Below are 56899 nucleotides of genomic sequence, written 5' to 3'. Positions count from 1 at the left end.
GATCGTACCGCCGCGGGCGAGAATTCCGCCGACCGCGTCGAGGTCGAGCTTGCGGTAGTCGCACTCAAGGAGGCCCTTCCACCCGTCGTGGAAGCCGATGACCTCGTCGCCGTGGTCGACCACCGCGCGGTGCACGACGGAACGGATGACGGCATTGAGGCCGGGGCAGTCGCCGCCGGAGGTGAGCACACCAATACGCATTGCCCGGGAAACCTTTGCAACGTGGGCCGACGACCGGACCACGTCGTCCGGTTGGATCCCGCCACCCTACCGGCGCAGGGTGGCGGGACCGAACCGGGCGTCCGCCTGTTGGACTCCGCTCAGTTGAGCGAAATACTCGTCATTCGGGTCACGCGGGCTGGGTCGCCGACGCGATGCGCTCGGCGCGCAGCGCCTCGTACCAGCGGTCGTCCGTCGGCGGCAGGGCGTTGACGTCGAGGGCCAGCTTCAGGAGCAGGTCCGCGATCATCGGGTTACGGGCCATCACGGGCCCGTGCATGTACGTACCGAAGACCGTGTCGTTGTACGCACCCTCGGTGCCGTCACCCGTGCCGTTGCCCCGGCCGAGCTGCACCCGGGCGAACGGCCGCGCCGTCGGGCCGAGATGGGTGACGCCCTGGTGGTTCTCGAAACCGGTCAGCTGCGGCAGGCCCAGCCGCGGATCGATGTCGGCGAGTACGTCACCGACGCACCGGGCACCCTCGCCACGCGTGGAGACCACGTCGAGCAGGCCGAGACCGGGCTCGCGCTCACCGAGGTCGTTGATGAACTCGTGGCCGAGGATCTGGTAGCCGGCGCAGACCGAGAAGATGATCGCGCCGTTGGACGCGGCCCGGCTGAGACCGCCGTCACGGCGCAGCCGCTCCGCGGCGAGGCGCTGGGGCCGGTCCTCACCGCCGCCGATCAGATAGATGTCGCCGGACGTCGGGATCGGCTGGTCGCTGCGCACGTCGACGCGCTGCACGTCGAGACCGCGCTGCCGGGCCCGGCGCTCCACCACCAGCGCGTTGCCCTGGTCGCCGTAGGTGCTCAGCAGGTCGGGGTAGACCCAGACCAGACGCAGACCGTTGTTGCTCATGCTTCGTCCTCTCCGGAGGTGGCCGGCGCCGGGGTCAGTTGCCGACACGACGGCGCAGATCCTGGAAGGCGGTGTAGTTGGCGATGACCTCGATACGGCCGGGCGGGGCCTGCTGCACGGCCTCGTCGAGGTTCTCGCATACCCGGAAGTCGAGACCGGCCACTTCGAGGCGGACCGCGAGGTCCAGCTTGCGGTCGCCGAGCACGAAGATCGGGTGGCCCGCGAGCTGGGTGTAGTCGACGTCCCACAGCCAGGAGGTGTCCGTGCCGTCCGCGCCCCGGGCGTTGACGGAGAGGATCACCGGCGTGGGCGGCGGGTCGATCAGGGAAAACGTTTCGAGCCAGCCCGCGGGGTTCTTCGCCAGCAGGAGCCGCAGCTCACGGCCGAGGAAGGAGACCACGTCGTAGCGGCCGGCGACGGCCTGCACCTGATACATGCGCTCCAGGGCGACCTGCGGCGGCACACCGAAGACGGCCGCGACGGCGGCCGAGCTGGTGGCGTTCGCCTTGTTCGCGCGGCCGGGGAGCTGCAGGTGGATCGGCCACGCCGAGCCGTGCGGGTCCAGGACGTAGTCGCCGTGCAGCACCCAGCTCGGCGCGGGGCGGCGGAAACCGCACTCGCCGCAGAACCAGTCGTCGCCGGGGCGCTGCATCACACCGCCGCAGGACGGGCAGGACCAGGCGTCGTCCTTCCACGCCTGCCCGGCCGCGACCCACACCACGTTGGGGGACGAGGACGCCGCCCAGACGATCAGCGGGTCGTCGGCGTTGGCGACGATCACGGCCTTCGAGCCGGACAGCCCCTCACGCCACTTTTCGGCCAGCATCCGGGTCTCCGCGGCGCGGTCCAGCTGGTCGCGCGAGAGGTTGAGCAGCGCGATCACCTTGGGTGTGGTGTCCCGCGCGACGCCTGCGAGGTACTTCTCGTCGACCTCGATCACGCCGTACTTCGCGTCCGAGCCACCGGCCAGGGCCGAGGTGATACCCGCGGGCATGTTGGCGCCGAGCGCGTTCGACACGACCGGGCCGGCGGCCCGCAGTGCCTCCGCGATCAGCCGGGTCGTCGTGGTCTTGCCGTTCGTCGCCGACACGAGGATCACGTCCAGGTGCTGCGCCAGCCGCCCCAGCAGGTCGGGGTCGAGCTTGAGCGCCACCCGGCCGCCGATCACCGATCCGCTGCCGCGCCCCGCAGCGCGCGACACCGCCGCTGCGGCCTTGCCCGCCGTCACCGCCAGCTTGGCCCGCGGCGACAACGGCTCCGTGTTGCCTGCCATCGTCCTAGATCCTCCTTGCATCGGTCCGCGCCCAGCCTATCGATGTCCGGCGTGGCGACCGCACCACGGCACCACCAGGAAGGTGGAGGCCACGTGGAACGTACGATGGCGGCCATGCGAAATCGCCCGATCCCCGGCAGTTCCGGACTCGTCCGCGCCATGACTCTGCTCGGTGACCCGGTGCTTCACGGCGCCTGCGAGGACGTCACCGACTTCGGTCCGTCGCTCGCCCGGCTCGTCGAGGACATGTTCGCCACGATGTACGCGGCACAGGGGGTCGGTCTCGCCGCCAATCAGATCGGCATACCGCTGCGGGTGTTCGTCTACGACTGTCCTGACGACGACGACGTCCGTCACCTCGGCCATCTCGTCAATCCGAAGCTGGTCGAGGCGGACGGCATCACGGTACGCGGACCGGAGGGCTGCCTCTCGCTTCCCGGCCTGGAAGCCGGGACCTCACGCTTCGACCACGCGGTGGTGGAGGGCGTGACCGTCGACGGGGAGCCGGTGCGGGTCGACGGCACGGGCTGGTTCGCGCGCTGTCTCCAGCACGAGTGCGACCACCTCGAAGGCACCGTCTACACGGACCGGCTGACCGGGCTGCGCCGGGCGAGGGCACTGCGCGCGGCCCGCCGGGCGCCCTGGGGACGTACCGACTGACCACGCTCCCGCCGTCAGAAGCCGGGCCCGCCCGGCAGGTCGCCCGCGGCGGCCAGCCTGCCCCACAGCAGATCGGCCAGGCTGCGCACCAACTGAGCGCGTGAGCAGGGGCGTTCGCCCAGCCACCAGTCGCCCGCCGCATGCATCATGCCGACGATGCCATGGCCCCAGATGCGGGCCATCTCCTCGCTGTCCGGGCCCAGGTCCACCCGCTCGGCGATGACCAGGGCGAGCTCTTCGCCGAGCCGGCGCAGCAGCGGAGCGGAGTGGCGCCCGACGTCGAAGCCCTGCTCGGGGGAGGGGGCGGGGTCGTCGGACGGGTGCATCAGGAAGCGGTAGACCTGCGGACGGGCCTCGATTGCCGCGAGATAGGTGTCGAGCGTCGCCTCCACCCTCTGGCGGCGCTCGGCGGGGGCGTCGAGTGCCGCCCGCAGTGCGCCCAGCAGCGCGTCGGTGTGGCGCTTGGCGAGCGCGCGGTAGAGGCCGCCCTTGTCGCCGAAGTGCCGGTACAGGATGGGCTTGGTGATCCCGGCCTCCGCCGCGATGGCGTTCATCGAGGCCTTGGGCCCGTCCCTGAGCACCACGCGGTCGGCGGCCTCCAGCAGCTCCCGACGGCGCTGCTCGGCCGCGGTCCGCTGTTTTTCGGCCTGTCGTGTGGTCTCCATGTCGCCTCTCCCCACCCTGGCCGTGCACCTGGCCATGCAAGTCCGTTACGCCTGCGCAACGTAACACTCGGCCCCCCGGTGGTGCTGATCGGAGTCCGTCCGATTGACAGAGACTACTTGCCGGTAACAGACTTCTGTTACCGCAGGTAAAGGTGATTTTTACGGTAGTGCATGGAGGGGAACATGGCAGAGTTCACGCTCGATCTCAACGACGACCAGAAGCAGGTCCGCGACTGGCTTCACGGCTTCGCCGCGGATGTGATCCGTCCGGCTGCCTCGGAGTGGGACGAGCGTGAGGAAACGCCCTGGCCCGTCATCCAGGAGGCGGCCAAGGTCGGCATCTACTCCCTCGACTTCTACGCCCAGCAGTTCTTCGACCCGACGGGGCTCGGCATTCCGATGGCCATGGAGGAACTGTTCTGGGGCGACGCGGGCATCGCCCTGTCGATCGTGGGTACGGGCCTGGCGGCCGTCGGTGTCCTCGCCAACGGCACCGAGGAGCAGATCGGCACCTGGATCCCGCAGATGTACGGCGATGCGAACGATGTGAAGGTCGCCGCCTTCTGTTCCTCGGAGCCGGACGCCGGCTCCGACGTCGCCTCGATGCGGACCCGTGCGGTGTACGACCAGGCCAAGGACGAGTGGGTGCTGAACGGCACCAAGACCTGGGTGACCAACGGCGGCATCGCCGATGTCCACGTCGTCGTCGCCGTGGTCGACTCGGAGCTCGGCTCCAAGGGCCACGCCTCCTTCATCGTGCCGCCGAACACCCCCGGGCTCTCGCAGGGCCAGAAGTTCAAGAAGCACGGCATCCGGGCCTCGCACACGGCGGAGGTTGTTCTGGAGGACGTCCGTGTCCCGGGCCACTGCCTGCTCGGCGGCAAGGAGAGGCTGGACCAGCGCCTGGCGCGGGCCCGTGAGCGCGCCCAGTCCGGTGGCGAGCGCGTGAAGAACGCGGCGATGGCCACCTTCGAGGCGTCCCGCCCGGCGGTCGGCGCGATGGCGGTCGGCACCGCGCGCGCCGCCTACGAGGTGGCGCTGGACTACGCGAGGACCCGGACCCAGTTCGGGCGTCCGATCATCGACAACCAGGGCATCGCGTTCCAGCTCGCGGACATGCGGACACAGATCGACGCGGCCAGGCTGCTCGTCTGGCGGGCGTCCTGGATGGCGACCACCGGGAAGCCGTTCGAGTCGGCCGAGGGCTCCATGTCCAAGCTGTACGCGAGCGAAACGGCGAAGAAGGTCACCGCGCAGGCGATCCAGATCCTCGGCGGCAACGGCTTCACCCGTGAATACCCGGTGGAGCGGATGCACCGGGACGCGGCCATCTACACGATCTTCGAGGGGACGAGCGAGATTCAGCGGCTGGTGATTGCGCGCACGCTGTCGGGCCTGCCGATCCGCTAGCGCGGTGCCGCGGGGGTGTGCCGGCGCCGCTTTGTCCTCAATCGCCGGACGGGCTTGATCCTGTGCCCGGCGGGGGTGAGGTTGTGCCGGGCGGGCTGACCATCAGGCCGCCCGGCACAACGCCGCCCGTCAGGCGGGCAGCAAGGCCTCGATTGCCGCCACGAGCTCCGGCGCCTCCGGTTCCGTGCGGGGGCGGATACGGGCCACCGGCTCGCCGGACGGGGAGATCAGGAACTTCTCGAAGTTCCACTGCACGTCACCCGCCTCGCCGTCCGCGTCCGCGAGCTGCGTCAGCTCCGCATACAGCGGGTGCCGCCCGTCACCGTTGACGTCGACCTTCTGCAGGAGCGGGAAGCTGACTCCGTACGTCGTCGAGCAGAACGTCTGGATCTCCTCCGCGCTGCCCGGCTCCTGGCCCGCGAACTGGTTGCAGGGAACACCGAGGACGGTGAAGCCCCGGTCCCCGTACTCCTTCTGCAGCCGCTCCAGGCCCGCGTACTGCGGGGTGAGCCCGCACTTGGAGGCGACGTTCACCAGCAGGACCGCCTGTCCGCGGTAGGAGCCGAGGGTGGTCGGCTCGCCGGTGAGCGTGTGGAGCGGAATGTCGTGCAGCGTCATGAGGGTCTCCTTGTAAGTCGCTTCCGACGCCATTCTTACGCCCGCAGGTTCATCGGCACGAAGCCGACCGCCCGACCGTCCGGATCCAGCAGCAGTTCCCGGCCGCCCGCCGTGTGTTCCACGGTCACCGCCCGGGAGCTGGGTGCCGTCGGCCGGAGTGCCGACGGAGAGCCGCCGTGTCACGCTGGGACGGGGGATCACGCCCGGTCCGGCCTGCTCGGCCGGCCCGACGGCCCAGCCACCGAGGAGGCCGACATGGCCAGCGACACCATCGGACCCAAAGCGGGCCGCGCCAAGCCGAGCCCCACGCACGCGCCGACATCCGACATCACCGTCCTGGCAGCAGCCCTGATGATCTTCGGCGGAACGATGGCGATCCTCGAGGGGGTCGCGGCCATCGCCAAGGACGACCTGTTCCTCGCGACACGCCACTACGTGTTCGAGTTCAGCCTGTCGGGCTGGGGCTGGGTCCACCTCGTTCTCGGCATCGTCATCGTCCTCGCCGGCTGCGCCGTGCTGACCGGAGCCCTCTGGGCGAGCTACTTCGGTGTCTTCGTCGCCGGCCTCGGCGCGATCGCCAACTTCCTGTGGGTGCCGTACTACCCCCTGTGGGCCATGACGCTGGTCGCCGTCAACATCTTCATCGTCTGGGCGCTGTGCACGGGCATGCACCGAGAGGCGGCCGAGGGTCAGACGGCCTGACCCGGGCGTGCCCGGCCGGCCGGCACCTTCTCCAGGACGGCGACGTTTACGGCAGTCGGCCCTGTTGGACATGAGGAAACCGGACGCGCCGCCTAAGGTGCGAATCATGCCGGAGAGCGCAACGTCCATCGAAGGTGCGGCGGGGAGCGGGGCGGCCCCGGCGCCCGACCCCCGCCGCTGGCAGGCACTTGGTGTGTGCCTGGTGGCGGGCTTCATGACGCTGTTGGACGTGTCCATCGTCAACGTCGCCCTGCCGTCCATCCGGAACGGCCTGCGGAGCCCGGAATCCGATCTGCAATGGATTCTCTCCGGTTACTCCCTCGCCTTCGGACTCCTTCTCATCCCCGCCGGACGGCTCGGCGACGCCCGGGGGCGCCGTGTGGTGTTCCTGGCGGGACTGGCCGTGTTCACGCTGGCGTCGGCAGCCTGTGGAGTCGCCCCGACCAGTTTCTGGCTGGTGGTCGCCCGAGTGATTCAGGGCCTCGGTGGAGCATTGATCTCGCCGCAGATCTCCGCGTTGATCCAGCAGATGTTCTCCGGCCGGGAGCGGGGCCGCGCCTTCGGCATGTTCAGCACGGTGGTCGCTGTCTCGACCGCCGTCGGCCCCCTGCTGGGCGGGCTGCTGATCCAGGCGGCCGGACCCGCCGAGGGCTGGCGCTGGGTGTTCTACGTCAACCTGCCGCTCGGCGTCGTCTGCTTCCTGCTCGCCCGGCGCCTCCTGCCGGACACCCCGTCGGCCGGCCCCGTACGGCCGCGCGACCTGGACCCCGTCGGCGTCGTCCTTCTCGGCGCGGGCGTGCTGGCCCTGCTGCTGCCCCTCGTCCAGGAACAGCAGTGGCCCGGCAACGAGAAGTGGCTGCTGCTGGCCGTGGCCGCGGCTCTGCTCGCCGCCTTCGTCGGCTGGGAGTCCCGGTGCGGCAGACGCGGCACCGTGCCGGTCCTCGACCTGTCGCTGTTCCGGCTGCACTCCTACTGGCTGGGCTGTCTATTGAGCCTGCTGTACTTCGCCGGATTCACCTCGATCTTCTTCATCAGCACGCTCTATCTGCAGGCCGGCCTGCACTGCACCGCCCTCCAGGCCGGACTGGCCATCACACCGTTCGCTCTGGGGGCGGCGGCCACCGCGGGACCAGGTGGCCGGATGGTCCACCGTTACGGCCGACCGCTGGTCGTTGTGGGGTTGTCCATGGTGGTCGTCGGACTCGGGGCCACCGTGTTCGCTGTGCACGTCGTCCCGGGCCGCGGTGTCGCCTGGGCGATGGCGGCCCCGTTGCTCCTGGCGGGTGTGGGCAGTGGTCTTGTCATCGCTCCGAACCTGACCCTGACTCTGTCCCAGGTGCCGGTGGTCGGCGGCGGGAGCGCCGGCGGCACGCTCCAGACCGGGCAGCGCGTCGGCTCCGCGATCGGGATCGCCGCAGTCGGCTCGGTCTTCTTCGCCCAGTTGGCCTCCGAGGGCTGGACCACCGCGTTCGACCTCGGGCTCGTCGTCTCCATCGCCTTCGTCATGGGGGCACTCGTGGTGGCACTGGCCGATGTGGTGGCCTCTCGGCGGGGCAGAAGACATGCGGACGACGTGTCCTACCCCGGTCCGTCCGACCGGAAGGGAGATCACCATGAGCACCCCGACCGGCAGTGAGCCGCACGGCAACGCAGCGTACGGACGCACGACCTTCAAACGGTCCAGGAGCCACTTCGCCGACAGGATCACGGCCGACGGGAGGGACGGCTGGCCGGTCGAGGCGGGCCGCTACCGGCTGGTCGTCAGCCGCGCCTGCCCCTGGGCGAGCCGGGCACTCGTCTCCCGGCGGCTCCTGGGCCTGGAAGACGCCCTGTCGCTCGCTGTCGCCGACCCGATCCAGGACGACCGCAGTTGGCGCTTCACCCTGGACGAGGGCGGTCGGGACCCGGTGCTCGGCATCGCGTACCTGAGCGAGGCGTACGACGCGCGCGAACGCGGCTACCCCGGTGGCGTCAGCGTGCCCGCGATCGTGGACGTACCCAGCGGGAAACTCGTCACCAACGACTTCCAGCAGATCACCCTGGACTTCGCGACCGAGTGGACCGCGCTGCACCGGTCCGGGGCCCCCGATCTCTATCCCGAACGGCTGCGGGACGAGATCGACGAGGTCATGGACGGTATCTACCGCGATGTCAACAACGGCGTCTACCGGGCCGGATTCGCCTGTGGACAGGACGAGTACGAGGCCGCGTACCGCGCGTTGTTCCGCCGGCTCGACCTGGTCTCCGAACGCCTCGCGGACAGGCGCTACCTGGTCGGGGACACTCTCACGGAGGCGGATATCCGGCTGTTCACCACGGTCGTCCGCTTCGACGCCGTCTACCACGGGCACTTCAAGTGCAACCGCTCGAAACTGACCGAGTACCCGGTGCTGTGGGCCTACGCCAGGGACCTGTTCCAGACCCCCGGATTCGGCGACACGGTCGACTTCGACCACATCAAGCAGCACTACTACCGGGTCCACACGGGGATCAACCCCACCGGCATCGTGCCCCTGGGACCCGATCTCTCCGGTTGGGGGACACCGCACCACCGCGAGCAGCTCGGCGGCCGCCCGTTCGGCGACGGCACCCCGCCGGAGCCAGGCCCGTCCGGCCGCACCCGCCTGTGAAGGACACGCAGTGTCCCTGAAGGACACGTTCACGGCAGCGGACCGGTGGGAGGTAGGGCCGGGCCGTTCGGCTCGGATGCGGGTAGCCGCCCCGCGCGGACCGCGTCGACCAGAGCCTGATGGTCCCGCTCGTTCAGGTCGGCGTACGTCTCCGCGAACCGCGCGATCGCACGGTCGAACGAGTCGCCGCGTCCCAGATACGCGGCGATGGCGATCCGGTCGCCGGACCTCGCGTGGGCGCGGGCCAAGGTGCTGCCGCAGACCTCACCGAACGTCCGCATCCCGACCGGCACCATCGACTCCGGCTCGATGGCGCCCTTCCAGTCGCGCAGCTGCCGCACATAGAAGTCGCGGCGCCGCCCGTCGATCCCCTCCGTGCGTTCCCAGCCGAGGAAGATGTCGCTCGCCGCCTGCATCAGCCGCTGCCCGGCGACCACCCGCTCGCCCTGGTTCCGGTACGCGCTGGGGCCGGCGTGCGGGGCGAGCACCGAGGTCCCGACCTCCTTGGCCTGGAGGAAGAGTGGATCCCGGTCATCCCTGCCGAGCAGCAGGATGATCCAGCACCGCGTGCCGACGCTGCCGACCCCGACCACCTTGCGGGCCACGTCCACGAGCCGGAAGTCCCGGAGCAGGAACCGCCGGTCCGACGGGAGACTCAGCGCGTAGCTTCCGATCAGCTCGCGGAACCACTCCATCGTCGCATCGCGCTCCTCACCGGGCAGCAGATCGGCGAGAGGTACGAGCAGGGGCCGATCCGCGGCGATCCGGAGCCGCCCGTCGACCTCCTCGGTCAGCTTACCGAAGGCCTGCAGACTGTCCCGGGTACGGGCCTTGGCCATGGCACGGTCCAGGTTCTCGCGGCCACGTTTCACCAACTGCTGCGACGCCACGGTCCGGAGGCGTTCCACATCGGTCTTCGTGTACCACACATCCAGGTTGCGCATGCCCGCGAACCGGATCATCGACTCGCGGTACGACCGCACCGCTGCCGACACGACGTCGGCGCTCTCCCGCTCCGTGAATCCGTTCGCCCGCCCCGCGACGACAAGGCTTGCCGCCAGCCGTTTGACGTCCCACTCCCAGGGGCCCGGCAGCGTCTCGTCGAAGTCGTTGATGTCGAACAGCAGATGCCGTTCCGGGGAGGCGAGCAGTCCGAAGTTCAACAGGTGTGCGTCTCCGCACAGTTGGGCCCTGACCCCGGAATCGGGGGTGGCGGCAAGATCGGCTGCCATGATCGCGGACGCGCCCCGGTAGAAGCGGAACGGCGACTCGGCCATCCGGCTGTGGCGGATCGGGACGAGCTCCGGAACCCTGGTCGCGGACTGGGCCTCGAGGATGCCCATCGGGTCGGGCCGGTCGGCCGGCGGTGCGAACGCGTCGTGGCTCGACCGGGGGGTGCGTCGGCGAGCGGCCTTTCCGGCGGCCGCCCGCTCGTCGGGTGTCAGGTGCGGCGCGGCGCACTGGGCCGATGTGGCGTCCTGGGGCATCGAAGACTCTCCTGACTGCCGCAGGCGCCCCACCGCCCGGACGTGTGCTGCCCCTCTCCGATTATCACGGGTAGTCCCGGCCTCCGGCATCATCTGGTGCGCCAACGGGCCGAGGGACGGCGCCACTGCCGGCGGAGGACCGCGTGTGCCGAACAGCGGGCACCGATGGGCTCGCCCCGACCGTCGCCGCCCGGAGCCGCGCTCTTCTCGTCCCGGGGGGCGGCTCCATGGTCAGCACGCTACTCATCCGTGAACTCCTCCGTTGCGCTCCGTTCGGAAGTCGCAGGGTAGGCCGCGGACTTGAGAAGATCGATCCGTGGAGAATCCTGAGCCGTTCCCCGGGTCCGACATCGAGGTCCCGGCCGAGCCCGACCGGGCGACCGGCCGCCGTCCGGTCCGCTGCCGCCTGTGCGGTCGCCCGCTCACCGGCAGGGAGTCACGGCGCACCGGGCTCGGCCCCGCCTGCGACGCCAAACTGCACCCTGCCGCGCCGGACATCCGCACCCGCCGCCACGAGGTCGAACAGGACCCCCTGCCCGGCACGTGAGCCGGGCTACGCGTCCAGCCGGCGGAACAACCCCTCCTGCACCACGGACACCAGCAGATTGCCGCCCCGGTCGTAGATCCGGCCGCGCGCCAGTCCCCGCCCGCCCGTCGCGATCGGCGACTCCTGGTCGTACAGGAACCATTCGTCGGCCCGGAACGGACGGTGGAACCACATCGCGTGGTCCAGCGACGCCATGTCGAAACCGCGCGGCCCCCACAGGGGTTCCACCGGGATACGGACCGCGTCGAGGAGCGTCATGTCGCTCGCATACGTCAGCGCGCAGGTGTGCACGAGCGGATCGTCGCCCAGCGGGCCGACCGCACGCATCCAGACCGCGCTGCGCGGGTCCGCTTCCTTGATCTCCTCCTGCGTCCAGCGCAGCCGGTCCACGTACCGGATGTCGAACGGCTGGCGTCTGGCCATCCGCTCCAGCGCGTCCGGCAGCGCCCCGAGATGCTCGCGCACCTCGTCGGCGACGGTGGGCAGCTGCTCGGGGTCCGGAACGGTCCGGGCGGGCGGCAACTGGTGCTCGAAGCCCGCCTCCTCCGGCCGGTGGAAGGACGCCGTCAGATTGAAGATCGTCCGGCCCTGCTGCACGGCGGTGACCCGGCGCGTGGTGAACGACCGCCCGTCCCGCACCCGCTCGACCTCGTAGACGATCGGCACGCCGGGTCGGCCCGGCCGCAGGAAGTACGCGTGCAGCGAATGGACCGGCCGGTCCCCGTCGGTGGTCCGGCCGGCCGCCACCAGCGCCTGCCCCGCGACCTGGCCGCCGAAGACCCGCTGCAGCGACTCCTCGGGGCTGCGCCCCCGGAAGATGTTGACCTCGATCCGCTCCAGGTCGAGCAGGTCGACCAGGCGCTCGGCGGGGTTCGTCATGCCGTTCGTCTCCACTCTGGCAAAGGTGCCGTCGTCGCGGCGGTCGCGCTCACAGCTGGCCGACCGAGGTGACCCGGACGACCGCCCGGCCCTCTTCGTCGGAGGCCGCCAGATCGACCTCCGCGCTGATGCCCCAGTCGTGGTCGCCGTTCGGGTCGGCGAACGTCTGCCGCACCCGCCACAGGCCGTGCGCGGCGTCCTCGTCGATCTTCAGCAGCTTCGGACCGCGGGCGTCCGGGCCGGTGCCCAGATCCTCGTACTCGTCCCAGTACGCGTCCATCGCCTCGCCCCACGCGTCCTCGTCCCAGCCCGCCTCGCCGTCCAGCTCGCCGAGCTCGGTGACCTTGTCCAGCGCGGCCAGCTCCACCCGGCGGAACATCGCGTTGCGGACCAGGACCCGGAAGGCGCGGGCGTTGGCGGTGACCGGCTTGACCTCGTCGGCCCGCTCCTGCGCCTGCTCGGCCGTCTCCACCTCCGGGTTGGCGAGCTGCTCCCACTCGTCGAGGAGACTGGAGTCCACCTGACGGACCATCTCGCCGAGCCAGGCGGTCAGATCCTCCAGGTCCTCGGACTTCAGGTCGTCCGGGATGGTGTGCTCAAGCGCCTTGTACGCGCTCGCCAGATACCGCAGCACGATGCCCTCGGTGCGGGCCAGCTCGTAGTTGGAGGTGAACTCCGTGAAGGTCATGGCCCGTTCGTACATGTCCCGGATCACGGACTTCGGCGAGACGGGGTGGTCGCCCACCCACGGGTGGCTCTTGCGGTACACGTCGTACGCATGCCACAGCAGCTCGCTCAGCGGCTTCGGGTACGTGACGTCCTGGAGCCGTTCCATCCGCTCCTCGTACTCGACACCGTCTGCCTTCATCTGGCCGACCGCTTCGCCGCGCGCCTTGTTCTGCTGGGCGGCGAGGATCTGCCGCGGGTCGTCGAGCGTCGACTCGACGACGGAGACCATGTCCAGGGCGTACGACGGCGATTCGGCGTCCAGCAGGTCGAAAGAGGCCAGCGCGAACGTGGACAGCGGCTGATTGAGCGCGAAGTCCTGCTGGAGATCGACGGTGAGCCGCACGATGCGGCCCTCCGCGTCCGGCTCCGCGAGCTGTTCCACGACACCGCCGTCCAGCAGCGAGCGGTAGATCGCGATGGCCCGGCGGATGTGGCGCAGCTGCGCCCTGCGCGGCTCGTGGTTGTCCTCCAGCAGATGCCGCATCGCCTCGAAGGCATTGCCGGGGCGCGCGATCACGGACAGCAGCATCGTGTGCGTGACCCGGAAGCGGGAGGTCAGCGGCTCCGGGTCGGACTGGATCAGCTTGTCGAACGTGGTCTCCGACCAGGCGACGAAGCCCTCGGGGGCCTTCTTGCGGACCACCTTGCGCTTCTTCTTCGGGTCGTCGCCCGCCTTCTTGACGGCCTTCTCGTTCTCGATGACATGCTCGGGCGCCTGCGCGACGACGAAGCCCGCCGTGTCGAAGCCGGCCCGGCCCGCGCGGCCGGCGATCTGGTGGAACTCACGGGCGCGCAGCGTACGGACCCGGGTTCCGTCGTATTTGGTGAGCGCCGTGAACAGCACCGTACGGATGGGGACGTTGACGCCGACGCCGAGCGTGTCCGTACCGCAGATCACCTTCAGCAGACCCGCCTGGGCGAGCTTCTCCACCAGGCGGCGGTACTTCGGGAGCATGCCCGCGTGATGCACCCCGATGCCGTGCCGCACATAGCGGGAGAGGTTCTGGCCGAACTTCGTGGTGAAGCGGAAGTTGCCGATCAGATCCGCGATCTTCTCCTTCTCCTCCTTGGTGCACATGTTGATGCTCATCAGCGACTGCGCCCGCTCGACGGCCGCGGCCTGCGTGAAGTGCACGATGTAGACGGGCGACTGCCGGGTGTCCAGGAGTTCGGTGAGCGTCTCGGTGATCGGGGTCAGCCGGTACTCGTAACTGAGCGGGACCGGCCTGGTCGCCGAGCGCACCACGGAGGTGGGGCGGCCCGTGCGCCGGGTCAGGTCCTCCTCGAACATCTTGACGTCACCGAGCGTGGCCGACATCAGGATGAACTGGGCCTGCGGCAGCTCCAGCAGCGGGATCTGCCAGGCCCAGCCGCGGTCCGATTCCGCATAGAAGTGGAACTCGTCCATCACGACCTGGCCGATGTCGGCGTACTTCCCGTCGCGCAGCGCGATGGAGGCCAGCACCTCGGCGGTGCAGCAGATCACCGGTGCGTCCGCGTTGACGGAGGCGTCGCCGGTGAGCATGCCGACGTTCTCCGTACCGAACAGCTTGCACAGGTCGAAGAACTTCTCCGAGACCAGCGCCTTGATCGGGGCGGTGTAGAAGGTGACCTTGTCCTGGGCCAGGGCCGTGAAGTGCGCACCCGCCGCGACCAGGCTCTTTCCGGAGCCCGTGGGGGTGGAAAGGATCACGTTCGCCCCGGAGACCACCTCGATCAGCGCCTCCTCCTGAGCAGGGTAGAGGGTGATGCCCTGGGTCTCGGTCCATGACGAGAAGGCCTCGAAGAGGGCGTCCGGGTCGTCGGTCGGGGGCAGCTGATCGATAAGGGTCACGCCCCCATCTTGCCTGCCTTCCGCCCGGATGAGGGAACCGGACGATCGTACGAAGATCACGGACGGTACGCTGCCCACTCAACTCGGCCGCATCGCAACGGCGATGGCGGCCGGACAAATTTTGGGGGCGGAAGAACCATGATGGGACCGGCACACTCGCTGTCCGGGGCGGCGGCCTGGCTGGGCGTGGGCGCGGCGGCGGCAGCCGCGGGCCATGCGATGCCGTGGCCCGTCCTGGTCGTCGGCGCACTGATCACCGCGGGCGCCGCGCTCGCCCCGGACCTCGACCACAAGTCCGCGACCATCTCGCGCGCCTTCGGACCGGTCTCCCGCGGACTCTGCGAGATCGTCGACAAGCTCTCGCACGCCGTCTACAAGGCGACCAGGGGATCCGGCGACCCGCGCCGCAACGGCGGTCACCGGACTCTGACGCACACCTGGCTCTGGGCCGTGCTGATCGGCGCCGGGGCCTCCGCCGCAGCGATCACCGGCGGCCGGTGGGCGGTCCTCGCCATCCTCTTCGTCCACCTCGTGCTCGCCGTCGAAGGACTGCTGTGGCGGGCCGCCCGGATGTCCAGCGACGTCCTGGTGTGGCTGCTCGGCGCGACCGGCGCCTGGATATTGGCCGGCGTCCTCGACAAGCCGGGCAACGGCTCGGACTGGCTCTTCAGCGCTCCCGGCCAGGAGTACCTCTGGCTCGGGCTGCCGATCGTCCTCGGCGCCCTCGTCCATGACATCGGCGACGCGCTGACCGTCTCCGGCTGCCCGATCCTGTGGCCGATCCCGCTGGGCCGCAAGCGCTGGTACCCGATCGGGCCGCCGAAGGGCATGCGGTTCCGCGCAGGCAGCTGGGTGGAGCTGAAGGTGCTGATGCCCGCGTTCATGGTGCTCGGGGGAGTGGGCGGGGCGGCTGCGCTGAACTTCATATGACCGTCGGTACCGATGGCCGGTACCGACAAGCCGGGACCGACGGCCAGGAAGGGGAACGGTCGATCAGGCAGAGTCGCGCTGCACCGGACGCTGAGCCGGAACGATCTCCCCGGCCGCACCCCGGGCCGTTCCTGTCGACCAGGCCGCGCAGCATCGGCTCCACCCAGCGCCATCACCACCGTCTACGGCGATAACCCGCTCCGGTCCGCCTCGTGCTTCGGCCCGGTGCCCTCGCCGGACAGGACCTCACCGAGGCCCCCCGGTGCCACCGGGACCCACTCCGACAAAAAAAGTCCGGTGGGCCGGGCGCGGGGGCAGGTCCTTCACCGACCTGGTGGCCGAACCGGTACATGACACCGTCGTCGCCGACCGGCTTCTGGTCGAATCCGTCCTTGCCCGGCCCGGCCCGGTGCGACCAACGTCATCGCTTCGCGCCGCTGGCCAATACCGCCCGCGCGATCCGGCTCGACGACCGCTTCGCCGCGAGTGTACGCACCCTGCACACGATGGGTGCCGGTGACAGCGGGCTGCACCGCCGTCGCGGAGGGCACGGCGATGTCGCAATGCCGGATCCGAGAGAGGCCGTAAGCATGCCGCCGGAGCGGATGGACGACCCGCACCGGCTGTGCCCGCCCGCCCGTACCGCAATGCGGAGTCCGCGGATTCGTTTGCGTATCAGGCACTACCGGACTTGCACAAGCGACGGCTGCGGATGAATCAGAAGATCTGAGCGGAGTGCCGGCACACACGCAAGAGGAGAGATTCCCAGTCCACCGGCCGCCCCCGAAAGCCCGCGGTCCGGAGATTGCTCCCTTGGGAGACGGCATCGACACGAGGCGGTCGGTATCATTCATGCTCTGCGTTCTGCGGTTGAGCTTCCTAACCCGTGGTCAGGCCGAAGACGGTGATGAGCACTGCGCAGCACGCCGCAACGATCACGGCGCCCGCCACGTGGACACCGACGGATCTGGCCCGGCTCGGCAGCAGCCAGAAGGCGAACACTCGATTGACCAGTGGCATCAGCAACCAGGCCAGCACGCTGACACTCAGTACGTTGCTGATGAACAGAGCGAGATACCCGGCCATTCCTAGGCGACTGAGCCAGCCGCCGACCGTCAGGTTCAGGATCATCACCGTGGGATACAGGGCCAGTACCACGGACATGGCCTGCTTCCAGTTGGGCGGAACCCCTTCCTCCGTTCCCTGGCCGAAGCGGAACCAGCCGCTGAACGCCGACCCGATCTTGCGTACGTCGTAGGAATCGAAGTATTCGCGCCCTTCCGACAGAAGCCTTTCACGGGCCTCGGAGTTGAGCCACTCTTCGAGATGTGCGCGAGTGTCGAAGCGGAAGGCGACCACCCAACGGTCCTGAACTCCCTTCACCGGCTTGAACAGCTCCGACCCCATGAAACCAGGGTGCCGCCCCTGTTCCTTGAAGACCTTGTCCTGCCAGCGCATGAAGTCCCCCTCGCGCCCCGGCCGCACCTCGTGTGAGATGACCGCCGTGACGACGTCCTCGGTCGGCGTACCGCCGGAAAGCACCTCTTGCGTGGGGGGCTCCATCGAAGAGTGGGCGGCCCTCCTCAAGGAGTTGTCGACGCGCATTCGAATTCAGCCACGCAGTCAGCTGATCGAGACCGGAGAAGCGGAATACCACGACCCACTCGTTGCCCCGCGATTCGGTAGACGTTGTTGGCGCCGATCTCGCTCGAAACGGGCCGCCCGGGAGTGCGGTGAAGCCAGGTGAACAGTTCCTCGCAGTCGGGGTGTTCAAGGTCAGTCGCGATGACGGCGACGTTGTGCGCGTCTCGGACTTCTTGCTTGGCGCCGACCGGTGGCCGCTCCCTCCTCAGCCGTGCCAGGAACGCCACAGCGCCGCGTAGGCACCGTCCGCCGCCACCAGCTCGTCATGGCTGCCCAGCTCACTGATCCGGCCGCTCTCGACGACCGCGATCACATCCGCGTCGTGCGCGGTGTGCAGCCGGTGCGCGATCGCCACGACCGTACGGCCGTCCAGCACCCGGGCCAGCGACCGCTCCAGATGCCGGGCGGCCCGCGGGTCCAGCAAGGACGTCGCCTCGTCCAGCACCAACGTGTGCGGATCGGCCAGGACCAGCCGGGCCAGGGCGATCTGCTGGGCCTGAGCGGGTGTCAGCGCCAGACCGCCGGAGCCGACCTCGGAGTCCAGCCCCTCCTCCAGCGCCCGCGCCCAGCCGTCCGCGTCGACCGCCGCGAGCGACGCCCACAGCTCGGCGTCCCCGGCACCGGCACGGGCCAGCAGGAGGTTGTCCCGCAACGAACCCACGAACACATGGTGCTCCTGGTTGACCAGCGCCACGTGCGTACGTACCTGCTCCGCCTTCATCTGCGACAACTCCGCACCACCGAGCGTCACTTCGCCTGTGCGTGGCGCGTAGATCCCGGCAAGCAGCCGGCCCAGCGTGGACTTTCCGGCCCCGGACGGGCCGACCAGCGCCAGGCGCGTACCCGGCGCGACGTCCAACGACACCCGGTGCAGGACATCCAGCCCGGCGCGGTAGCCGAAGCGCACCTCCTCGGCGCGTACGTCCCGGCCGTTCGGTACCACCTCCGCGTCGCCCGCGTCCGGTTCGATGTCCCGCACGCCGACCAGCCGGGCCAGCGACACCTGCGCCACCTGCAATTCGTCGTACCAGCGCAGGATCAGACCGATCGGGTCGATCATCATCTGCGCCAGCAGCGCACCCGTCGTCAGCTGTCCGACAGTGAGCCATCCCTCGATGACGAACCAGCCGCCGAGCATCAGCACCGCGCCGAGGATCGTCACGTACGTGACATTGATGACGGGGAAGAGCACCGAACGCAGGAACAGCGTGTACCGCTCCCAGGCCGTCCACTCCTTGATCCGCCGGTCCGACAGCGCGACCCGGCGCGCGCCGAGACGGTGCGCCTCCACTGTCCGTCCGGCGTCCACGGTCTCCGCCAGCATCGCGGCGACCGCCGCGTACCCGGCGGCCTCCGAGCGGTACGCGGACGGCGCCCGGCGGAAGTACCAGCGGCAGCCGAGGAGCAGCACCGGCAGCGCGATCAGTACGGAGAGTGCCAACGGGGGAGCGGTCACGGTGAGCGCACCGAGCAGCAGCCCCGCCCACACCACACCGATCGCCAGCTGCGGCACGGCCTCCCGCATCGCGTTGGCCAGCCGGTCGATGTCGGTGGTGATCCTGGAGAGCAGATCACCGGTCCCGGCCCGCTCCAGCACGCCCGGCGGCAGCCCGACCGACCGCACGAGGAAGTCCTCGCGCAGATCGGCCAGCATCTCCTCGCCGAGCATCGCGCTGCGCAGCCGCATCATCCGGGTGAACACGGTCTGTACGAGCAGTGCGAGCCCGAACACCGCGGCGGTGCGCTCCAGATGGAGGTCTGCGCCCCCGTTCGACAGGTCCTCGACCAGTCCGCCCAGCAGATACGGCCCGACGATCGAGGCGATCACCGCGACGGCGTTGACCGAGATGAGTACGGCGAACGGCTTGCGGTGGCGCCGCATCAGGTCCCGTACGTAGCTGCGTACGGTGGTGGGGGTGCCGACCGGCAGCGTTGTCGCCGACTGTGGGGCGGCCGGGTCGTACGTCGGTTGTGCGACGCCGATCATGCCCTCTCCTCGATTCCTTCGATCTGTTCGATCTCTTCGATCGCCTTGTTCCCGCTGACTTCGCTGATCCCGTCGATCTCGTCCGGTGCGGTCAGTGCCGCGATCTCGTCGTCGGTCTCCCGGGTGACGACCGCCCGGTACCGCGGTTCGGTGCGCAGCAGTTCGCGGTGCGTACCGACCGCTGTCAGGGTGCCCCGGTGCACCAGCGCCACCCGGTCCGCGAGGTCCAGCAGCAGCGGCGACGAGGCGAACGCGACGGTCGTACGGCCCTGGCGCAGCGCCTTGATACCGGCGGCGACCCGGGCCTCGGTGTGCGAGTCGACGGCGGACGTCGGCTCGTCGAGAACCAGTGCTTCCGGATCGGTGACCAGGGAGCGGGCCAGGGCGAGCCGCTGCCGCTGGCCGCCGGAGAGCGACCTGCCGCGCTCGGTGATCCTGGTCGTCATCGGATCGCCGTCCCTGGTCACCGAGGCCTGTGCCAGTGCGTCGAGCACGTCATCGCACTGGGCGGCGGCAAGCGCCTGTTCAGCGGTCACCTGGCCGGACGACGGCACGTCCAGGAGCTCCCGGAGCGTTCCGGAGAGCAGCACCGGGTCCTTGTCCTGGACCAGCACCGCGGTCTTGGCGGCCGCCAGCGACAGCTCGTCCAGCGGTACGCCGCCGAGCAGGACGGACGGATTCTTCTCCGGCGGCCGAGAGCCCTCGGGGGCGTCGTCCGTGGTGTCCTGCTCCGCGGCCGGCTCGGCGTGCCCGCCGAGCCGTTCGGCCAGTCGGCCGGCCTCGTCCGGGTCGCCGCAGACCACTGCGGTGAACCTGCCCGCAGGGGCCATCAGCCCGGTGACCGGGTCGTACAGATCACCGGACGGCACCACGTCGACGGTCGACGGCTCGGCGGTGCGGTGCAGCGACAGCACCCGCACGGCCCGCTTGGCGGACGGCCGTGAGAAGGAGTACGCCATCGCGATCTCCTCGACGTGCCGCAGCGGGAACAGCATCAGCGTCGCCGCGCTGTACACCGTGACCAGCTGGCCGACCTCGATCCGGCCGTCGCGGGCCAGCGTCGCCCCGTAAACGACCAGCGAGATGAGCAGCACGCCCGGCAGCAGCACCTGGATCGCCGAGATCAGCGACCACATCTGCGCGCTGCGGACGGCCGCCTTGCGGACCTCCTGCGAGGCACGCCGGTAGCGGCCGAGGAACAGCTCCTCGCCGCCGATCCCGCGCAGCACCCGCAGCCCGGCCACGGTGTCCGACGCCAGTTCGGTGGCCTTTCCGGCCTTCTCGCGCTGAAGGTCCGCGCGCCGGGTGGCGCGGGGGAGCAGCGGCAGCACGGCCAGTGCCAGGAGCGGCATGGCGAGTGCCACCAGCGCCCCCAGCGACGGCAGATAGAGGACGAGTCCGACACAGATCAGCACGAGAGCGACGGCGGCAGCGGCGAAGCGGGAGAGTGCCTCGACGAACCAGCCGATCTTCTCGACGTCACCGGTGGAAACCGCGACGACCTCGCCCGCGGCGACCCGGCGGGTCAGTGCGGACCCGAGTTCCGCGGTCTTGCGGGCCAGGAGCTGCTGGACGCGGGCGGCGGCGGTGATCCAGTTGGTGACGGCGGTCCGGTGGAGCATGGTGTCGCCGACCGCGATCAGCACACCGAGGACGGCGATCAGCCCGCCGGCCAGCGCGAGCCGGCTGCCGGAACGGTCGACGACGGCCTGCACGGCGAAGCCGACGGCCAGCGGCAGCCCGGCGACGGAGCACTGGTGCAGCAGGCCCCAGGACATGGACTTGAGCTGTCCGCGGATCTGGTTGCGGCCGAGCCAGAGCAGGAAGCGTGGGCCTGACCGGACATCGGGATCACCAGGATCCGAGTAGGGAAGATCGCGAATGTGCATGACGTCCCATGGTTCCGAGGATCGATTTTTGTTCGGTGACTGACTCAAACCGTGCAAGGTTCACCCGGGGGCCCCGGTCGAAGCAAAGGGTTTTCTCCACGGAATGCGTATGTCGCGCCAAGGTCACCGAGCGGGCCGTGGGAGGTCGCGCTGCGGGGCCCGGCCTTTGCGGCCGGGCCCCGCAGCGTCGTGCCGGCCGTCAGGCCTTCGCGGGTTTCTCCGAGTCCATGCCGGGGCGGGCGTTCTTCCACTCGCCGCGGGTGAAGTCCGGGATCTGCTGCGGCGCGCCCTTCGCCTTGATGGAGAGGTGGCTGAGTGGTACGGGAGACGTCCAGGTCGCCGCGTCGTACACATCGAAGTCGGGAACGAGCCCCAGCCGCATGCACTGCATCAGCCGGAATACCAGCATGTAGTCCATTCCGCCGTGCCCGCCGGGCGGGTTGGCGTGTTCCTTCCACAGCCAGTGGTCCCAGTCGGCGTACGTGCCGAAGTCGCCCCAGGTGTCGTCGGTGTGGTCGGGCTCGATATAGATGCGTTCCGGATAGTCCTCGAAGAGCCCCTTCGTGCCGCCGAGGCTGTTGATCCGCGAGTACGGATGCGGTGTGGACACGTCGTGCTCCAGCCGGATGACCCGTCCCTTGGCGGTCTGGACGAGACTGATCGTGCGGTCGCTCTCGATATAGGTCTCCTTCCAGCTCGGGTCACCTGCCGGCATGTGCTTCCTCCGGTACTCGGCGAGCCCCAGGGACGGCGAACCCACGCTGGTGATGCTCACCGCACGGTCTCCGCGGTTGAGGTCCATGTAGTTGGCGACCGGACCGAACCCGTGGTTGGGGTAGAGGTCGCCGCGCAGCCGGGTGTGCCACAGCCGGCGCCATGGACCCTCGTAGTAGTCCGGGTCGAACATCAGGCCGCGCAGATCGTGGTTGTACGCGCCCGCGCCGTGCAGCAGGTCGCCGAAGAGACCGGCGTGCGCCATGCGGAGCACCCGCATCTCGTTCCGCCCGTAACAGCAGTTCTCCAACTGCATGCAGTGCCGTCTGGTGCGCTCGGAGAGATTGACCAGCTCCCAGAGCTGATCGAGCTGGAGAGCGATCGGACACTCCACCCCGACATGCTTGCCGTGGAGCATGGCGGTCTTCGCCATCTCGAAGTGGAAGTCCCAGGGAGTCGCCACATGGACGAAGTCGATGTCCCCGCGCTTGCAGAGATTCTCGTAGTCGTCCTCGCCGTTGGTGTAGACGGCGGGCGTCGGCTGACCGGCGGCGGTCACCTTCGCGGCGGCCCGCCGGGCCTTCTCCTTGACCGGGTCGCACACGGCGACGACCTGCACTCCGGGGACGGCGAGATAGAGATCGATCATGCTGCCGCCGCGGTTGCCGAGGCCGACCAGGCCGACCCGGACGGTGGAACGCCCTTTGAACGGAACTCCCACCATGGTGGCGCCCTGGCGCTGCGGCGTGGCCGTCTGCTCCTGTGCACCGGCGGCGGAATCGGTGCCGAGGGGGGTGGCGGCGGATGCGGTGCCGCTGCCGAGACCGCCCAGTCCGAGCCCGGCACCGGCCACGCCGGCGGCGGTCGTCCACAGGACCGAACGACGGCTCATCGAGCCGTCGTCACCGTCCTCCGTACCGTGGTTCTGCTGTGCTGCGTCGTTCATCGATCCTCCAGGAGAGGGGTCTGACGTGCGCGGCTGTTGCACTGAACCTCGGTCATGACCTTGATAGTTGAGACTGCTGATACGCAAGGAGAGGGTTTGGACTCCCGTAACGGAAACCATGGACTTTTGTACGTGGCTCACCGGGTGTCCAGGAGAACGCCGACCACCGAACCCGGCGGATGAGGCCGGACCCGGTGGTCGGTTGCGTACGCGGTCGTGCGAGAGACGTGTCAGGGGCGCGTCGCCCACTCCAGTTCCATCAGGACCGATTGGTACGCGCGTCCTGTGGCCCGGTCCATGCCGATCTCGCACATCCGGTTCGCGGAGAGATAGGCGTCGTACTCACGGGAGTTGACCTCGTCCGCCTCCTTCGCCGTGGCCGACGCGGTCAGCTCCTTGTGCAGCATCCCGCGGTCGCCCGCGAACGCGCAGCACCCGGCGTCGTCCGGTACGACGACCTCCTCCGCACACGCCTCGGCGACTGTACGCAACTGCTCCACGTCGCCGAGATGCTGCATGGAGCACGTCGGGTGCAGCACCGCCGAGCCGGTCTTCCGCAGGATCGTCAGTTCCGGCAACAGCTCGTCGGCCGCCCAGACGAGGGAGTCGACGACCGTCAGCTCCCGGTGCAACTCCCGGTTGTCCTCGGTGAGACAGGGCACCACCTCATGGGCGATGCCCAGCGTGCACGACGATGCGTCGACGACCAGGGGCAGCTTTCCGCCCGCTGTCCAGCCCCAGGCGGCCTCCACGATGCGGTTGGCCATCACGGCGTTGCCCTCGTCGTAGCCCTTGGAGTGCCAGATCGTCGAGCAACAGGTCCCCGCGACGTCCTCCGGGATCCACACCGGCTTTCCGGCGCGGGCCGAGACGGCGACGACGGCCTGCGGCAGCGACGGGCCACGGTGGCCTTCCGGACCGCCGAAGATACGGTTCACGCACGCCGGGTAGTAGACGGCGCTCGCCCCGACCCGCGAGGTGCGGGGCAGCTTGCGGGGCGCCGCGCCGGGGATCTCGGGCAGCCACTCGGGCACCAGATCGGGGCGTACGGCCTTGCGGGCGAGCCCGGTGACGGTTTCCAGCAGCCGGTCGCCGATCTTGTCGGCCGCGGCGACCGCGAGCCGCGCCGAGGTCTCCACCGCCTTGAAGTTCCTCGCGGTGAGCGCCGCGATCCGTTCCTCGCGCGGTGAGTGCCGCTGGTGGCGGAAGTCCTTCATCATGGCGCCGGTGTCGATGCCGACCGGGCAGGCGAGTTTGCAGGTGGAGTCACCGGCGCAGGTGTCAACGGCGTCGTACCCGTACGCGTCGAGGAGCCCGGTCTCCACCGGCGAACCGCCGGGCTGGCGCATCATCTCCCGTCGCAGCACGATCCGTTGACGCGGGCTGGTGGTCAGGTCGTGACTGGGACAGGTCGGTTCGCAGAACCCGCACTCGATGCACGGATCGGCGATCAGCTCGACCTCGGGAATGGTCTTCAGCCCGCGCAGATGGGCCTGCGGGTCACGGTCGAGGACGATCCGCGGCGCGAGCACCCCGTCGGGGTCGATGACCTGCTTCGTACGCCACATCAGCTCGGTCGCCTTCGGGCCCCACTCGAGTTCCAGGAAGGGCGCGATATTGCGACCGGTGGCATGCTCAGCCTTGAGCGAGCCGTCGAAGCGCTCCACGGTCAGCCGGCAGAAGTCGTCCATGAACGCGGCGTACCGGTCGACATCGGACGGCTTCGCCGCGTCGAACGCGAGCAGGAAGTGCAGGTTGCCGTGCGCGGCATGACCCGCGACGGCGGCGTCGAAACCGTGCTCCGCCTGGAGCCGGAGGAGGGATTCGCAGGCGTTGGCGAGCAGCGACGGCGGGACGGCGAAGTCCTCCGTGATCAGAGTCGTACCGGACGGGCGGGAGCCGCCGACCGCGGTGACGAACGCCTTCCGGGCCTTCCAGTAACCCGAGATGACCTTGGCCTCGCGGGTGAACTCATTGGTCACCGAGGCTACCGGCGCGACAAGGTCCAGCCCCTCGACGACCGCGGCCGCCGCCCGCTCGTACGCCTCCTGCCCCGGCTCGTCCGGAGCCCGGAACTCCACCAGCAGCGCCGCCGTCTCCTTCGGCAAGCCGGCCCAGTCCGCGGGCACGCCCTGGACGCTCACCGACGCCCGCAGCGTGTTGCCGTCCATCAGCTCGACGGCGATCGCCCCCGCCTCGTTGAAGCGGGGCACGGCAGCGGCGGCGGCGGTCAGCGAGGGGAAGAAGAGCAGGGCGCTGGAGACCTTCCGGTCCAGCGGCAGCGTGTCGAAGACGACCTCGGAGATGAAACCGAAGGTGCCCTCCGAGCCGACCATCAGTCCGCGCAGGATCTGTACGGGGGTCGAGCCGTCCAGGAACGCGTCGAGCCGGTAGCCGTTGGTGTTCTTGATCTCGTACTTGGCGCGGATCCGGGCGGTCAGTTCCGCGTCCGCCTCGATCTCCGCCTTCAGGGCCAGCAGCCCCTCGCACAGTTGTGGTTCGGCGTGGGCGAGCAGTTCGTCCGCCGCCGGATCGGCCGTGTCGACGACCGTGCCGCTCGGCAGCACGAAGGTGAGCGAGGTGACGGTGCGGTACGAATTGCGGGTGGTGCCCGCGGTCATTCCGGAGGCGTTGTTGGCGACGACCCCGCCGATCGTGCACGCGATGGCGCTGGCCGGGTCGGGGCCCAGCAGCCTGCCGTACCGGGCGAGGGTGGCATTGGCGCGCATGACTGTGGTCCCGGGGCGGATCCGGGCCCGCGCACCGTCGTCCAGCACCTCGATGCCCGCCCAGTGGTGCCGGACGTCGACGAGAATGTCCTCGCCCTGCGCCTGGCCGTTCAGACTCGTGCCCGCGGCCCGGAAGACGACTTCGCGGCCCTTGCCGTGCGCGTACGACAGGATCGCCGAGATGTCGTCGATGTCCTCCGGGACGACGACGACCTGCGGGACGAACCGGTAGGGGCTGGCGTCGGAGGCGTATTTCACCAGGTCGGAGACGGTCCACAACACCTTCTCCGGCCCGAGCAGCGCGGTCAGTTCGCCGCGCAGCGGCTCGGGCGTGCCCGGGGCCCGCAGGTCGGGGACCCGGTCGGGGGACGGGGTGCGTGCCGCACCCGGGCGGAGGACTTCCGGCTTCGGCTCCAGCAGCGGCATGGCGACGGTCCCCTCGATGGGTCGGTGCGGTACTCCCACCTTTCTACCAGCGAGGATTTCCGTTCATGATCGGTGCAAGGCCTCGAGGCCGGCCGGCGAACCGGCCCGGCACGGGCTGCGCCGACTCGCCTCGGCACCCGGCACCCGGCACACTCCGAAGGTGGAGCCTCAGCAGCGACGCTCCGGCATTCCCGCGACCAGAGTGGACAGCAGCCCGCCCAGCACCTCGCGCTGATCGGCGGTCAATGGAGCCAGGATCTCCTCCGCGGCCGCCCTCCGCGCGTCGCGCAGCGAGCGCAGCGTGGCGCGGCCCTCGTCGGTGATCTCGATCCGGACCACCCGGCGGCTGTCCGGGTCCGGGGCGCGGCGCACCCGGCCGCTCGCCTCCAACGCGTCGACCAGGCTGGTCACGGCGCGCGGCACGACATCCAGGCGCTGCGCGAGATCCGCCATCCGGGGCGGCCCGTCGTAGTGGGCGACCGTGCGCAGCAGCCGGAACTGGGCCGGCGTGATGCCGATCGGCTCCAGCTGGCGGCTCTGGATGCGCTGGAGCCGGCGGGTGAGCCGCAGCAGCTGCTCGGCCAGCAGGCCGTCGGAGTCGGGAGAGTCCATGGGAGGAACAGTATCAGGACAATGTTCATTGTGAGTGAAGGTAACAATGAGTTATGCTCTCAAAAGCTGGACTGCCGCCTGCGGTCGTCTCCCTCCGTCACGCCTGCCGAAGGAGCACATGAAACCCGACGAACCCACGTGGACACCCCCGCCCAGGGACGGTACGCGGCCGCCCGCCGAGCTGCGCCGCATCCTCCGCCTCTTCCATCCGTACCGCGGCCGGCTCGCGCTGGTCGGACTGCTCGTCGGCGCCTCGTCGCTGGTGTCGGTCGCATCGCCGTTCCTGCTCCGCGAGATCCTCGACACGGCCATTCCCCAGGGGCGGACGGGACTGCTCTCGCTGCTCGCCCTCGGCATGATTCTCACCGCCGTGATGAACAGCGTGTTCGGCGTCCTGCAGACCCTGATCTCCACCACCGTCGGCCAGCGTGTCATGCATGACCTGCGCACGTCCGTCTACGCCCAGCTGCAGAGGATGCCGCTCGCCTTCTTCACGAAGACCCGCACCGGCGAGGTGCAGTCCCGTATCGCCAATGACATCGGCGGTATGCAGGCCACCGTCACCTCCACCGCCACCTCGCTGGTCTCCAACCTCACGGCGGTCATCGCCACCGTCGTCGCCATGCTGGCGCTCGACTGGCGGCTCACTCTTGTCTCGCTCCTCCTGCTGCCGGTCTTCGTCTGGATCAGTCGCCGGGTCGGCCGCGAGCGCAAGAAGATCACCACTCAGCGTCAGAAGCAGATGGCCGCCATGGCGGCCACGGTCACCGAGTCCCTCTCCGTGAGCGGCATCCTGCTCGGCCGGACGATGGGCCGGGCGGACTCCCTCACGCAGGGCTTCGCCGACGAGTCCGAGCGCCTGGTCGACCTCGAAGTGCGCTCCAGCATGGCCGGGCGATGGCGGATGTCGACGATCGGCATCGTCATGGCCGCCGTGCCCGCCATCATCTACTGGGCCGCGGGACTCGCCCTGCAGTCCGGCGGACCCGCTGTCTCCATCGGCACGCTTGTCGCCTTCGTCTCGCTCCAGCAGGGCCTCTTCCGGCCTGCCGTGAGCCTGCTCTCCACCGGGGTGCAGATGCAGACGTCCCTCGCACTGTTCCAGCGGATCTTCGAGTACCTCGACCTCAGGGTGGACATCACCGAGCCCGAGGAACCCGTCCAACTGGAGAAGATCCGCGGCGAGATCCGCTTCGAGGGCGTGGACTTCAGTTACGACGAGAAGAGCGGCCCGACCCTCAGCGGTGTCGATGTCACCGTGCCGGCCGGTGGCAGCCTCGCTGTTGTCGGACCGACCGGTTCCGGCAAGTCCACGCTCAGCTACCTGGTGCCACGGCTCTACGACGTCACCGGCGGCCGGGTCACGCTCGACGGCGTCGACGTACGCGAACTGGACTTCGGCACGCTCGCCCGGGCCGTTGGTGTGGTCTCCCAGGAGACGTACCTCTTCCACGCCTCCGTCGCCGAGAACCTGCGCTTCGCCAAGCCGGACGCGACGGATGCCGAGATCGAGGCGGCCGCCCGCGCGGCACAGATCCACGACCACATCGCCTCGCTGCCCGACGGCTACGACACCCTGGTCGGCGAGCGCGGTTACCGCTTCTCCGGCGGCGAGAAACAGCGGCTGGCCATCGCCCGTACCATCCTGCGCGACCCGCCCGTCCTGATCCTCGACGAGGCGACCAGCGCCCTCGACACCCGTACCGAATTCGCCGTACAGGAGGCGATCGACGCACTGTCCGCAGGGCGCACCACGATCACCATCGCTCATCGCCTCTCCACCGTTCGCGACGCGGATCAGATCGTCGTCCTCGACGGCGGCCGGACCGCCGAGCGCGGCAGCCACGAGGAGTTGCTCCAGCAGGACGGCCGCTATGCCGCGCTTGTCCGGCGGGACACCCAACTGGCCCCCGTGGCAAGCTGATCGGGACACGGAGAAGTGAGCACGGGGGTGTGGGGCCGGTTCTCCGTGCGGCATGATCGCCGCCCATGAGAGCTCTGCTGTGGGTGGAACTCCCCCTCACCCGGGTCCGCCGCACCCTCGGCGCGCTCGCGGAGGCGGTCACCGTGGCACCCGGGTTCGCCGCCCTGCCCGAGTTCACCGGGCCGGGGAGCCGAGGCTGAGACCGCACACGCGACGGCGCCGCCGCTCCCGTGGGACGGGGAGCGACGGCGCCGGGGCGGAGCAGAGGTCAGACGAGCCAACCCACGAAGTGGACGAGTCCGGCAAGCAGGTTGGTCAGGACGTTCATCAGGTGTTTCTCCTCGTACATGGTGCATCTCTGGGACAGCGCAGTCGCGGTCTGCAGCCCGTTGTTTGCGCCCTGTAATCATCAGGTGCCGCAGATGAGTTGAGCAACGATCGGCCATACGATCACGCGTTCCAGCGAACATCCGATCCCCTGTTCGTGTGTTCTGTCCTCGCGGTGTGGAGTCGTGTCGTCCCGTCCGAGCCGCCGACGGCCCGGGACAGCATGCCCGCATGGCGACGAGCGAGAGGCAGCTGAAGGGCGATGTCACACCAGAGCGGCGGTGTGCTCGCCCCCGCGGCCGACGGCGTCGTCCCCGCCGGCCTTCAGCAAGTGTCTGATGGCACGCACCGCCGCCCGCCCCGCCCGATTGGCACCGATGGTGCTCGCCGACGGCCCGTACCCGACCAGATGGATCCGCGGGTCCCGTACGGCCTGCGTGCCTTCGACCTGGATACCGCCGCCGGGCTCGCGCAGCCGCAACGGTGCGAGATGGTCGATGGCGGCGCGGAACCCGGTCGCCCAGAGGATCACATCGGCGTCCACCGTCCGCCCGTTGTCCCACGCCACCCCGGTCGAAGTGATCCGGTCGAACATCGGCAGGCGGTCGAGCACTCCCTCCTCCCGGGCCCGCCGCACGGCGTCGCTGACCGGCAGCCCGGTCACGCTCACCACGCTCTGCGGCGGCAGCCCCCGCCGTACGCGCTCCTCCACCATGGCGACGGCGGCCCGCCCCTGGTCCTCGCCGAACGGCCCCTCCCGGAAGACCGGAGGCCGACGCGTCACCCAGAAGGTGTCCGCCGCCACCTCGGCGATCTCCATCAGATGCTGAGTGCCGGAGGCGCCGCCACCGACCACAACCACCCGCCGCCCGGCGAACTCCTGGGGCCCCGGATAGTTCGCGGTATGCAGCTGACGCCCCCGGAAGGTCTCCTGGCCCGGGTAGCGCGGCCAGAACGGCCGGTCCCAGGTGCCGGTGGCATTGATCAGGGCGCGCGTGGCATACGCACCCTCGGAGGTCTCGACGAGCAACCTCCCGCCGTCGCCCTCCCGCACCGCACTCACGTCCACGGGCCGGTGGACCCTCAGGTCGAAGGTGCGCTCGTACGCGTCGAAGTACTCGCCGATCACTTCGGACGACGGGCGGCTGTCGTCGGCACCGGACAGTTCCATGCCGGGCAGCGCATGCATGCCGTGGACCTTGCCGTACGTCAGTGAGGGCCACCGGAACTGCCAGGCGCCGCCCGGACGGGGCGCGTGGTCGAGCACGACGAAGTCGCGGTCGGGCTCCAGACCTGCGCGGCGCAGATGATAGGCGCCGGACAGACCAGCCTGTCCGGCGCCGATCACGACCACGTCCACTTCGCGTGCTGCCCCGACCCCAAAGTTGTTCACGCTTCCACCAACCACTTCGGGCAAGGGGATCTTCCCGGCCAGCGGCCCCGGCGATCAGCAGCGGCGCCCCGCCCGGAGCGGACGCCCGTTTGCGGCAGGGGTGACCGCCGCTGCCGGGCAGACTTTCAAGCCCGCCTGCGCCTGGTGGAACGCCTTCCACCGCTTCGCCCGCTGCTACGAACGCCGCGCCACCGTCGCGGCGCTAGGGCGAGGAAAGGCACTCGGGTGCGCGGGTGGCCCGGATGAAGCGAGCGCCCCACTCCTGGACGTGCGCGGCGAACTCCGGCGGTCCCAGTACCTCGAACTCGGCGCCCACATTGCCCAGTGCCTGCGCCGGCCAGTCGAGGGAGGTCGAGGTCATGGTGAGCCGACAGCTGTCCTGGTCGAGCGGTTCGATCGTGCCCCACTGGCCGACCACCTGCCGCACCCGTGCGGATGGCGCGTGGACGAGGGCCTCGACCGTGTACGGAGCCGGGGCCCCGCTCGCCGCCTGGACGAAGGCCACGGCGTCCTCGGCCGGGAGCGGACGCTGCCGGAATCGCGTGCCGGTCGCCGTCGGCTCGGTCAGCCGGTCGAGGCGGAAACTGCGCCAGTCGTGCCGGTCCAGATCGTAGGCGACCAGGTACCAGCGCCCGCCGAGGGAGACCACCCGGTGCGGCTCGACCTCGCGCTCGGTGGGCGCGGCGCCCCTGGCCGTGTAGCCGAACCGCAGCCGCTCCGCGTCCCGGCATGCCTGGGCGACCGCGGTCAGTACCCCTGCCGCGACGACCGGCCCGGACGCGGCAGCGGAGACGGTCATCGCGCGCAGGGCGTCCACCCTGGCCCGTAGCCGGGGCGGCAGGACCCGCACCACCTTGGTGAGTGCGCGCAGGGACGCATCCTCCATCCCCGCGATCCCGCTCTGCGCCGCGTCGCCGATGCCCACCGCGAGCGCCACCGCCTCCTCGTCGTCCAGCAACAGCGGGGGCAGGACAGCTCCGGGCGCGAGCTGGTAGCCGCCGTCCGTGCCCCGGGCCGCACTGACCGGGTAGCCGAGCTCGCGCAGCCGGTCGACGTCGCGGCGTAGGGTCCGCTCGGAGACCCCGAGCCGGTCGGCCAGTTCCAGGCCGGGCCAGTGGCGGTGGGTCTGCAGCAGGGAGAGCAGTCTGAGGGTCCGTGAGCTGGTGTTCGCCATGCCGAAATACTGCCCCGGGTTCCGGTCAGAAAGTGGCCGGAAGCTTCCCTAGGGTCGATCTCGAAGGCCATACCGGACCGATGTGAGGACCAAGAAATGATCACCCGTGAGATCCAGCTGGCCGCGCAGATCACCGGCGTCCCGACGCTCGACCATTTCACCGTCGCCAAGGCCGAGGTGGACGGCGAGGTCCTGGTGCGGACCGACCAGGTGGGGCTCGCCGCGACGTACCTGGAGCTGATGCGGGCCGACTGCACCATCCCGGTGCCGGCCTGGCAGCCGGGCCAGCGGGTGGGGGTCGCCGCCATCGGCACGGTCGTCCGGTCCAGCAACCGCGAGCTCGCGGTCGGCGATCTGGTCCAGTCGATGACCGGCTGGAGCGAGTACTCGGCGGGCCCGGCAGCCGGGTACGTCAAGCTCGACCGCGGGCTCTTCGCCGACCCCGGCTACTACCTCGGCCAGGGGCCGACCGCCTACTACGGGATGGCCGACGTGGCGGCCGTCGGCGAGGGCGACGTGGTGTTCGTCTCCGGCGCTGCGGGCGGGGTCGGCTCGCTGGCCGGCCAGATCGCCAGGTGTCTCGGCGCGGCGCGGGTGATCGGCAGTGCCGGCAACCCGGCGAAGGTCGACTACCTCGTGAACGAGCTCGGCTACGACGCCGCGTTCGACTATCACGACGGCTCCGCGGCGTACCGGCTGGGGGAGCTCGCGCCCGAGGGTATCTCGGTGTTCTTCGACGTCGTGGGCGGCGAGCAGTACCGGGCCGCGCTGGAGGCGGCCCGGCCCTGGGCGCGCTTCGCGCTGTGCGGTTCACTGTCGAGCCAGCTCGGCGGCGCGGCGGAGCGCTTCCCGCAGCCCGACGGCGCGGCGGCCGAGGCCAAGGGCATCGAGTTGCTGCCGTTCTCCTGCTACCACACGCCCGATCAGATCACGTCCTGGCGGGAACACTTCAGCACGTGGCTGGGCGAGGGCCGCTTCGTCTACCCGCAGACGGTCGTCGAGGGCGGGATCGAGGACGTGCCGCGGGCGTTCCTGTCGCTGCTCCAGGGGTGCTACCAGGGCAATGTCTCGGTACGGCTGTCGTGACCACGCTCTCTCCCCGGGCCCTGAACCGGGCGCTGATGGACCGCCAATTCCTGTTGGCGCGCACCGATCGCACCCCGCTGGAGGTGATCGGGCGCCTGGTCGCACTGCAGGCACAGGAGCCCAACTGGGCCTATGTCGGGCTGTGGAGCAGGATCAACGGCTTCACGCAATCTGAGCTCACCGCATTGCTGGAGGACCGGCAGGTGGTCCGCTCCGGCCTGCTCCGCAGCACCCAGCACCTTGCCGCAGCCGACGGCTTCCGTCGGCTGCGGCCGCTGCTGCAGCCGGTGCTCAACCGCACCGCCGGCTCGCCCCACTTCGCCCGGAACAGCACCGGCCTGGACGTGACGTCCCTGGCGGTCCTGCGGCCGACGCCGGGCAGCGTGACACAGTACTGCCCCGTGGACCCGCCTCATCAACTGGGCCAAGCGGACCGACGTGAAGGCCATCGCCATCGAGGACCTGGACTTCGCGGCGGAGAAGACCCGCGAGAAGCACGGCCGCAAACGACGCTTCCGGCAGCTCATCTCCGGCATGCCCACCGGAAAACTCCAAGCCCGTATCACCTCCGTGGCTGCCGAAGCCGGCCTGTCGATCGTGGCGGTCGACCCGGCCCACACCAGCCTGTGGGGCGCGCAGCACTGGCAGAAACCGCTGGCCACCCCACGACGCACCACCACCCGGCACGATGCCGCGAGCATCGCCATCGGACGACGCGACCTCGGGCACCCGATCCGGGATGGGGTATCCCCTGCTCGAACGGAGCTGAGAGCTTGGGGAAGGACGACATCGCCCCGCGACGACCAGAGCGATCGTCGCGGGCATCGGACCGCCCAGGCCGGACGAGGCACCCAAGGTCGCGAGGAAACCCGCCCACCTGTCACGGACCGCGCCCCTGGAGGGCCGCCGCCGAGCGGGAAGCGAACGCGGGGGACCAGTAGGCCCAACACCGTTCGGGGCGTGCCAGTGCAACTCATGTTCACTGACTAGGAACGGTTCGTGCGAGGATCGCGCGATGAACGATCTGAACTTCCGTCTCGCCGAGGATGCTGACCTCGCCACTCTCGTTCGCGTGCGTGACGATGCTGCCCGCTGGATGCTCGCCCAGGGCATCACCGGCCAGTGGCAGCCCGGCGAGCTGGGTGAGGATCACTTCCGCCGGATCATGGCGAGCGGCGGCGAAGTCTGGCTCGCCGAGGTCGACGACCGCGTGGCCGGGGCCTGGGAGTTGTGGTGGGAGGACGAGGAGGCCTGGGGACCGCAGCCGCCGGTGGCCGGCTACGTGCACCGGCTGATGGTGGACCGCAGCAGCGCCCTGCCCGGGACCGGGCGGCTGCTGCTGCAAGCCGCGGAACACCGTGTGGCCACCACGGGGCGGGAGTTCGTACGTCTGGACTGCCTGGCTGGCAACGCGCGCCTGAACGCCTACTACCTGGACGACGGCTACCGGGTCGTCGGCCACAAAGCGGGCAAGCCACAGCCGGGCGGTACACCCAAGTCATTCACACTTCTCGAGAAGACCTTGCGGGCAGGCCGCGAGGACTGTTACTCAGCGTCAGCGCTACACGCCACCTGACAGGTCGCCGCGATCGTCACCGCCGATCTCGGAACGTGGACGCGCCATCTCGGGCCACGAGCGAGAGGATGGGGGCATGCCCGATGCCTTCATCACCAGCGTTCTGCACATCACGACCGGTGTCGCCGAGACGGTCACCGACCTGACGGACGACTGCGTACGGTTCCTCACCCGCGCCGCCGTTGGCCGGGACGGCCTGCTCAACATTTTCGTGCCCCACGCCACCGCCGGAATCGCCATCCTGGAAACCGGAGCGGGCAGCGACGACGATCTCCTCGCCACCCTCCACACACTGCTGCCCGCGGACAACCGCTACCAGCACCGCCACGGCAGCCCCGGCCACGGCCGCGACCACGTCCTGCCGGCCCTGATCGCACCGCACGCCACATTGCCGGTGATCGGCGGACGGCTGGAACTGGGTACGTGGCAGTCGGTGTGCCTGGTCGATACGAACACCAGCAATACCAACCGGAACGTCCGGTTGAGCTTCTTCGGTTAGCAGTCGCTTCGGTGGCACTGTAGAGGGGAAGTCCGGCCGCGCCAACTGAGTGGTGCGCACGGCTGCCCGCCGGTCCGCAGGTTACTGAGCTCCGCTCCACCTCGGGCGCAGGGAACCTCCCTTCCGCGTCGTTCACCTGTTCCCGATGACGCATCATGTGGAGTGCGTCGCCATCCTTGAAGCAGTCGGGAAGGGCGCCTGACCTGCGGTTTTCCGTGTGCGCGTTATGTGCGGTGTGGGCGTTACGGGCGATATCTTGACGCTGAAATGACGCTCGTGACGCTCATTTGACGCTCGTTCTGATGGGGTGTCAGGCATGTTGGGATGCTGGTCAGGCCGCTTATAGCGGCGGGGGAATGGGTGGCTCTTAAGCGGAAAGGCGCCCCCAGCGTTGGCCGGTGGATGGCACGTGCTGGAGCGCAGGTCGGCCAGATCAGCGCGGCGTGCAGCACGCCGGTTCTGGCGAGCGCCAGCCGAGTGGTGACGGAGGTCCGTTCGCCCGGACTGCATGTCTGTCTGGGGCTGACGGACACGGTGGCGTCTTCGCTGTTGGCGTTCCCGGGGCTGCGAAGGATTGGCGCGGCGGACCGGCCTCGCCACGTTGGAGACCTGGATGACGACGCCACCCGCTCAAGCCAAGAGATCCAAGAGTCCCCAATAGGGCTTTGTCACGTTGTTGGGTGCGTGGGTGCCTGACGGCGCGTCGGGGCGTGGTGGGCCCGCGATGCGGGCCTGCGCTCAGGCCATGGTGGGCAGGCTGGCGACTCCGGTGATCTGCTCCCAGATCGTGAAGCGGACGGTCATCTCGGCTCTGTAGTCGGTGGCGGTGAGCAGGTGGCGTCGGGGTCGGAAGTGGGGTGAGATGCCGCTGAACGCGGACAGGAACCGCTGGGCCCCGCCGGCGGAGCGGAAGCCTTTCATGGCGCGTTCGCGTTGCCGCGTGGGCTGGTGGCTGTTCTCGGCCCGGTTGTTCAGGCCCTTATGGGAGCGGTGCTCGACGGAGGGCATGACCTCGCGGTGGGCCGCGCCGTAGGAGCGGAGCTTGTCGGTGACGAGCACCCTCGGCACTGTGCCGGTCTTTTTCAGGAGTTTGCGGAAGAATCGCCTGGCCGCGGCCTTGTCCCGGCGGTTCTGGACGAGGATGTCGAGGACGTTGCCGTCCTGGTCGACTGCCCGCCACAGGTACTTCTGCTCACCGTTGATCTTGATGAAGACCTCGTCCAGATGCCACTTGTCGCCGGGCCGGGCCTGTCGGCGGCGCAGCGCGTGGGCGTAGGCCTGCCCGAACTTCAGACACCATCGGCGGACCGTCTCATGCGAGACGATCACACCGCGCTGGAGCATCAGCTCCTCCACCTCGCGGAAGCTGAGCGGGAATCGGAAGTACAGCCACACGCAGTGGGAGATGACCTCAACCGGATACCGGTGACCCCTGTACGACGGCGACGCGCTCTCCACGGACGAGTCCCCCTCCGGCATGATCAACCCGAAGATCATCCCCCCAGTCAGCCAACGTGACAACGCCCGATCAACTGGTCGTCCGACACCGTCTCCACGGCCGGTACAACGACCGGTTCCTCCACGGCCACGGTCTCAACGATGGTCTCGCTCATCAAGCGTCTCCTTGATCATCGGATCCGCCGTCAATTGAACACTCCTCTTCCCGGACGGACCCGAGCCGGCCGACGCCCTTCTCGACGACGCGACCACCGAATGTTCTCGCCCCGGCCCGTCCGGTCGGTCGACGATGTGACGGCCCGTTGCACCGACCGGTGCCACCTGTCTCGACTCACCCCGGGCCGCAGGCGCCTTTGCGGGGGCCCGGTCCTGTTCCCGGCCGGGGTTCCGGCCGGGTGCGACTCCGCGGACCCGAGGACGGCTTCAGCCGGGACGACGGTGGATCGACTTGAAGGTGACGTACTGCGCCAGCCCCTCGATGCCGTACTCCACCCCCATCCCGGAGTCGTGTCGTCCGCCGAAGGGCGCGTTGTGGTTGGAGGCGAAGAAGTTCACACCAACGGATCCGGTGTCCATGCGCTCCGCGACCGCCTGCGCGGCCGAGGGATCGGCGGAGAAGACGACGCCACCGAGTCCGAAGGGCGTGTCGTTGGCGAGGGCGACGGCCTCGTCGAGGTCGTCGTAGCGCAGGATGGTCACCACGGGCCCGAAGATCTCCTCCCGGGCGACCCGCATGTCGGGTGTGACATCGGCGAACACCGTCGGCTCGATGAACCACCCCTGGTCCGTGTCCGCGGGGCGCCCGCCGGTGGTGGCGCGGGCTCCCTCCGCGTGCGCGGAGTCGAGATGGCCGCGCACGACGTCGTACTGCGCTTGCGACGCCATCGGCCCGAACACGGTGCCCTCGTCGAACGGGTCGCCCTGCGGTGCGTCCGCGACCACGCGCGTGACCATGTCGACCACCTCGTCGTAGCGGGACGAGGGGGCCAGGACGCGGGTCGAGATGTAGCAGGTCTGCCCGGTGTTGCGCAGGCAGGTGCGGATCAGCGCCGGGGCCATCTGCTCCAGGTCGGCGTCCTCCAGGACGACCGCCGAGGACTTGCCGCCGAGTTCGAGGGTGACCGGGCGGAGCAGCTCCCCGCAGGCGGCCGCGATCCGGCGCCCGACCGGGGTCGAGCCGGTGAAGGCGACCTTGGCGGTCAGCGGGTGGCGGACCAGCCGGTCGCCGACCTCGCCGCCGCCGGTGACGAGGTTGACCACCCCGGCCGGGACTCCGGCCGCGGCGCATGCCTCGACGACGAACCGGATCGAGAGCGACGTGCCGGGCGCGGGCTTCATGACCACCGTGCAGCCGGCGAGCAGGGCGGGCGCCAGCTTGACCACCATCAGGTTGATCGGGAAGTTCCACGGTGCGATCAGCACGCACGGGCCCACCGGATCCTTGCGCACGACGGACTCGGCGCCTCCCGCCGGGAACGGCCTGACGTCCTCGTCCTCCAGCCAGGACGCCAGCCCGGCGACGTGCCGCAGGATGCCGGCGGCATTCGCCGCGGCGCCCCGGGTCTCGCCGATCGGCGAGCCGTTCTCGCGTGTGTTCGTCACGGCCGTCTCGGCGGCACGGGCCTCGACCTCGTCGGCGATCCGGCGCAGCAGCGCGGCCCTTTCCGACGGCGTGGTGCGGGCCCACGGCCCCGTGCGGAAGGCCCGGTCGGCGGCGGCGAGCGCGGCATCGACGTCCTCGGCGGAACAGTCGGGCACGGCGCCCCACTCGCGGCCCGTGGCCGGATCGATCTGCGGCAGGCGGGTCGCGGCGGTCGAGCGGACCCAGGCGCCGTCGACGTAGTAGTCGTCGGTACGGGTCCACCGCGGCACGGGCCGGGCCGGGGACGGCGCGGCGTCGCTGGCGTTCACCTGATCACCTCCGTCTTCAACAGGGCGCGGGAGCGCTCCAGTTCGGCCGTGGCCATGGCGATGGCCGGGGCGGTGAGCAGCTCGGGGATGATCTCCGCCTCCAGCCGGTCGCTGTAGACGGCGGGGTCCATGCGGAACCAGCCGGACGCCAGCGCGATTCCGGCGTGGTCGAACCGCCACAGCCGGTCGGCGTCGCGGACCAGGGCGTCCTCCAGCGAGTACGCCTCCCGCCGGGTGTCGTGACCGTCGATGATGGCGCAGACCTGGCGCACGAACTCCTCGTCGTAGCCCAGCGGGGGCAGCACCTCGCGGGCGATGACGCAGCCTTGCCGCTCGTGCTCGAAACGGATCTTTGCCTTGCGCCAGTCGCCCGAGAAACCCTCGGAGAGGATGCGGTCCTCGTCGACCCTGCCCCATCCGGTGTCGTGGAGTTGTATGGCCACCCGCACCAGCAGCCGGTCGGCCTCGGGGAAGGCATCGCACAGCCGCTCGGCGTAGGCGAGCGAGATCGGCAGATGGATGTCGTTGCCCCGGGTGCGGGTCTCCGAAACGACCGCCTTCCAGATGGGGTCGAGGTCCTCGCCGGGAGCCGGGGTCAGTGAGATCGGTGAGATGTCGACCGGCCCCGACCCGGGGATCGGACGCACGGCGGGCAAGGTGGTGGGCATGGGGGAGCCCCTCCTCAGTCGGCATCGACCGGAGCGGTCGGCTGGACGGTCACGGATTTGAGTGGCATGGACGGGTCGGTGGCGGCCCCGAACGGGATGGACAGGCCCTTGCCGAGGGCGTTGCGGACTGCCATGAAGTCCATCGGGTGGTTGACGCAGTCTGCGGCGATGACGCGGTCGCCGCGGTAGTACAGCACGCTGTGCCTGCCGCGCTCGGCGTCGGTGCGGATCAGGGTGCGGTCGTGGCCGGTGGATAGCCCGGCGATCTGGAGCTTGATCTCGCCCTGGTTGGACCAGAACCACGGAATGCCGGCGTATTCCTCCTGGCGGCCGGTGATCGCGTACGCCGCCACCTTGGCCTGCTCTATGGCGTTGTTGACGCTCTCGAACCGGACCCGGTCGCCCTCGGGCGCGCCCGGCACCGGATTGGGCAGGTTCGCGCAGTCGCCGACCGCCACGGTGACCCCGTCGGAAGCCCGCGCGCAGGCGTCCACGCGGACGCCGTTGTCGCAGACCAGGCCGATCGACTCGGCCAGCTCGGTGTTGGGGATCACACCGACGCCGACCAGCACCAGGTCGGCGGGCACCACGCGGCCGTCCACGAGCTCCACGCCGCCGACCCGGTCGCCGCGCGGAACGATCCGGCGGACGGTAGCGCCCAGCACGATGTCGATACCGGCGGCGCGGTGGTGGTCGAGCAGATACGCCGAGGTCGCCTCGCCGACGGCGCGCGCGACCAGCCGCGGTGCCGCCTCCAGCAAGGTGACGGTGCGTCCCATCCGGTTCAGCGACGCGGCGGCCTCGATACCGATGAACCCGCCGCCGATCACCACCACGTCGCGCACGTCCGGCACCCGGGCCTTCAGCTCCAGGGCGTCGTCGGCGTTGCGCAGGTAGAGCACGCCGGGCAGGTCGACGCCGTCGAGCAGCAGCCTGCGCGGCCGCGCGCCGACGGCGAGGGCGAGGCGGTCGAAGGCGAACCGGGCGCCGGACATGGAGTGGGCCGTGCCCGAGCCGTCGTCGCGCTTGTCGATCCGGATGATCCGCTCGTTCTTCACCACGTCGATGCGCTGCTCGACCCAGTGGTCCTCGGTGCGGAACATGAGCGACTCGTTGGTGATCTCACCCTGCAGCCACTCCTTGGACAGGGCGGGCCGCTGGTAGGGGCGATGGTTCTCGTCACCGAGCAGCGTGATCGGTTCCTCGTGGCCGAGCGCGCGCAGTGACGTCGCCAGGGAGACGCCGGCCTGCGAGGAGCCGATGATGAGCAGTCCGTCGGCCATGGCCCCTCACACCTGGGTGGCGGGGGTGGTCACCCGCAGGTCCATGCCGTCGGCCACCTTGAGCTGGCAGGACAGGCGGGAGTTAGGGCGCCGGTCCTCCGCGGTGCCCCAGAGCATCTCGTCCTCCATCTCACCCATCGGCGGCAGCGAGGCCAGATCGGCCTCCTCGACGTAGACGTGGCAGGTCGCACACGACAGTGAGCCGCCGCACTCCGCGACGATGCCGGGAACGCCGTTGCGGACGGCGCTCTCCATGACCGAGTCGCCGACGTTGGCGTCCACGGTGCGGCAGTTCCCGGCGGTTTCGGTGTAGGTGACCTTCGGCATGGCTTCTCCTCCTGGTGGTCGAGGTCAGATGAACTGGCGGCCGCCGTCGACGACCAGGGTCTGCCCGGTGACGAAGGCGCTGTCGGGGCCGGCGAGGTAGAGCGCGGCGCCGACGACGTCCTCCGGCCGGCTGGTCCGCCGCAGCGCGCCGCGGTCGACGCCGTAGGACTCGGCGTCCTCGATCAGGCCGCGGCTGGCCTCGGTGAGGGTGAAGCCCGGCGCGATCGCGTTGACGGTGATCGAGCGCCGACCGAGCTCCTTGGCCATCACCCGGGTCAGGGCGATCACGCCGCCCTTGGAGGCGACGTAGTGCGCCCAGTTCTCCGAACCGCTGTAGACGGTGGCCGAGGAGAGGTTGACGACCCGTCCGCCCTCGGGCAGGTGCGGGCTCACCGCCCGGGTCATCAGCCAGGGGCCCTTGAGGTTGACCGCCATCACCAGATCCCACTCCGCCGGGTCGATCCGCTCCAGCGGGGACCGGGTGACGGTGCCGTAGACGGCGGCGTTGTTGACCAGTACGTCGATCGTGCCGCCGCCGAACTCCGCGACCCGGGCGGCGGCCGCCACGGTGCTCGCCGGGTCGGTGACGTCGGCCCGGCCGTGCCAGGCGTCGGCGCCTGCGGCCTCGACCAGGCGCGCGGTCTCCTCGGCCCCGTCCGGGTCGAGGTCGCAGGCCGCGACCCGGTAGCCGCGGTCGGCGAAGCCGAGGGCGAAGGCGCGGCCCAGGCCGCCCGCCGCACCGGTCACCAGGACGGTGCGGGCGGGCGACTGGTGCTTGGGGAGTGTCATGGTGTTCAGCTCTCCAGGATCTCGACGCGCCCGGCGTCGCCGTCGACGCGGAGGCGCTGTCCGGTGCGGATCGTGGCGGACGCCGAACCGGTGCCCGTCACGGCGGGCAGGCCGTACTCGCGGCAGACGATCGCAGCGTGGCTCATCATGCCGCCGATGTCGGTGACGGTCGCCCTGATCCGGCCGAAGATCGGCCCCCAGGACGGCGCGGTGATCGTGGCGACAAGGATCTCGCCCTCCTGGACCTCGCCCAGCTGGTCGGCGGAGGTGATCACGCGGGCGATGCCCTCGACCACGCCCGGGGACGCGGCCATGCCGGTGATCGCCCCGTCGGCGGCGCTTTCGTCGCCGTCCAGCCACTGCTGCACCTGCTCGGTGGTGATGCCGTAGAGCATCATCGTGAACGGTTCGGTGATCTGCGCAGGCGGCGTGTTGAGCGCGGGCTGCGGGCGCTGGGTGGACAGCGCGTCGATGATCCGGCGACGCCGCTCGATCTCGGCCGGCCAGTAGTGCGGGCCGGTCGACTCGGCACCGACCGCCCAGCCGGTGACCAGGTCGAAGATCGCGTCGCGGACCTCGTTGCGGTTGAGGTAGAGCATGTCGGCGGGGTCGGCCCAGAAACTGGCCCCGACGAAGACCCGGGCCAGCTCGCGCACCTTGCGCCAGAACACGCCCATCGTCCAGTGCTCGATGTAGAAGTTGTGGTTCTCCACGTACGGGTAGGCGGTGGCCGCGAGCCCGCGCTTGGCGTCGAACTGCTCGCGCAGCTCGCCCTGGAGCACCTCGCGGTACTCCTCGACGATCCGTTCCTTCTCGGCGGCCAGCTGCTCGACCGGGCGCATGATCTCCTGGCCCTCGTCGACGCGGCGGATGTAGTCCTTGATGTAGCCGAGCGGTATCTCCTGGTGCTCCAGCCAGTACTTGTCATGGCCGTAGAAGCCGTTGCCGACGGTGAAGTTGAACCACGGGTCCTGGGCCGCCCGGTAGGCCGCGACCCACTCCTCGCCGCCCGCCTCGCGGACCGCCCGCAGGGTGCCCTCGACGTCGTCCGGGTTCTCGAAGGCCGACTGGAGCCCCGCCTCGACGGCCTTGACGGCGAGCCGCTTGAGCTCGTCGTCGGGCCGGAACAGCTCCATGTCGACGCCCTGCACCATCTTGGCGATGGCCTGGTCGGGGATGCCCGGGAAGGCTTCCTTGCAGAAGCCGAAGAAGTCCAGGTAGGCGAGGTAACCGAGGTTCAGGAACTCGAAGTGGTACTGCCAGTTGCGGTAGAGCAGCGCGATCAGGCGGTCGTAGTTCTCCATCAGCGTCTGGGAGCCGTCCATCGCCTTGCCGGAGACGATGTCGTCGAACGGCACCATCGCGGGCAGCGCCTCGAAGCGCAGCTCCTCCATCTCGTCGATGGTGGCGCGGACCTTGACGCGCCAGCCCTCCAGCAGGCTGTCCCAGTTCTGGAAGTAGTGGCCGGCGCGGCGTTCGAACTCCGGCACCCGGGCCGGGATCTCCTCCGGCGGCACGGCCACGGGGCTCATGTAGAGGTAGCCCAGGTGGATCTTGAACTCGATGCCGTTGGCCGGCGGGATGAGCAGGTGCCTGGTGTTGTACTGCCCGAGGCACTTGACCGCGAACTCGCCACCGATGGTCTCGAACGGCTTGAACACGGTGGGCCAGTGCTGGCTGTCGCAGAACCAGAACTTGTCGTCCCCGTCCGGCGCGTTGTCGAAGACGAGGTTGTAGGGGTAGAGCTGCTCCCAGCCCTCGGCTCCCTCGGGCACCTCGATCTCGGATGGCTTCGGGAAGGACTTCATGGTCTGTTCGATGGTCACGCTCGGATCCTTTGCGGGAGCGGCTCAGCGGCCGATGAGGGAGGAGGTGATCCCGGCCATGGAGAAGCCGGGTGTGCGCGTGATCGTGGAGGCCGGGTCGGTGGAGGTCTGCGCGGGGGCCGGCGCCGTGCCGGTCGCTGCCGCGGCGGTCGCGGCCGAGGGGAACGAGAACGCCGGGACCGACGTCGTGGGGGCCGGGGGCGCGGCGGCCCGGGGGCCGGAGTGGACCGTCTCCGGACGAGACTGCAGCAACAGCAGGTTCTCCCCGTCGGGCAGATCGGCGTCGATGGCCCACTCGATGTCCTGCGGGGTGCCGTAGTGCTTCTCGGCCCGCTTGGCCATGACCGCGACCGCGCGCAGCTCGGCGTCGGACAGGCAGCGGACCGCGCGGCGCTCCGGCTCGACCTCCCGCTCGATAAGCCGACCGGGCCGCAGGTCCGGCACCAGCTCGGCGTGCTTGTCGCCGATGTGCTCGCGGACCACGGTGAGCATGATCTTGTCGAGCAGGATGTTGTCAGGGGTCACCTGTCCCGAGACGACCATCTCGCCAACCCCCCAGGAGGCGTCCACGACGACCTTGGAGCGGTCGCCGTTCGAGGGGTCCAGGGTCATCGCGACACCGGCGGTGCGGGCGTTCACCATCTTCTGCACCGCGACCGCCATCGACAGGTCGTCCTCGGGAATGCCCTTGCGCAGACGGTAGGTGATGGCGCGGCTGGTGTAGAGCGAGGCCCAGCAACGCCGGACGTGCTCGCTGACCGCCTTGTAGCCGATGAGCCACAGGTACGTGTCCTGCTGGCCGGCGAAGCTGGCGTCGGGCAGGTCCTCGGCGGTGGCGGACGAGCGGACCGCGACCGGCACCCCGGCGTCGAACCGTGACATCAGCCGCTCGTAGGCCTCGCCCAGGACACCGTGCATGTCCTCCGGCACGTCGCGCGACTCGATCGCGTCCCGGATCCGGGACGAGATCCGGTCGACGCACTCGACGTCGTCGGGGTCGATCTCGGCGAGGCGGGCGCGGATCTCGTCGCGCAGCCCGCTGCCGTCGACGAAGCGGTCGAAGGCGGCGGTGGTCACCGCGAAGCCGGGCGGCACCGGCATCCCCGCCGAGGTCATCGAGACCAGTGAGGCGCACTTGCCGCCGAGCAGTTGGAGCGTGGGCTCGTGCCCGCTGTCGAAGAAGACGATGAAGTCGCTCACGGGTCAGTCCTCCCAGGTGACGGGGACCGCGGCAGGGGCGCGGAAGGAGAGGTTGCGGCCGAAGCGGATGTCCGCGCCGTCGGCGAGGCGCAGAGCCGGTGCGAGGCGCGCGACCTCCTCCAGCGCGATCTTCGCCTGCAGCTTGGCGAGCATGTTGCCCAGGCAGTAGTGGATCCCGTAGCCGAACGACAGGTGCTCGCGGGCGTTGGGACGGCCGATGTCGAAGGACTCGCCGTCCTCGAACCGGGACGCGTCGCGGTTGGCGGAGCCCATGAGCAGCAGGACGTCGGCGCCCTTCGGGATCGCCACGCCGCCGATCTCGGTGTCACGCAGCGCCCGCCGGCGCCAGCCGACGATGGAGGGGCTGTAGCGCAGCACCTCGTCGACGGCGGCCGGGACACGCGCCGGGTCGTCGACCACGGCCCGCCACTGCTCGGGGTGGGAGAGCAGCACGCGCAGCGCGTTGGAGATCAGGGTGGTGGTCGTCTCGTGGCCGGCGAAGAGCAGCGAGTAGCAGACCGAGGCGATCTCGTGGTCGCTGATCGGGTCGCCCTCGGCCTGCATCCGGACCATGTCGCCGACCAGGCTGTCCGGTGCGGTCTCGTGCGCCTCGGCGACCAGGCGCCGGCACTCGGCCCAGTACTCGACCAGGTTGCGGGCGTGCGGCACCTGCTCCTCGTCGGTCAGGTCGCCCCAGGTCACCGCCGCGCGCGAGTCCGACCAGCGCTTGAAGGTGTCGATCATGCCGACGTCCGCGCCGATCAGGGTGAGGATGGTGATCGTGGGGACGTCGTAGGCGAGGTCCCGGACCAGGTCGCCGCGGCGCTCCGCCCTCGCCAGCATCGCCTCCAGCAGCCGCACCACATTGGCACGGACCCGGGGTTCGAGCACCTTGAACCGGCGCGGCGTGAACGCCTTCGCGGAGACCTTGCGGATCCGGGTGTGCTCCGGGGGGACCCGGGCGGAGAGGCCGGAGTAGGCGGTGAAGCCGCCCTCCTCCATGATCTGCCGGGCCTGCCGTCCCCGTTCGCGCACCGGGGCCTGGGCGTTCTCGGAGGAGAAGGTCTCCCAGTCGTCGAAGACGGCTTTGATGTCGTCGTAACGGCTCACGACCCAGTAGCCGATCCGCTCGTCGAACATCACCGGTTCCTGGGCACGCAGGGCCGCGTACGACGGGAACGGGTCGTCCTGTTCGAATGGTTCGTAGCCGTGGTGGACCGGACAGGCCGGGGCAGTCCCGGCCGGGCTCTGAGTCGACGCCATTCCGCCTCCTGAGACGTGTGTCGTGTCGTGTGACGACCGCTTCATGGTGCCCCCGGCCACAGAGGCCGTCCAGGCGCGACTTCCGTTGGACGGAAGCGGCTCCGGCACCGGATCAGCGGGGTTGCCGGGTGGTGCGACGCGGCCGCAGTACCGGGGCGGGCTGCGGCCGCGCCGCGGCGGCCTCGATGCGCCGCGCGACGCCCCGCAGGGTCGGCAGGTGGCGGGTCATGACGGCCCCCTGGTTCGACAGCATCACCAGGCCGATCGCGGCCGGATGCGGCTCCAGACGGACCGGTACCGCGATCGAGCAGGAGCCCTCGCGGACCTCCTCCTGGGTGGTGGCGTAGCCCTCGTCGCGCACCTTGCGCAACTCGGCCGCGAGCCGGCCCGGGTTGACGTGCGTGTGCCGGGTCGGTGCCTCCAGGCGGTGCGCGAGATACGCCTCGCGCACCCACTCCTCCTCGTGGGCCAGCAGCACCTTGCCGACCGCCGTGGCATGCAGCGGCAGCCGGCCGCCGACGCGCGAGGCCCGCGGAACCCGGGTCGATCCGTAGATCCGGTCGATGTAGAGCGCCTCGTCCCCGTCGCGGATGGCGAGGTGCGCGGTCTCGTGGGTGAGCGAGAACAGGTCCTGCAGATGGGGACGGGCGGTGTCGCGCAGGTGACGGCCAGCGTTCTGGGCGACCCCCCACAGGCGCAGGCCGACGATGTAGCGGCCGCGGTCGTCCCGTTCGAGGGCGCCCCACTCGACGAGTTCCCCGACGAGCCGGTGGGCGGTGGGCAGCGGTACGTCGGCGTACTGGGCCAGCTCGCTGAGCGACAGCGCGTGCTGACCACCCTCGAAGGCGCCGAGCAGCGCGAACACCTTGGTGGTCACGGTGCGGCCGTCACTGCGCACGGCACCCTCCTCGGTCATGGTGCTGACGTGACGGTGGTGACGCCACGGTGATGACATTGTCACGTGCGACGGCATATGACCCCACGCGTCGCGCGGCCGGCCCCTGGCCGTCGGCGCGACGCGCTCGTGCGCGCGGCCGTCGGCCCCGCGTCGTCAGCCCAGCGCGACCCGCTGGGGAGTGCTGTCGATCCCCGCCATGGCGGCCAGGGCGCGGGCCGTGTCGGTGAACAGGTGGTCGTGGACCCGGCTGCCGATCAGGACCAGCGCCTGTTCCCGGGTGAGCCCGAACCAGTCCATGATCGTTTCGACCCCGTGCGGTGTGAGCCGCCACAGCTTGTCGGCGTCCGTGACCAGCGCGTCGTTGAGCGGCAGGGCGGCGGCGCGTGAGTCGTGACCGTCGACGATCCCGACGATCTCCGCGGTCCGGACCGGGTCGTGGCCGAGACGGGCGAGGATGTCCGCGGCGATGGCGGCGCCCTCCTTCTCGTGCCGCAGGACCAGGTCGGGCCGCCCGCCCCCGGGCCGGATCGCCTCCAGCACCTCCTCCTCCGGCACCCGCGACCAGCCGGTGCCGTGGAGGATGATCGCGGGCAGCACGACGTCGCGGTCCGCCTCGGGGTGCAGGTCGCACAGGGCGCGGGCGAGGCCGTAGGAGTAGGCGGTGTGACCGTCGTTGCCGCGTACGCGCAGGTGACCGGCTGCCAGCCGCCACACGGCGTCGTCCTCCGTCCGCCAGCCGGCCGTGCCGGGGACGCCGGCGGCGTCGGGCAGATGGCCGGTGACGTCCTCGCCGAGCTGGTTGGTGAGGGGGTGCAGGCGGGGCAGGGCCATGCTCAGCGCCCTCCGGGCCAGCCGGTGTAGGCCTCGGCGAGGTACGTCGACCCCGCGGCCGATCCGGTCACCGAGGCCAGCTCGCCCTCCTGGCGCCGCACGTCGAAGGGGGTCGCGTCCGGCAGGGTGTGCAGCATCGTCGTCATCCAGTAGGAGAAGTGCTGGGCCTTCCACACCCGGTGCAGCGCCCGCTCGCTGTAGCTCGCCAGCGGGGCCGGGTCGTCGGTGGCCAGCGCCCGTTCCAACTCCCCGGCCAGCACCCGGACATCGGCGAGCGCGAGATTGAGCCCCTTGGCGCCGGTCGGCGGGACCGTGTGCGCGGCGTCGCCGGCGAGGACGAGGCGGCCGTGGTGCATCGGCTCCTGGACGAAGCTGCGGAACGGCAGCACGGTCCGCGAGGTGATCGGCCCCTCCTTCAGCGCGTGGCCGTTGGCGCCCACGCGCGCCTGCAGCTCCGCCCAGATCCGGTCGTCGGACCAGGCGTCCGCGTCCTCGCCGGGATCGCACTGGAAGTACATCCGCTGCAGCGCCTCGGTGCGCTGGCTGATCAGCGCGAAGCCGCGGGGCGAGTGGTTGTAGATGAGCTCCGGCGCGCTCGCCGGTGCCTCGGCGAGGATGCCGAACCAGGCGAAGGGGTACTCGCGGAAGTATTGGCGCCGCTCGGCCTCCGGCACCATCCGGCGGCACAGGCTCCGCGAGCCGTCGGCACCGACCAGGAACTCGGCCCGGACCTCGTGAGCGGCCCCATCGGCGTCGGTGAACCGCATGACCGGCGCCGAGAGGAGGTCGTCGACCGAGACGTCGGTGACGCCGAAGCGCACGTCGCCGCCGTCGCGTTCGCGGGCGTCGGCGAGGTCGGTGAAGACGTCCTGCTGGGGGTAGAGGTACGTCGAGGCGCCGACCAGGCCGCGGAAGTCGATCCGGTGGCTGCCGCCGCCGAAGGCCAGCTCGATGCCGTCGTGCCGGTAGCCGTCACGGTGCACACGGTCGGAGACACCGGTGTCGACCAGCAGGTCCACGGAATCCTGTTCGAGGATCCCGGCGCGGTGGGTCCGCTCGATCTCCTCACGGCTGCGCAGGTCGATCGCGACGGAGTCGATTCCGGCCCGTGCGAGCAGGTGGGAGAGCATGAGCCCGGCGGGCCCGGCACCGACGATGCCGACCCGGGTGCGGGAGTGGATGAGCGAGGATGACATACGGCTCATTGTTCGGCGCTCCTGTCCGCTGCGGCCACGGCTGACTTCCGTCCAGCAGAAGTCGCTGTGGCGGGGGCCACTCGGCTCCGGCCGGTCGGCGGGCCCGCGGGGCCGACGGCCCTACGGGCGGGGATGGTTCGGCTCACGGGTGGGGCTCTCCTTCGAGTTCTTCGAGTACGCCGTTGGCCACGGCGAAGGCCGAGTTGGCCGCCGGGACGCCGCAGTAGATCGCGGCCTGCAGCAGCACCTCTCCGATCTCCGCCGCGGACAGGCCGTTGGTGCGGGCCGCGCGGACGTGCATGGCCAGTTCCTCGTGGTGGCCGAGGGCGACCAGGGCGGTGAGGGTGATGCAGCTGCGGGTGCGCCGGTCCAGCCCCGGGCGGGTCCAGATCTCGCCCCAGGCGTACCGGGTGATCAGATCCTGGAAGGGCTCGGTGAACGCGGTGGTGCCGGCCACCGCTCGGTCCACGTGTGCGTCGCCGAGGACGGCGCGGCGCACCCGCATACCGGTGGCGTGCGTCTCCTCGCGTGCCGCTCCCGCCGTGTCCGGGGCCGGGCCGAGGTGGGCGAGCAGCGCGGCGAGCACGCGTTGCGGCTGCTCGGCGGGGGCGAGGTGGGCGGCCCCGGGGATCTCCACCAGGGTCGCGCCGGGAATGCCGTCGGCGAGTTCCCGGGCCTTGACCGGCGGGGTGGCCAGGTCCTCGCGTCCGCCCACGACGAGCGTGGGCACGCTGATCCGCCCCAGTTCGGCGCGCAGGTCGAATCCGGCCAGGGCGTCGCAGCAGGCGGCGTAGCCGTCTCGGTCGCAGGCTCTCTGGTCCTCGACCAGGGCGGCGGCGGTCGGCGTCCCGGCGAAGGCCGGGGTGAACCACCGGGCGGGCGCGTTGGCCGCGAGCTGGTCCAGCCCCTCCGTGCGCACCAGCGCGGCCCGCGCCTGCCAGGCCCTCGGTTCGGCGAAGCGGGCCGCGGAGCAGACGACCGTCAGCGATGCCACCCGCTCCGGGTGGTGGACGGCCAGCCAGGTGCCGATCGCACCGCCGAGCGAGACCCCCGCGTAGGCGAACCGGTCGACGCCGAGCGCGTCGGCGAGGGCGAGCACCAGCGCGCCGAGGTCGGCCACGGTGGTGTGCCCGGGCTCCGGGTCCGGCAGCACGGAAGCGGGCGTTCCGCCATGGCCTGGGAAGTCCCAGCGGATCACCCGGTGCCGCCGCGACAGTGCCGGGGCGAGTGCGTCCCACAACTTCAGGGAAGTGCCCAGGGACGGGCCCAGGAGCAGCGGGGGAGCGTCGTTGCACCCGTCGACGCGGTGGTGGAGCGGGGTAGTCGACGTCTTCGGTGACGTCATGGCAGGTCCTCGGAGTGGTCGTGGTGGTGCCCCGGGCCGCGGCGCAGGGCTCGGTCGGTGAGCGGCGCGGCGGCGCCGAGGTAGCCGGTCGGGTCGAGCAGGTCCCGCAGCCGCTTCGGGTCGAGCAGGCCGGCGAGCGCCGGATCCTCCTCCAGGGCCTCGTCCAGGCCCAGGCCCTCGGCTGCGGCGGCCCGGGAGGCACGGGTGAGCAGGCTGCGCGCCTCGGTCCGGCCGACCAGCGGTTCGAAGGCGGCGACGAGGCGCTCGGAGACGATCAGCCCTTCCGTCAGTTCGAGGTGGGCGCGCATCCGGTGGCCGGCCACCCGCAGCTCGGAGGTCATCCGGGCGGCGTCCCGGGCCGCTCCGCCGACCAGGCGCAGGGCTTCGCGCAGGGTCTCCCACTCGGCGTGCCAGGCACCGGCCGGGCGCTCGTCCTCCGCGGCCATGGAGCCGAACAGCACCGCCGCGAGCTGCGGCAGGCGCCGCGCGGCGGAGGCGATGAGGGTGGCCCGCACCGGGTTGGACTTGTGCGGCATGGCCGACGAGCCGCCGCCGCTGCCTTCCGCCACCTCTGCGATCTCCGTGCGGGAGAGCACCAGCACATCGGCGGCGATCTTGCCGAGCGCGCCGCCGACCAGGGCCAGCGCCGCGCCCAGGTCCGCGACGGGCATGCGCAGCACGTGCCACGGCAGCAACGGCTCGGCGAGCCCCAACTGCCGCGCGTACCCGGCCGAGAGCGGCAGTGCCTGGTCCCCGAAGGCGGCCAGCGTGCCCGCGGCGCCGCCCAGTTGGGCGGGCAGCGGGACGGCGGCGAGCCGGTCCCTGGCGTCCAGGACCAGGTGTCGCCAGCCGGCCGCCTTCAGTCCGAAGGTGGTCGGTACGGCGTGCTGGGTGAGCGTGCGGCCGGGCATCGGTGTGTCGCGGTGTGCGGCGGCGAGCCCGGCCAGCGCCGTGGCGGCACGGTCCAGGTCGGCCAGGATCAGCCGCCGGGCGCGGGCGGCCACCAGCATCAGTGCGGAGTCGAGGATGTCCTGGCTGGTCGCGCCGTGGTGGACGTGGTCGGCGGCGCTCGGGACGGCCGCGGTGAGGTCCGCGACCAACGGGATCACCGGATTGCCCCAGGCCCCGGCCCGCAGCGCGAGCGAGCGGGCGTCGAAGCGCTCGGCGCGCGCGGCCGCGGTGACGGCATCGGCCGCCTCGGCGGGCGCCAGGCCGAGTTCGGCCCGCGCCCGTGTCAGTGCCGCCTCGGCGTCGAGCATGGCCTGGAGGAAGCCGTGGTCGCCGGTCGCGGCCTCGACCGGCGAACCGGCCCGGCCGGGCGCCAACAGACCGACGTCGGCGGGCATGTCAGCGGAAGTCAAGGAAGACCGTCTCCTCTCCCGGGCCTCCCTGCAGGCGGATGTCGAAGCGGTGGACACCATCGCGTTCCCGCACGGCCAGCAGCGTCGCGCGCCGGTCGGCCGGCAGGCCGCGAAGCAGCGCGTCGTCCTCGTGCCCCGGCAGGTAGGCGCGGGTGTGCAGATGGTGCAGCAGGCCGCGGGCGAAGACCACGACACCGAGGTAGGGCGCGTCGGCGGGCGGCGGAAGCGTGCGCAGCGTGTAGTGGCCGTCGGCGTCCACGGCGACGCGGCCGAAGCCGGTGAAGTCCACCCCGTGACGGCCGAGAACCGCGCCGGTGACGGGGTCGCGGCGCATCGAGCCTGGCGCACCGGCCCGTGAGTCCTCCGGGCTCGCCTGCCAGAACTCCAGCAGTGCGTCGGGGACCGGCCGCCCCTCGCCGTCCAGCACCCGTCCGTGCAGGGTCACGGCCCGCGGGTCGCCGACCGGTGCGACGTCCCCGCCGCCCGCGAACGGCAGGGCGTACCCGAAGAAGGGGCCCACGGTCTGAGAGGGCGTGACGTCCCTCACGGTCACCTGACTGCTCACCTGTCCTCGTCCTCCTGCTGCTCGGTCCAGGTGGCCCCGGGGCCGTCGAGGACGATGTCGAAGCGGTAGCCCAGCGACCATTCCGGCTGGGACAGCTCGTGGACGTATGCGGCGACCAGCCGCTCGCGGGCCGCCGGGTCGGTGATGGACTGGTAGATCGGGTCGTGGGCGAAGAGCGGATCGCCCGGGAAGTACATCTGGGTGATCAAGCGCTGGGTGAACGCGGTGCCGAAGAGCGAGAAGTGGATGTGCGCCGGACGCCAGGCGTTGAGGTGGTTGCGCCACGGGTACGCGCCCGGCTTGACGGTGGTGAACGCGTAGCCGCCCTGGTCGTCCGTCAGACAGCGTCCGATACCAGTGAAGTTGGGATCGAGCGGCGCCGGATGCTGGTCGCGCTGGTGGGCGTAGCGGCCGGAGGCGTTGGCCTGCCAGATCTCGACGAGTTGGCCGCGCACGGGGCGCCCGGCGCGGTCGAGCACCCGGCCGGTGACGGTGATGCGCTCGCCCAGCGGCTCGCCGAATTGCTGGCGGGTCAGATCACTGTCCAGCGTGGTCACGTCGGTGTGTCCGAAGACCGGGCCGGTCAGTTCGACCGCCTCCGGGTCCTCGACCGCGACCAGCGGCTGGGTGGGGTGGCGCAGCAGCGTGCTGCGGTAGGGGGCGTAGGAACGAGACGGGTGGGCGCCGCCGTCCGGTCGGATCGCCGCCATCTCGGCGTCGATCAGGCTCTGCTCGATGAGTTGGCTCATCTCCCTTGTCCTTTCTACGGGTTCAGCGCTCGAGTACGAGGGCGAGGCCCTGTCCGACGCCGATGCACAGCGTGGCGAGCCCGGTGCCCGAGCCGTGGTCGGCGAGCTGGTGGGCGACGGAGCCGACGAGGCGGGCACCGGAGGCTCCGAGGGGGTGGCCGATGGCGATCGCGCCGCCGTGTGGATTCACCTTGGCCGGGTCCAGCTCGGGCAACTCCGCGAGGCAGCCCAGGGCCTGGGCTGCGAACGCCTCGTTCAGCTCCACGGTGAGCAGTTCGTCGAAGCCGAGCCCGGCCCGCTCCAGGGCGCGGCGGCCAGCCTCGACCGGTCCGAGGCCGAACCGCTGGGGCTCGATCGCGCTGACCGCGCCCGCGCGGATCCGTGCCAGCGGTTCGCGGCCGAGCCCGGCCAGCGCGTGCTCGCCGACCAGGAGCAGGGCCGCGGCGCCGTCGTTGAGCGGGGAGGCGTTGCCGGCGGTCACCGTGCCGTCGGCGAGGAAGGCGGGCTTCAGGCGTGCCATCGACTCGGGCGTGCCACCGTCGCGGACGCACTCGTCGCGCGGCAGGTCCACCCCGTCGACCGGGACGACCTCGGCGTCGAGCAGGCCGTCCCGCCAGGCGCGCGACGCCTTCTCGTGGCTGGCGAGTGCGAAGAGGTCCTGCTCCTCGCGGCTGATAGCGTGCTTGGCGGCGATCAGCTCGGCGCACTCGCCGAGCGGCATGGTCCACTCGGTCGGCATGAGCCGGTTGACCATCCGCCAGCCGAGCGTCGTCGAGTGGAGTTCCTGGTGCCCGGCGAGGAAGCCGCGCTCGGGCTTGGGCAGCACCCAGGGGGCTCGGCTCATGGACTCCACACCGCCGGCGACGACGATGTCCGCGTCGCCGACGCGGATGGCGCGCACCGCCTGGATCACTGCCTCCAGGCCCGAGCCGCAGAGCCGGTTGACGGTCACGCCGGGCACGCCGACAGGTAGTCCGGCCAGCAGCACGGCCATCCGGGCGACGTTGCGGTTCTCCTCGCCCGCGCCGTTGGCGTTGCCGAGCACGACGTCGCCGATCCGGGTGGGGTCCAGCTGCGGGGTGCGCGCCAGCAGTGCCGCGATCACGCGGGCGGCCAGGTCGTCCGGGCGGACGCCCGACAGGGCCCCGGCGTACCTGCCGAACGGGGTGCGTACGGCATCGACCACGTAGACGTCGCTGATCTGCTCGGACATGCTCAGTGCTCCTTCGGGCGCAGTACTTCGGCGGCGGTGCGTTCGCGCAGCTTGTCGGCCGTGACGCCCGGCGCGAGCTCGACCAGACGCAGCCCGTCCTCGGTGACGTCGAGGACGCCGAGGTCGGTGATGATGCGGTCGACGCAGCGGCGGCCGGTCAGCGGCAGGGTGCAGTCGGCGACGATCTTCGCGCTGCCGTCCTTGGCGGTGTGTTCCATCACGACGATGACCTTGCGGGCGCCGTGGACCAGGTCCATCGCGCCGCCCATGCCCTTGATCATCTTGCCGGGGACGGCCCAGTTCGCCAGGTCCCCGCGGGCGGAGACCTGCATCGCGCCCAGCACCGCGACGTCGATGTGGCCGCCGCGTATCATGCCGAAGGAGAGTGCGGAATCGAAGAAGGCCGCGCCGGGGACGACGGTGACGGTCTCCTTGCCCGCGTTGATCAGATCGGGGTCGACCCGGTCCTCGGTCGGGTAGGGGCCGACGCCGAGGATGCCGTTCTCCGACTGCAGCACCACGTCGACGCCCTCGGGCAGGTGGTTCGGGATCAGCGTCGGCAGGCCGATGCCGAGGTTGACGTAGGCGCCGTCGGGCAGTTCGCGGGCGGTTCGGGCGGCCATCTCGTCTCGGGTCCAGCTCATCGGGCTGTCGCTCCAGTCTCGCTCACGGTCTTCTTCTCGATCCCCTTGGCCGCGGCCTGCTCCGGCGTCAGCTCCACCACCCGCTGCACGAACACGCCGGGCAGGTGCACCTCGTCCGGGTCGATCGCGCCGGGCTCGACCAGCTCCTCCACCTCGGCGATCGTGATCCGGCCGGCCATCGCGGCGAGCGGGTTGAAGTTGCGCGCGGCCTTGCCGAAGACGAGGTTGCCGTGACGGTCGCCCTTCACGGCGCGCACCAGCGCGAAGTCGGTCGTGATGCCGCGCTCCAGGACGTGGGCGCGGCCGTCGTACTCGCGTACCTCCTTGGCGGGCGAGGCCACCGCGACGCTGCCGTCCGGGTGGTAGCGCCACGGCAGCCCGCCCTCGGCGACCAGGGTGCCGACGCCGGCGGAGGTGAAGAAGGCGGGGATGCCCGCGCCCCCCGCCCGCAACCGCTCGGCCAGCGTGCCCTGCGGAGTGAGCTCCAGCTCCAGCTCACCGGAGAGGTAGCGGCGGGAGAACTCCTTGTTCTCACCCACGTACGAGCCGGTGACCCGGACGATCCGGCCGGCGGCGAGCAGGATGCCCAGCCCGCCGCCGTCCACGCCGCAGTTGTTGGAGACCACGCTCAGGCCCCCGGTGCCCTGCTGGTGCAGGGCCTGGATGAGCACGTCGGGGACGCCGCTCAGCCCGAAGCCGCCTACGGCCAGCGAGGAGTCGTGACCGATGTCGGCCACGGCCTCGTCGGCCGATCGCACCACCTTGTCCATGTCTTCGCCCTTGTCCTCGTCGGCCTCGCTGCGGCCTGCCCGCACCGACGTTCGCCTGATGAACTATTCTTCATCTCCTGTGGTTGCAGTGAGTGTCGATCCAGTCATTGCGCCTGTCAAGGCCCCGTCCCCGATCGGTGCGTCCCAAGGGCACCGGACGGAGGTACGGTTCGGAACCGAGGAGGGACCATGCCGCCGACCACCGCCGACTCGTCCGTCGGGCCGCTCGAACGCGGGCTCGCCGTCCTGCGCCCGCTTGCCCGGGCCCCCCGGGCACGGTTGCGGCCCAGCGAACTGGTCGCCCTGACCGGCCTGGCCCGGTCCCCCGTCGACCGGATCGCGACCACTCTGGTCCGGCTCGGGTACCTGCGCGAGGACGACCGGGAGCTGGTGCTCGCACCCCGGCTGATCGAGCTCGGCCTGGCCTATCTGCACAGCAGCGGCATCCCCGAGGCGCTCGGGCCACTGGCCGAAGCGCTCGCCGACGAGTTGGACGAGTCGGTCTCACTGGCCGTCCCCGACGGCGACGCGGTGCGCTTCGTCGTGCAGAGCAAGCGCCGACGCACGCTCTCCGTCTCCTTCCGCGTCGGTGACGCGCTGCCCGCCGAGCGCTGTGCCCCCGGCGAACTCTTCGCCGCCGACTGGGACGCCCGGCAGTACGCGCAGTGGCAGGCCCGGACCCAGGCCGACCCGGACGACGCGGGCTTTCCGGCCGTGCCGTCCCCCCGGCCGCGCCGGGCCCGGCAGCCCGAGGCGGAGCTGCGCGCCCGCGCGGCCGAGGCGCGCGAGAACGGCTGGGCGCTCGACGACCAGCGGATCGAACCCGGCCTGGTCGCCGTCGCAGTCCCCGTGCACGACCAGGAAGGGCACGTGGTCTGCGCGTTGAGCGTCGTCAGCCACACCAGCCGCCACTCGGCGCAGGGGCTGCGCGACTTCGCTCTGGACCGGATGCGGAACACGGCCGAGCGGATGAGCCGGGCGCTCACCGAACTCCGCGTCAGGCCACCGGCCCAGGCCCCGGACCGGGATCACTCCCTGGACGCCAAGAGGGAGTTGGGGCCGGAGTACCTGCAGTCACTGGCCCGGGGCCTGTCCGTGCTGGCCGTCCTCGACCGCCCGGCCGGAATGACGCTCTCCGCCGTGGCCGAAGCCACCGCCCTGCCCCGCGCCACGGCCCGGCGCTCACTGCTGACGCTGCAGCACCTCGGTTACGTCGCCGTCGACGCGGACGGACGCCGGTTCACCCCGCTGCCCCGGGTGCTCGACCTCGGTTACTCTCCCCTGTCCGCACTCTCGCTCGCGGAACTGGCCCAGCCACACCTGGCCACGTTGGTCCGCGAGGTGCACGAGTCCGCCTCGGTCGCCGTGCTGGACGGCGACGACGTGCGCTACATCGCCCGCGTCGCGGCCGGGCGGATCATGAGCGTGGCGATCACGGTCGGTACGCGCTTCCCCGCGCACGCGACCTCTCTCGGCCGGGTGCTGCTCGCCGGACTCCCGGACGAGCGCCGCGCCCGATGGCTGCGCGACACCCACCTCAAGCCGTTCACCGACCACACCGTCACCAGCGCGGACCGCCTCAGCGCCGTCCTGGAGCAGGTGGCACACGACGGCTTCGCGCTGGTGGACCAGGAGCTGGAGGAGGGCCTGCGCTCGATCGCCGTCCCGCTCCTGGGACGCGACGGGCAGGTGATCGCCGCAGCCAACGTCTCGCTCCACGCCGGCCGCACCTCCGCCGACGAGGCCCACCGGACGGTCCTGCCCGCCCTGCGCGCCGCGGCCGAGCGGATCGGCGCCGATGTCGCACTGGTCTTCGACCTGCATCCGCTGCCGTACGCCTGAGTTCGCCCGAGCCCGACTCCGCCGCGGCCCCGGTCGCCGCCGGGCCGGCGTGCCGGACGGAGCCGTACCCGGCGATGGCCGAGCACGCGGGACCCGCCGTGCTGGCGGTGCTGCGGCGGCTGACCGCCGAGGAGCCGGCACCGTCGAAGCGCGCTGCACGTTGACCGACTACGTTACGCCGGACACCGACAACTGGCTGATCTCCTACCCCAGCGAAGTCGTCACCGCAGACAACTCCATCTGCATGACCCGCCCTGGCGAAGTCACCGGCCGGGCCCGTACCTACTACGACGGCGTTGATGCCCCTATGGATGTCAAGCAGCGGTTGCGGCACGTGCGTGGCTGGCTGCGGGGCTCGGAGTGGCGATGAGCCGGTAGATCTCCCGTGCGAT

49 protein-coding genes and 2 pseudogenes (1 of these 51 cut by a window edge) are annotated in these 56899 nt (G+C 70.7%); 16 read left to right on the top strand and 35 right to left on the bottom strand.

Annotation, left to right across the window (positions count from 1 at the left end; genetic code table 11):
* The 3 genes from ACGFSA_RS26325 to ACGFSA_RS26315 all read right to left on the bottom strand — a co-directional run.
* Nucleotides 1–201, bottom strand: partial view of a 6-phosphofructokinase gene (locus ACGFSA_RS26325; RefSeq protein ID WP_393308223.1) — the start only. Its footprint begins 825 nt before the window's first position; only the first 201 of its 1026 coding nucleotides appear in the window; the start codon lies at nt 199–201; its stop codon lies beyond the left edge, outside the window.
* Between the two features lie 148 nt (nt 202–349).
* Complete coding sequence (locus ACGFSA_RS26320) at nt 350–1078, bottom strand: type 1 glutamine amidotransferase (RefSeq protein WP_393308221.1); 729 nt, start codon at nt 1076–1078, stop codon at nt 350–352.
* A gap of 34 nt (nt 1079–1112) precedes the next feature.
* A complete protein-coding gene (locus ACGFSA_RS26315) occupies nt 1113–2351 on the bottom strand; it encodes a MurT ligase domain-containing protein (RefSeq protein ID WP_093893409.1) in 1239 nt (412 codons plus the stop codon).
* 114 nt (nt 2352–2465) lie between these two features.
* Between ACGFSA_RS26315 and def the strand changes: the two genes are divergently transcribed.
* Nucleotides 2466–3011, top strand: a complete 546-nt coding sequence (def, locus tag ACGFSA_RS26310) for a peptide deformylase (RefSeq protein ID WP_393308219.1) — start codon at nt 2466–2468, stop codon at nt 3009–3011.
* Between the two features lie 14 nt (nt 3012–3025).
* Here the strand turns inward: def and ACGFSA_RS26305 are convergent, their stop codons facing one another.
* The gene (locus ACGFSA_RS26305; protein ID WP_393308217.1) at nt 3026–3676 is read right to left on the bottom strand and encodes a TetR family transcriptional regulator; all 651 of its coding nucleotides are present in this window, start codon (nt 3674–3676) and stop codon (nt 3026–3028) included.
* Between the two features lie 183 nt (nt 3677–3859).
* On the opposite strand from ACGFSA_RS26305, the gene ACGFSA_RS26300 reads away from it, so the two are divergent.
* The gene (locus ACGFSA_RS26300; protein ID WP_393308215.1) at nt 3860–5086 is read left to right on the top strand and encodes an acyl-CoA dehydrogenase family protein; all 1227 of its coding nucleotides are present in this window, start codon (nt 3860–3862) and stop codon (nt 5084–5086) included.
* Nucleotides 5087–5215: 129 nt separating this feature from the next.
* Here the strand turns inward: ACGFSA_RS26300 and ACGFSA_RS26295 are convergent, their stop codons facing one another.
* Entirely contained in the window at nt 5216–5704 is a 489-nt protein-coding gene (locus ACGFSA_RS26295) for a glutathione peroxidase (RefSeq protein WP_393308213.1), read from the bottom strand.
* Nucleotides 5705–5959: 255 nt separating this feature from the next.
* Between ACGFSA_RS26295 and ACGFSA_RS26290 the strand changes: the two genes are divergently transcribed.
* The 3 genes from ACGFSA_RS26290 (at nt 5960) to ACGFSA_RS26280 (ending at nt 9036) form a co-directional block, all read left to right on the top strand.
* On the top strand, nt 5960–6406 hold the full coding sequence (locus ACGFSA_RS26290) for a hypothetical protein (RefSeq protein WP_393308211.1): 447 nt from the start codon (nt 5960–5962) through the stop codon (nt 6404–6406).
* Between the two features lie 106 nt (nt 6407–6512).
* A complete protein-coding gene (locus tag ACGFSA_RS26285) occupies nt 6513–8042 on the top strand; it encodes an MFS transporter (protein WP_393308209.1) in 1530 nt (509 codons plus the stop codon).
* Nucleotides 8020–9036, top strand: a complete 1017-nt coding sequence (locus tag ACGFSA_RS26280) for a glutathione S-transferase family protein (protein WP_393308207.1) — start codon at nt 8020–8022, stop codon at nt 9034–9036. Before ACGFSA_RS26285 ends, ACGFSA_RS26280 begins: the two co-directional genes overlap by 23 nt.
* A gap of 29 nt (nt 9037–9065) precedes the next feature.
* Here ACGFSA_RS26280 and ACGFSA_RS26275 read toward each other — a convergent pair whose 3' ends face one another.
* A complete protein-coding gene (locus ACGFSA_RS26275; RefSeq protein WP_393308205.1) occupies nt 9066–10523 on the bottom strand; it encodes a DUF2252 domain-containing protein in 1458 nt (485 codons plus the stop codon).
* 316 nt (nt 10524–10839) lie between these two features.
* Between ACGFSA_RS26275 and ACGFSA_RS26270 the strand changes: the two genes are divergently transcribed.
* Nucleotides 10840–11070: a DUF6011 domain-containing protein gene (locus tag ACGFSA_RS26270; protein ID WP_393308202.1), complete on the top strand. Its 231-nt coding sequence runs from the start codon at nt 10840–10842 to the stop codon at nt 11068–11070.
* Between the two features lie 6 nt (nt 11071–11076).
* Here ACGFSA_RS26270 and ACGFSA_RS26265 read toward each other — a convergent pair whose 3' ends face one another.
* On the bottom strand, nt 11077–11949 hold the full coding sequence (locus tag ACGFSA_RS26265) for an acyl-CoA thioesterase (RefSeq protein ID WP_393308200.1): 873 nt from the start codon (nt 11947–11949) through the stop codon (nt 11077–11079).
* A 49-nt stretch (nt 11950–11998) separates the two neighbouring features.
* Nucleotides 11999–14512 (bottom strand): DEAD/DEAH box helicase, encoded by a 2514-nt coding sequence (locus tag ACGFSA_RS26260; protein WP_393308198.1) that lies wholly within the window; start codon nt 14510–14512, stop codon nt 11999–12001.
* A 138-nt stretch (nt 14513–14650) separates the two neighbouring features.
* Here ACGFSA_RS26260 and ACGFSA_RS26255 point away from each other — a divergent pair, with 138 nt between their 5' ends.
* Complete coding sequence (locus ACGFSA_RS26255) at nt 14651–15442, top strand: metal-dependent hydrolase (protein ID WP_393308196.1); 792 nt, start codon at nt 14651–14653, stop codon at nt 15440–15442.
* A gap of 879 nt (nt 15443–16321) precedes the next feature.
* On the opposite strand, the gene ACGFSA_RS26250 is transcribed toward ACGFSA_RS26255, so the two are convergent.
* From ACGFSA_RS26250 to ACGFSA_RS26225, 6 genes are all read right to left on the bottom strand, one after another.
* Nucleotides 16322–17047: an antibiotic biosynthesis monooxygenase gene (locus ACGFSA_RS26250; RefSeq protein ID WP_393308194.1), complete on the bottom strand. Its 726-nt coding sequence runs from the start codon at nt 17045–17047 to the stop codon at nt 16322–16324.
* A gap of 244 nt (nt 17048–17291) precedes the next feature.
* A complete protein-coding gene (locus tag ACGFSA_RS26245; RefSeq protein WP_393308192.1) occupies nt 17292–19073 on the bottom strand; it encodes an ABC transporter ATP-binding protein in 1782 nt (593 codons plus the stop codon).
* On the bottom strand, nt 19070–20962 hold the full coding sequence (locus tag ACGFSA_RS26240; RefSeq protein WP_393308190.1) for an ABC transporter transmembrane domain-containing protein: 1893 nt from the start codon (nt 20960–20962) through the stop codon (nt 19070–19072). Before ACGFSA_RS26240 ends, ACGFSA_RS26245 begins: the two co-directional genes overlap by 4 nt.
* 199 nt (nt 20963–21161) lie before the next feature.
* Nucleotides 21162–22622 carry a Gfo/Idh/MocA family protein gene (locus tag ACGFSA_RS26235; RefSeq protein ID WP_393308188.1) on the bottom strand — a complete coding sequence of 487 codons (1461 nt, stop codon included), beginning with the start codon at nt 22620–22622 and terminating at the stop codon, nt 21162–21164.
* Between the two features lie 230 nt (nt 22623–22852).
* The gene (locus tag ACGFSA_RS26230; protein WP_393308186.1) at nt 22853–25777 is read right to left on the bottom strand and encodes an FAD-binding and (Fe-S)-binding domain-containing protein; all 2925 of its coding nucleotides are present in this window, start codon (nt 25775–25777) and stop codon (nt 22853–22855) included.
* Nucleotides 25778–25945: 168 nt separating this feature from the next.
* Nucleotides 25946–26389: a MarR family transcriptional regulator gene (locus ACGFSA_RS26225; protein ID WP_358856098.1), complete on the bottom strand. Its 444-nt coding sequence runs from the start codon at nt 26387–26389 to the stop codon at nt 25946–25948.
* Between the two features lie 118 nt (nt 26390–26507).
* Between ACGFSA_RS26225 and ACGFSA_RS26220 the strand changes: the two genes are divergently transcribed.
* Nucleotides 26508–28313, top strand: coding sequence for an ABC transporter ATP-binding protein (locus ACGFSA_RS26220; protein ID WP_393308183.1), 1806 nt, complete (start codon nt 26508–26510; stop codon nt 28311–28313).
* A gap of 65 nt (nt 28314–28378) precedes the next feature.
* On the top strand, nt 28379–28513 hold the full coding sequence (locus ACGFSA_RS26215) for a hypothetical protein (protein ID WP_393308259.1): 135 nt from the start codon (nt 28379–28381) through the stop codon (nt 28511–28513).
* Between the two features lie 392 nt (nt 28514–28905).
* Here ACGFSA_RS26215 and ACGFSA_RS26210 read toward each other — a convergent pair whose 3' ends face one another.
* Together ACGFSA_RS26210 and ACGFSA_RS26205 are read right to left on the bottom strand one after the other, a co-directional pair.
* Nucleotides 28906–30033: an NAD(P)-binding domain-containing protein gene (locus ACGFSA_RS26210; protein WP_393308181.1), complete on the bottom strand. Its 1128-nt coding sequence runs from the start codon at nt 30031–30033 to the stop codon at nt 28906–28908.
* Between the two features lie 202 nt (nt 30034–30235).
* Nucleotides 30236–31207: a helix-turn-helix transcriptional regulator gene (locus tag ACGFSA_RS26205; protein ID WP_393308179.1), complete on the bottom strand. Its 972-nt coding sequence runs from the start codon at nt 31205–31207 to the stop codon at nt 30236–30238.
* Nucleotides 31208–31303: 96 nt separating this feature from the next.
* Between ACGFSA_RS26205 and ACGFSA_RS26200 the strand changes: the two genes are divergently transcribed.
* The 5 genes and pseudogenes from ACGFSA_RS26200 (at nt 31304) to ACGFSA_RS26180 (ending at nt 34368) form a co-directional block, all read left to right on the top strand.
* Nucleotides 31304–32293 (top strand): zinc-binding dehydrogenase, encoded by a 990-nt coding sequence (locus tag ACGFSA_RS26200; protein WP_393308177.1) that lies wholly within the window; start codon nt 31304–31306, stop codon nt 32291–32293.
* A gap of 35 nt (nt 32294–32328) precedes the next feature.
* Nucleotides 32329–32634: pseudogene (locus ACGFSA_RS26195) on the top strand (DNA glycosylase AlkZ-like family protein); the annotation flags it as partial.
* 64 nt (nt 32635–32698) lie between these two features.
* Nucleotides 32699–33283: pseudogene (locus ACGFSA_RS26190) on the top strand (IS200/IS605 family accessory protein TnpB-related protein); the annotation flags it as partial.
* Nucleotides 33284–33308: 25 nt separating this feature from the next.
* Complete coding sequence (locus ACGFSA_RS26185; RefSeq protein ID WP_393308175.1) at nt 33309–33869, top strand: GNAT family N-acetyltransferase; 561 nt, start codon at nt 33309–33311, stop codon at nt 33867–33869.
* A 76-nt stretch (nt 33870–33945) separates the two neighbouring features.
* A complete protein-coding gene (locus ACGFSA_RS26180) occupies nt 33946–34368 on the top strand; it encodes a secondary thiamine-phosphate synthase enzyme YjbQ (RefSeq protein WP_393308173.1) in 423 nt (140 codons plus the stop codon).
* Nucleotides 34369–35106: 738 nt separating this feature from the next.
* Here the strand turns inward: ACGFSA_RS26180 and ACGFSA_RS26175 are convergent.
* From ACGFSA_RS26175 to ACGFSA_RS26085, 19 genes are all read right to left on the bottom strand, one after another.
* A complete protein-coding gene (locus tag ACGFSA_RS26175) occupies nt 35107–35847 on the bottom strand; it encodes an IS6 family transposase (RefSeq protein ID WP_393308257.1) in 741 nt (246 codons plus the stop codon).
* A gap of 402 nt (nt 35848–36249) precedes the next feature.
* Nucleotides 36250–37737 carry an aldehyde dehydrogenase family protein gene (locus tag ACGFSA_RS26170; RefSeq protein WP_393308171.1) on the bottom strand — a complete coding sequence of 496 codons (1488 nt, stop codon included), beginning with the start codon at nt 37735–37737 and terminating at the stop codon, nt 36250–36252.
* Nucleotides 37734–38405: an HD domain-containing protein gene (locus ACGFSA_RS26165; RefSeq protein ID WP_393308169.1), complete on the bottom strand. Its 672-nt coding sequence runs from the start codon at nt 38403–38405 to the stop codon at nt 37734–37736. The genes ACGFSA_RS26170 and ACGFSA_RS26165 overlap by 4 nt, the downstream gene beginning before the upstream one ends.
* Nucleotides 38406–38419: 14 nt before the next feature.
* Nucleotides 38420–39688, bottom strand: a complete 1269-nt coding sequence (locus tag ACGFSA_RS26160; RefSeq protein ID WP_393308167.1) for an NAD(P)/FAD-dependent oxidoreductase — start codon at nt 39686–39688, stop codon at nt 38420–38422.
* Nucleotides 39689–39694: 6 nt separating this feature from the next.
* Nucleotides 39695–40015, bottom strand: coding sequence for a 2Fe-2S iron-sulfur cluster-binding protein (locus ACGFSA_RS26155; RefSeq protein ID WP_393308165.1), 321 nt, complete (start codon nt 40013–40015; stop codon nt 39695–39697).
* Between the two features lie 24 nt (nt 40016–40039).
* Nucleotides 40040–40804, bottom strand: a complete 765-nt coding sequence (locus tag ACGFSA_RS26150; RefSeq protein ID WP_393308163.1) for an SDR family NAD(P)-dependent oxidoreductase — start codon at nt 40802–40804, stop codon at nt 40040–40042.
* Between the two features lie 5 nt (nt 40805–40809).
* Nucleotides 40810–42630: a PEP-utilizing enzyme gene (locus ACGFSA_RS26145; protein WP_393308161.1), complete on the bottom strand. Its 1821-nt coding sequence runs from the start codon at nt 42628–42630 to the stop codon at nt 40810–40812.
* A 24-nt stretch (nt 42631–42654) separates the two neighbouring features.
* Nucleotides 42655–43830, bottom strand: a complete 1176-nt coding sequence (locus ACGFSA_RS26140) for a PEP/pyruvate-binding domain-containing protein (RefSeq protein ID WP_393308159.1) — start codon at nt 43828–43830, stop codon at nt 42655–42657.
* A gap of 3 nt (nt 43831–43833) precedes the next feature.
* The gene (locus ACGFSA_RS26135) at nt 43834–45093 is read right to left on the bottom strand and encodes a cytochrome P450 (protein ID WP_393308157.1); all 1260 of its coding nucleotides are present in this window, start codon (nt 45091–45093) and stop codon (nt 43834–43836) included.
* Between the two features lie 112 nt (nt 45094–45205).
* Nucleotides 45206–46009 (bottom strand): IclR family transcriptional regulator, encoded by an 804-nt coding sequence (locus ACGFSA_RS26130; protein WP_393308155.1) that lies wholly within the window; start codon nt 46007–46009, stop codon nt 45206–45208.
* 135 nt (nt 46010–46144) lie between these two features.
* Nucleotides 46145–46822 carry an HD domain-containing protein gene (locus ACGFSA_RS26125; protein ID WP_393308153.1) on the bottom strand — a complete coding sequence of 226 codons (678 nt, stop codon included), beginning with the start codon at nt 46820–46822 and terminating at the stop codon, nt 46145–46147.
* Between the two features lie 2 nt (nt 46823–46824).
* Nucleotides 46825–48027 (bottom strand): 4-hydroxybenzoate 3-monooxygenase, encoded by a 1203-nt coding sequence (locus ACGFSA_RS26120; protein WP_393308151.1) that lies wholly within the window; start codon nt 48025–48027, stop codon nt 46825–46827.
* Nucleotides 48028–48160: 133 nt separating this feature from the next.
* Nucleotides 48161–49363 (bottom strand): 3-oxoadipate enol-lactonase, encoded by a 1203-nt coding sequence (pcaD, locus tag ACGFSA_RS26115; RefSeq protein WP_393308149.1) that lies wholly within the window; start codon nt 49361–49363, stop codon nt 48161–48163.
* Complete coding sequence (pcaB, locus tag ACGFSA_RS26110; RefSeq protein ID WP_393308147.1) at nt 49360–50724, bottom strand: 3-carboxy-cis,cis-muconate cycloisomerase; 1365 nt, start codon at nt 50722–50724, stop codon at nt 49360–49362. The genes pcaD and pcaB overlap by 4 nt, the downstream gene beginning before the upstream one ends.
* Complete coding sequence (pcaG, locus tag ACGFSA_RS26105; RefSeq protein WP_393308255.1) at nt 50711–51271, bottom strand: protocatechuate 3,4-dioxygenase subunit alpha; 561 nt, start codon at nt 51269–51271, stop codon at nt 50711–50713. Before pcaG ends, pcaB begins: the two co-directional genes overlap by 14 nt.
* A 14-nt stretch (nt 51272–51285) precedes the next feature.
* Nucleotides 51286–52038 carry a protocatechuate 3,4-dioxygenase subunit beta gene (pcaH, locus tag ACGFSA_RS26100; RefSeq protein WP_393308145.1) on the bottom strand — a complete coding sequence of 251 codons (753 nt, stop codon included), beginning with the start codon at nt 52036–52038 and terminating at the stop codon, nt 51286–51288.
* A 22-nt stretch (nt 52039–52060) separates the two neighbouring features.
* Nucleotides 52061–53251, bottom strand: coding sequence for a thiolase family protein (locus ACGFSA_RS26095; RefSeq protein WP_393308143.1), 1191 nt, complete (start codon nt 53249–53251; stop codon nt 52061–52063).
* Nucleotides 53252–53253: 2 nt separating this feature from the next.
* Nucleotides 53254–53895 carry a CoA transferase subunit B gene (locus ACGFSA_RS26090; protein WP_393308141.1) on the bottom strand — a complete coding sequence of 214 codons (642 nt, stop codon included), beginning with the start codon at nt 53893–53895 and terminating at the stop codon, nt 53254–53256.
* Nucleotides 53892–54665, bottom strand: a complete 774-nt coding sequence (locus tag ACGFSA_RS26085; protein WP_393308253.1) for a CoA transferase subunit A — start codon at nt 54663–54665, stop codon at nt 53892–53894. Before ACGFSA_RS26085 ends, ACGFSA_RS26090 begins: the two co-directional genes overlap by 4 nt.
* Nucleotides 54666–54854: 189 nt before the next feature.
* Between ACGFSA_RS26085 and ACGFSA_RS26080 the strand changes: the two genes are divergently transcribed.
* Together ACGFSA_RS26080 and ACGFSA_RS26075 are read left to right on the top strand one after the other, a co-directional pair.
* Nucleotides 54855–56507, top strand: a complete 1653-nt coding sequence (locus ACGFSA_RS26080; RefSeq protein ID WP_393308140.1) for an IclR family transcriptional regulator C-terminal domain-containing protein — start codon at nt 54855–54857, stop codon at nt 56505–56507.
* Nucleotides 56508–56667: 160 nt separating this feature from the next.
* Entirely contained in the window at nt 56668–56877 is a 210-nt protein-coding gene (locus tag ACGFSA_RS26075; protein ID WP_393308139.1) for a hypothetical protein, read from the top strand.
* Nucleotides 56878–56899 lie beyond the last annotated feature (22 nt).

This window comes from Streptomyces sp. NPDC048496, from assembly GCF_043200055.1.
GTDB lineage: Bacteria > Actinomycetota > Actinomycetes > Streptomycetales > Streptomycetaceae > Streptomyces.
This window is presented reverse-complemented; position numbering and strand designations above follow the sequence as displayed.

Coding starts and splice junctions, on each gene's coding strand:
- ACGFSA_RS26320 (WP_393308221.1), bottom strand. CDS start 1,078: ATGAGCAACAACGGTCTGCGTCTGGTCTGGGTCTACCCCGACCTGCTG.
- ACGFSA_RS26315 (WP_093893409.1), bottom strand. CDS start 2,351: ATGGCAGGCAACACGGAGCCGTTGTCGCCGCGGGCCAAGCTGGCGGTG.
- def (WP_393308219.1), top strand. CDS start 2,466: ATGCGAAATCGCCCGATCCCCGGCAGTTCCGGACTCGTCCGCGCCATG.
- ACGFSA_RS26305 (WP_393308217.1), bottom strand. CDS start 3,676: ATGGAGACCACACGACAGGCCGAAAAACAGCGGACCGCGGCCGAGCAG.
- ACGFSA_RS26300 (WP_393308215.1), top strand. CDS start 3,860: ATGGCAGAGTTCACGCTCGATCTCAACGACGACCAGAAGCAGGTCCGC.
- ACGFSA_RS26295 (WP_393308213.1), bottom strand. CDS start 5,704: ATGACGCTGCACGACATTCCGCTCCACACGCTCACCGGCGAGCCGACC.
- ACGFSA_RS26290 (WP_393308211.1), top strand. CDS start 5,960: ATGGCCAGCGACACCATCGGACCCAAAGCGGGCCGCGCCAAGCCGAGC.
- ACGFSA_RS26285 (WP_393308209.1), top strand. CDS start 6,513: ATGCCGGAGAGCGCAACGTCCATCGAAGGTGCGGCGGGGAGCGGGGCG.
- ACGFSA_RS26280 (WP_393308207.1), top strand. CDS start 8,020: ATGAGCACCCCGACCGGCAGTGAGCCGCACGGCAACGCAGCGTACGGA.
- ACGFSA_RS26275 (WP_393308205.1), bottom strand. CDS start 10,523: ATGCCCCAGGACGCCACATCGGCCCAGTGCGCCGCGCCGCACCTGACA.
- ACGFSA_RS26265 (WP_393308200.1), bottom strand. CDS start 11,949: ATGACGAACCCCGCCGAGCGCCTGGTCGACCTGCTCGACCTGGAGCGG.
- ACGFSA_RS26255 (WP_393308196.1), top strand. CDS start 14,651: ATGATGGGACCGGCACACTCGCTGTCCGGGGCGGCGGCCTGGCTGGGC.
- ACGFSA_RS26250 (WP_393308194.1), bottom strand. CDS start 17,047: ATGCGCGTCGACAACTCCTTGAGGAGGGCCGCCCACTCTTCGATGGAG.
- ACGFSA_RS26245 (WP_393308192.1), bottom strand. CDS start 19,073: ATGATCGGCGTCGCACAACCGACGTACGACCCGGCCGCCCCACAGTCG.
- ACGFSA_RS26240 (WP_393308190.1), bottom strand. CDS start 20,962: ATGCACATTCGCGATCTTCCCTACTCGGATCCTGGTGATCCCGATGTC.
- ACGFSA_RS26235 (WP_393308188.1), bottom strand. CDS start 22,622: ATGAACGACGCAGCACAGCAGAACCACGGTACGGAGGACGGTGACGAC.
- ACGFSA_RS26230 (WP_393308186.1), bottom strand. CDS start 25,777: ATGCCGCTGCTGGAGCCGAAGCCGGAAGTCCTCCGCCCGGGTGCGGCA.
- ACGFSA_RS26225 (WP_358856098.1), bottom strand. CDS start 26,389: ATGGACTCTCCCGACTCCGACGGCCTGCTGGCCGAGCAGCTGCTGCGG.
- ACGFSA_RS26220 (WP_393308183.1), top strand. CDS start 26,508: ATGAAACCCGACGAACCCACGTGGACACCCCCGCCCAGGGACGGTACG.
- ACGFSA_RS26215 (WP_393308259.1), top strand. CDS start 28,379: ATGAGAGCTCTGCTGTGGGTGGAACTCCCCCTCACCCGGGTCCGCCGC.
- ACGFSA_RS26205 (WP_393308179.1), bottom strand. CDS start 31,207: ATGGCGAACACCAGCTCACGGACCCTCAGACTGCTCTCCCTGCTGCAG.
- ACGFSA_RS26200 (WP_393308177.1), top strand. CDS start 31,304: ATGATCACCCGTGAGATCCAGCTGGCCGCGCAGATCACCGGCGTCCCG.
- ACGFSA_RS26185 (WP_393308175.1), top strand. CDS start 33,309: ATGAACGATCTGAACTTCCGTCTCGCCGAGGATGCTGACCTCGCCACT.
- ACGFSA_RS26180 (WP_393308173.1), top strand. CDS start 33,946: ATGCCCGATGCCTTCATCACCAGCGTTCTGCACATCACGACCGGTGTC.
- ACGFSA_RS26175 (WP_393308257.1), bottom strand. CDS start 35,847: ATGCCGGAGGGGGACTCGTCCGTGGAGAGCGCGTCGCCGTCGTACAGG.
- ACGFSA_RS26165 (WP_393308169.1), bottom strand. CDS start 38,405: ATGCCCACCACCTTGCCCGCCGTGCGTCCGATCCCCGGGTCGGGGCCG.
- ACGFSA_RS26160 (WP_393308167.1), bottom strand. CDS start 39,688: ATGGCCGACGGACTGCTCATCATCGGCTCCTCGCAGGCCGGCGTCTCC.
- ACGFSA_RS26155 (WP_393308165.1), bottom strand. CDS start 40,015: ATGCCGAAGGTCACCTACACCGAAACCGCCGGGAACTGCCGCACCGTG.
- ACGFSA_RS26150 (WP_393308163.1), bottom strand. CDS start 40,804: ATGACACTCCCCAAGCACCAGTCGCCCGCCCGCACCGTCCTGGTGACC.
- ACGFSA_RS26135 (WP_393308157.1), bottom strand. CDS start 45,093: ATGGCGTCGACTCAGAGCCCGGCCGGGACTGCCCCGGCCTGTCCGGTC.
- ACGFSA_RS26130 (WP_393308155.1), bottom strand. CDS start 46,009: ATGACCGAGGAGGGTGCCGTGCGCAGTGACGGCCGCACCGTGACCACC.
- ACGFSA_RS26125 (WP_393308153.1), bottom strand. CDS start 46,822: ATGGCCCTGCCCCGCCTGCACCCCCTCACCAACCAGCTCGGCGAGGAC.
- ACGFSA_RS26120 (WP_393308151.1), bottom strand. CDS start 48,027: ATGAGCCGTATGTCATCCTCGCTCATCCACTCCCGCACCCGGGTCGGC.
- pcaD (WP_393308149.1), bottom strand. CDS start 49,363: ATGACGTCACCGAAGACGTCGACTACCCCGCTCCACCACCGCGTCGAC.
- pcaH (WP_393308145.1), bottom strand. CDS start 52,038: ATGAGCCAACTCATCGAGCAGAGCCTGATCGACGCCGAGATGGCGGCG.
- ACGFSA_RS26095 (WP_393308143.1), bottom strand. CDS start 53,251: ATGTCCGAGCAGATCAGCGACGTCTACGTGGTCGATGCCGTACGCACC.
- ACGFSA_RS26090 (WP_393308141.1), bottom strand. CDS start 53,895: ATGAGCTGGACCCGAGACGAGATGGCCGCCCGAACCGCCCGCGAACTG.
- ACGFSA_RS26085 (WP_393308253.1), bottom strand. CDS start 54,665: ATGGACAAGGTGGTGCGATCGGCCGACGAGGCCGTGGCCGACATCGGT.
- ACGFSA_RS26080 (WP_393308140.1), top strand. CDS start 54,855: ATGCCGCCGACCACCGCCGACTCGTCCGTCGGGCCGCTCGAACGCGGG.